Genomic DNA, 56938 nt, shown 5'->3' on the forward strand with positions numbered 1-56938 from the left:
TGCCGAGGTGTGGCTGGCACCCGGGGTGGACGAGGCCCGGGCGCGCGCCGGTGCCGGGCACGGCGCGCGGCCGGAGGGCGGCGGGGTGTGCGTGGCTCACAGCGACAAGCGTCCCCGTGCTCATGCCGGACGACGAGGAGTCCTCGTCCTCCTGCAGCGCGGCCTCGCTCGTCTTGTCGACGGCGTCGTCGTAACTCTTGGGCCCGGCGCAGAAGTCGCGGTTGCCGGGGTCCATCTCCGGCACCACGGTCAGGTCGACGGTCCGTACGGCCTTGCCCTCGCCGTGGTCCTTGAGGGCGACCGGGTACGTGCCGGGCGTGATGTCGCAGAGGACGACGGCCGAGGCCATGGCGTAGCGCCGGTCGTCCCTGCCCTCCCGGAACCGCTTCGTCTTGATCTTGATCGCCTTGGCGAAGGCCGGGGATTCCAGCGTCACATAGCCGTTGTTGTCGTCGAGGGTCCCGTCCTGCACCGTCACGGTGAACGTGGCCTCGCGCCCCCGCTGCGTGGGCTGCTGGCCGGTGACCGTCCAGGACGGGTCGGCGAAGGCGCCGGGGGCGGCTATGAGAACGAGCGCGGCGGCGGCCGCGCTCGTGAAGGTCATACGGGCGGGGGTCTTCATGCGGCGAGGATATCGATGGCGGTAGGCCCCGCCAGGGCCCAGGCCGTCGATCCGGCCCGACCGCGGCCCAAGAAGCCGCGCCCAAGAAGCCGCGCCCAAGAAGTCGCGGCCTAAGCGGTCGCGCCCTCCTGCTCCACCTCCACCTGCTGGTTCCACTCCCGCTTGGACGCCTGCCAGCCGTCCTCGTTGTGGCCGCGGCGCCAGTAACCCGATATCGAAAGCCGCTCGCGCGGCACCTCGCGCTCGACCCGCAGGAAGCGCCGGAGCTCCTTCACGAAGCCCGCCTCGCCGTGGACGAAGGCGTGGACGTCCCCGGGCGGGAAGTCGAGCGAGCACACCGCCTTGACCAGTGCCTCGCCCACCGGTGCGCCGTCGCGGTGCAGCCAGGTGACCTCGACGCCCTCGGGCAGGTCCAGGCGCTGCTCCTCCGACGCGTCCGCGACCTCGACGAAAGCGTGCACCGGCACCCCGGCGGGGACCCGCTCCAGGGAGGCGGCGATCGCCGGCAGGGCGCTCTCGTCGCCCGCCAGGAGGTGCCAGTCGGCGGCCGGGTCGGGGGAGTAGGCGCCACCGGGGCCCTGGAAGTGGATCTCCGCACCGGGCTGGACGGAGGCCGCCCAGGGGCCGGCGAGACCCTCGTCGCCGTGGACGACGAAGTCGATCACCAGCTCGCGCCGCTCGCGGTCGAAGGCGCGCACGGTGTACGTCCGCGTGCTGGGCCACTCCTCGCGCGGCAGGTCGCGGCGGACGGCCTCCATGTCGAACGGCTCCGGGTAGGTGACACCGGGCACCGGGAAGAGCAGCTTGACGTAGTGGTCGGTGTGCTCACCGGCCCCGAAGTCCGCGAGGCCCTCGCCGCCCAGGACCACCCGCACCATGTGCGGCGTCAGCCGCTCGGTGCGCACCACGTGCGCGCGAGTGAGCTGCGGCTTCTTCCGGACGGGACGGTCTGCCATTGCGGTCTCCCCTGTACGCGCTGACGAGGACGCACGAGACGGGCATCCTCCTAAGTAAGGCACACCTAACTTAGCAGGGCCGGTCCGCGAGCACCGTCAGAAGCCGCTGGAGCGAACCGCCCAGCCCCCACTGCTCGGCCAGTGCCTCCAGCGCCATCGGGTCACGCGGCTCGCCGGGCAGGGCCGCGTCGAAGGGGGCCAGCGGGACGTCCGACGCGACGCGCACGACCTTCGGCGCCACCGCCAGATACGGGCGGGCCTCCAGCAGCCGCTTGCGCTGCGTCGGGGTGAGCTTGGCGGCCGGATCGTCGGCCGCGGCCATGATCCCGGCCAGGTCGCCATGGGCGGCCAGCAGCTTCGCCGCCGTCTTCTCCCCGATGCCCGGCACCCCCGGCAGGCCGTCGCTGGGGTCGCCCCGCAGCAGGGCCAGATCGGCGTAGCCCGCGCCGTCCACCCCGTACTTCTCCCGCAGCAGCGCCTCGTCCACGATCTGGAGGGTGCCGACGCCCTTGAGCGGATACAGCACCCGCACCCCGCGCCGGTCGTCCACCAGCTGATAGAGGTCACGGTCGCCGGTGACGATGTCCACCGGGCCGGACGCCGGGCCCGCGAGGGTGCCGATCACGTCGTCCGCCTCGTAGCCCGCGGCGCCGATCCGGGCGATGCCCACCGCGTCCAGCACGCTCTCGATCACCGGCACCTGCGGGGAGAGGGTGTCCGGGGTCTCCTCGACATATCCGGCGGCCTGCCCGCCCTCGACCTCCTCCGCGACCCGGTGCGCTTTGTAGGACGGGATCAGGTCGACCCGCCACTGCGGCCGCCAGTCGAAGTCCATGCAGGCCACGAGGTCGTCGGGGTGGTGGTCCTGGACCAGCCGGGCGATGAAGTCGAGCAGGCCGCGCACCGCGTTCACCGGGGTGCCGTCCGGGGCCCGCACGGAATCCGGCACGCCGAAATAGGCGCGGAAATACAGGGAAGCGGTGTCGAGGAGCATCAGGCGTCGCGTCACGGGTCGATGATGCCGCATCCCACTGACACTCCTTGGTCACCTCCGGCCGCGGATGTGAACTGGATCACTGTTCCGTTTGCCCGGATTGATCGGGGGCAGGCGCGGCACCGGAGCGGATCTCGCCGCCACGCAAGGCGCGGCGGGCATGCGGACCGATACCGCACCGCTCCACGTCCCGGCCCGCACGGGGGGAGCCGGGACGTTCCTGAGTTCGACCCGAGAGGTGTATGTGTCCAGGCTTCACGCCGAGCACTTGTACAAAGTGTTCGGCAAACGACCCGAAGCGGCCGTCCAGCGGCTCGAAGGCGGCGCGAGCCGTGACGAGCTGCGCGCCGACGGCACCACCGCGGCGGTCATCGACGCCTCCTTCGAGGTGGAGGCCGGCCAGATCTTCGTGGTGATGGGTCTCTCCGGATCCGGCAAGTCCACGCTGCTGCGCATGCTGAACGGCCTGCTGGAACCGACCGCCGGACGTGTCCTCTACGACGGTCAGGACCTGACCGCGCTGTCCCCCCGCGAGCTGCGCGAGGTCCGCTCCCGCAGCATCAGCATGGTCTTCCAGCACTTCGCGCTCTTCCCGCACCGCAGCGTGCTGGAGAACGCCGCATACGGCCTGGAGGTGCAGGGCGTGCCCCGCGAGGAGCGCGAGGAGCGGGCCGCGGAGGCCCTGGAGCTCGCGGGCCTCAAGGGCTGGGAGACCTCCTGGCCCGACGAGCTGTCCGGCGGCATGCAGCAGCGCGTGGGCCTCGCCCGCGCGCTGGCCACCGACGCCGACCTGCTGCTGATGGACGAGTCCTTCAGCGCCCTCGACCCGCTGATCCGCCGCGACATGCAGGACCAGCTGCTGGACCTCCAGACGCGGCTGAAGAAGACCATCGTCTTCATCACCCACGACCTCAACGAGGCCATGCGCCTGGGCGACCGGATCGCCGTCATGCGCGACGGCCGGATCGTGCAGAACGGCACGGCCGAGGACATCCTCGTCCGGCCCGCCAACGACTACGTCGCGTCCTTCATCCAGGACGTCGACCGCTCCCGGGTCCTCACCGCCGGGTCGATCATGGCCGAGTCCACGGCCCCGGGCAGCGCGCGGGAGGTCATCGCCGCCGCGCCCGCCACGGTCAGCGCCGAGACCCCCGTGCACGAGCTGTTCGCCCCCTTCTCGCACAGCGACCTGCCCGTCGCCGTCACCGACGAGCGGGGCGAGCTGGTCGGCGTGGTCACCCGCGACCGTCTCCTGTCGGCCCTCGGCGACGAGCCGAAGGTCGTCCCGCAGCAGGCCGCCGCCCCCGCGGCGGCCGAGCCGAAGGCGGAGGTGACCGCCCGTGCCTAGGATCCACTTCGGCAACTGGGTCGAGTCCGCCGTCAGCTGGCTCCAGACCCACCTCAGCTGGCTCTTCGACGCCATCAACACCGTGCTGACCGGGGCGTACGACGGGGTCGGCACGGTGCTCGGCGGCCCGCACCCGCTGATCATGGCGGGCATCCTCGCCGTGATCGCCTGGTGGCTGCGCGGTCTCCTGCCCGCCGTCCTCACCTTCGCCGGTCTCGCGCTCGTCGACTCCTTCGGCCTGTGGGACCGGGCGATGTCGACGCTGTCCCTCGTCCTCGTCGCGAGCCTGATCACCCTGGTGATCGCCGTGCCACTGGGCATATGGGCCGCGCGCAGCCGGACCGTGAGCGGTGTGCTGCGCCCGGTCCTGGACGTCATGCAGACGATGCCCGGCTTCGTCTATCTGATCCCCAGCGTGATGTTCTTCTCGATCGGGCCCATCCCCGGCCTGATCGCGACCGTGGTCTTCTCGATGCCGCCCGGCGTGCGGATGACCGAGCTCGGCATACGCCAGGTCGACGGTGAACTGGTCGAGGCGGCCAAGGCGTTCGGTACCACGCCGCGCGACACCCTCACCCGGGTCCAGCTGCCCCTCGCCCTGCCCACGATCATGGCGGGCATCAACCAGGTCATCATGCTGGCGCTGTCCATGGTCGTCATCTCCGGCATGGCGGGCGCGGGCGGCCTCGGCGAGGCCGTGTACGCGGCGGTCACCCAGGTCGACATCGGCGGCGGTGTGGAGAGCGGCCTCGCGGTCGTCATCCTCGCCATCTACCTGGACCGCATGACCGGCGCCCTCAACCAGCGGGTCTCCCCGCTGGGCCGCCGGGCCGTGGCCAAGGCGGCGGCGACGGCGCGGGGCGCCTCGTTCCTGCGCTACCGCCCCGGCACGGCCGTGGCCACCGTCGGCGTCGTCGTCCTCGCGCTCGTCGCGGGCGGCATGAACCTCGCCGGGAGCGGCGACGGCAAGCAGCACGTGGCCGCCGGCAAGAACGTCGGCGACGGCAAGCAGATCAAGCTCGGCTACTTCCCCTGGGACGAGGCGGTGGCCACCACCTACCTCTGGCAGAACATCCTGGAGGACCGGGGCTACAAGCCGGACGTCAAGCAGCTCGACCCCGGCCCGCTCTACACCGCGCTCGCCCAGGGCCAGATGGACGTGCAGTTCGACTCCTGGCTGCCCACGACGCACAAGCAGTACTGGGACCGCTACGCGAACCAGCTCACCGACCTCGGCTCCTGGTACGGGCCGACGTCGCTGGAGCTCTCCGTGCCGTCCTACGTCAAGGGCATCGACTCGCTCGCCGACCTCAAGGGCAAGGGCGCGCAGTTCGGCGGGAAGATCATCGGCATCGAGTCCAGCGCCGGGATGATGGGCACCCTCAACGACAAGGTGCTCAAGGAGTACGGCCTCGACGGTGAGTACAAGGTGGTCTCCTCCTCGACCGCCACGATGCTCGCCGAGCTGGACCGGGCGGTCAAGAAGAAGGAGCCGATCGTCACGACCCTGTGGACCCCGCACTGGGCCTACGGGAAGTACGACCTCAAGAAGCTCAAGGACCCGCAGGGCGCCTGGGGCAAGGGCGAGCAGCTCCACAGCGTCGCCAAGAAGGACTTCGGCAAGGACTTCCCGCAGGTCGCGGAGTGGCTGAAGAACTTCAAGATGTCGGAGAAGGAGCTAGCCGGCCTGGAGGTCGCGATCAAGGACGGCGGCAAGGGCCACGAGAAGGCGTCGGCCCGCAGCTGGCTCGACGCCCACCCGGGCATGGAGGACAAGCTGGCGCCGGTACCGGCGAAGTAGATCCTCAGCTCAACGGCAGGGGCCGGTCGTCCACTTGGACGACCGGCCCCTGCCGTTGCGTTCACAGTGCGATGAGGCCGTTCTTCCCGGGCGGGGCGGGCGAGTGCCACTGGTCCGCGCTGGCCGCGTTGGCGTTCACCTTCCCCAGCGTCACCAGCGTGAAGTTGCTGCCCTCATGGGCACTGGCAGGCACGGTGAGAATGCCGAAGAAGGCGGCGACCCCGAGGACGACGGTGGCGATACGACGCATGAACCGACCCTTCGAATAGGGAAGTTGGGCGCCGCGATCATGCCCTGCGGGGGCCTTCCCATGCGCGGGGTCACCCGGACGGGGCGTGTGCGCCATGCGGACCGCGTGGCCCGTACCATCCAGCCTGTCCGGCGTTTGAGGACAACGCGGCGTAGCCGTGTTGCGGGGTCTGGGGCGGAGCCCCAGTTTCGGGAAGGGGCGGGGCAGGGGAACAAAGCGCCGCAGGCGGCAACGGCGCCGCACTCACCCGACGCCCACCCGCCGTCTCAACTCCGCGTCAAAGACAGAAGCTCCCGCGCCGGCCCCGCCGGCAAATGCCCCACCGGCCACACCGCCCGCAGATCACGCCGCAGACGCACCACCCCCACCGGCACCTCCACGAGCCGCCGGGACGCGAGCTCCTCACCGACCGCGAGCTCGCTCAGGACGGAAGGGCCCGCGCCGCTCACGACCGCCGCCTTCACCGCCGTCGTCGAGGACAGTTCGAGCAAGGGGACGGCGGGACCTCCGTGCGAAGCGAGCGCGGCGTCCAGCACCTGCCGCGTCCCCGAGCCGCGTTCGCGGAGGATCAGGGGGGTGGCCGCGAGTTCGGAGGGCGGCAGGGGAGCGCGGCGGCGGGCCCACGGGTGGGAGGGGGCGGTCACGACGACGAGCCGGTCGTGGCCGACGACCGCGCCGTCGAGGTCGGCCGGCAGGTCGAGGCCCTCGACGAAGCCGAGGTCGGCCTCACCGGCGCGCAGCCGCTCGGCGACGGCGGCGGAGTTCCCGGCGAGCAGCGAGACGGCCGTGCCGGGCAGCTGCCGGTGCAGGGCGATGAGCCAGCCCGGCAGCAGGTACTCGGCGATGGTCATGCTCGCGGCGACCCGCAGCCGCGAGTCCCGGCGCCCGCGCAGCGCCCGCGTCCCCGCGTCGAACGCCTCGGCGGCCTCGACGACCCGCCCGGCCCAGTCGGTGACGAGCGCTCCCGCGTCGGTGAGCCGCGAGCCGCGCGGCGACCGTTCGACCAGGGCCACGCCGAGCTGTCGCTCCATGCTGCGGATCCGGCTGCTGGCGGCCGGCTGCGTGATGCCCAGTTCCTTCGCCGCCCGGCCCAGGCTGCCCAGCCGGGCCACGGCGAGAAGGAGCTCCAGCGCCCCGAGATCGGGCACCCGGTGCGAGAGAGGGCTGCTCGTATCGCTCGTGAACCCGCCGCTCGTAAACCCGTCGCTCATAAACCCAGCTTATGCCCTCATAGACCGATGGCCTCTGGTTGCACGGAGTGCAATGGGTGATCGTGGAGGCATGACCACGCTCGTCCATCCCAGCCCCACCCCTCTCACGCGTCACGACCCGCGGCCGGGTGTCCGCCACCTCGGCCCGAACTGGTACGCCGCCGTGATGGGCACCGCCATCGTCGCGGGCGCCGGCAGCGCCCTCCCGCTGCGGGCGCCCGGGCTGCGCGGCGCGTACGAGGTGGTGTGGGCGCTGGCCGCCCTCGGGCTGCTCACCCTGCTGACCGCCCGCGCCGCGCACTGGCTGCGCCACCCCGACCAGGCCCGGCGCCACCTCGCCGACCCGATGGTCGCGCCGTTCTACGGCTGCCTGGCCATGGCCCTGCTGTCCGTCGGCAGCGTCACGCTCGCCGTGGGCTCGGACCTCATCGGCAAGGACGCGGCCGTCGCCGTCGACGCCGTCCTCTGGCCGGCGGGCACGGTGATCGGCCTCGCGGCGGCCGCGGGCATCCCGTACCTGATGGTCACCCGGCACAGGATCGCGGTGGACGGCGCCTCGCCCGCCTGGCTGCTCCCGATCGTCGCGCCGATGGTGTCCGCCGCGACGGGCCCGGCGCTGGTGCCGCACCTGCCGCACGGCCAGTGGCAGGAGGCCATGCTGCTCGGCTGCTACGCCCTGTTCGGCATGAGCCTGCTGGCCACGCTGCTCATCCTGCCGATGGTCTTCGCCCGGCTGATCCACCACGGCGCGCTGCCCCTGGCGCTGACCCCCGCCCTCTTCCTCGTCCTCGGCCCGCTCGGGCAGTCGACCACCGCCGTCAACAACGTCGCCGACGCCGCGCAAGGCACCGCCGCCACCTCCTACGCCCAGGCCATGACCGCCTTCGGCGTGCTCTACGGCACCCCCGTGATGGGCTTCGCGCTGCTGTGGCTGGCACTGGCCACCGCCATGGTGGTCCGGGCCTTCCGGCGCGGCATGGGCTTCGCGATGACCTGGTGGGCCTTCACCTTCCCCATCGGCACCTGCGTCACCGGCGCCGCCGCGCTCGCCCGCCACACCGGTCTGCACGCCTTCAACGGCCTGGCCTACGGGCTGTACGCGCTGCTCGTCGCGGCCTGGCTGGTCACCGCCGTGTGCACCCTGCGCGGCCTGGTCAGCGGAAAGCTGCTCGCAGCGCCTCGCCCAGCACCCTCGGCGCCCGTGTCAACGACGGCCCGTACCACGTGAGATGACGCCCGCTGACGAGCGCGCACGGCAGCCCGGGGAACGCCTCCGGGCCGTCGTCGGCGGTGAAGCGGTACGGCTCGTCCGGCAGGACCGCCAGCTCGGCGCCGCATGAAGTCAACTCACCGAGGGGCACGCGGGGATAGCGCTCCGCGTGCCCCGCGTACACATGGGCGACACCGAGCCGGGCGAGGACGTCCCCCGCGAAGGTGTCCCGGCCCAGCACCATCCACGGCCGCCGCCACACCGGCACCACCGCCCGTACGGCCGGGCCCGCGGGCCGGACCTCCCGCCACGCGTCCTCGGCCTCCGCCAGCCACCCGGGCCGCTCCAGCCCGCACCCCTCCACCAGCACCCGCTCCAGCTCCCCGAACGCCTGCTCGAGGGTGCGCACTTCGGTGACCAGCACCCGCAGGCCCGCCGCACGCAGCGCGACCAGGTCGGGGGCGCGGTTCTCCTCCTCGTTGGCGAGGACGAGGTCGGGCGCGAGGGCGGCGATCCGGGCCACGTCGGGGTTCTTGGTGCCACCGATCCGCACGACGTCGAGCCCGGCGGGGTGGTCGCACCAGTCGGTGGCACCGACGAGCAGGCCGGGCGCGGTGACGGCCACGGCCTCGGTGAGCGAGGGGACGAGGGACACCACGCGCCGTACGGCAGTACGAATGGCCATGATCACAGAGTACGCCCGGGCGGCAACTCCTATGACTATGCTGGCCGGTGCAGCTGGTTCGCCCCGTCCGCCAGTCGGGAGCGTCGCAAGAGGGAATCCGGTGCGAATCCGGAACTGCCCCGCAGCGGTGAGTGGGAACGAAAGCGGTCATACGCACTGGACGCCGTCCGGGAAGCGACCGCCAGTAGGTGACCGGCCCTTCGACGAGGGACCGGGGCGTGCCCGCGAGTCCGAAGACCTGCCACTGCCCGTATGCCCGCACGGGGTACGGACCGCACGAACTCCGGAGGAGAGTTCCGTGAAGCAGACGCATGTCGCACGTGTGAATCCCACGCTGCACGGCTACCCGAGGCAAGGCCCGGGCCGTGAGCTGAAGAAAGCCATCGAGGGCTATTGGGCCGGCCGCCTGGACGCGGATCAACTCCTGGGGACCGCGGCCGCGCTGCGCGCGGCGGCCCGCGAGGAGCTGCGCGAGGCGGGCATCACCGAGGTGCCCACGGGTGACTTCTCGTTCTACGACCATGTGCTGGACACCGCCTGGGCGGTCGGCGCGGTGCCCGAGCGGCACCGGGCGGCGGCCACGACCGAGCTGGACGTCTATTTCGCCATGGCCCGCGGCACGGCGGACACGCCACCGCTGGAGATGACGAAATGGTTCGACACCAACTACCACTACCTCGTCCCCGAATTGGGGCCCGACGCGGAATTCACGCCGGACTCCCGCAAGCAGGTCGGCGAATTCCGTGAGGCGCGCGAGGCGGGCTTCACGGCCCGGCCCGTACTGCTGGGCCCCGTCAGCTTCCTGCTGCTGGCCAAGCCCGCGCCCGGGGCCGGTGCGGACTTCGAGCCGCTGACCCTCCTGGACCGGCTGCTGCCCGTCTACGCCTCGCTGCTCGCCGACCTGCGGGCGGCCGGAGCGGAGTGGGTGCAGCTGGACGAGCCCGCGCTCGTGCAGGACCGGCCCCGCTCCGTACTGAACGCCACCGCCCGCGCCTACCGCGAGCTCGGCGCGGCCACGGACCGCCCCCAACTGCTGGTGGCCTCCTGCTTCGACCGGCTCGGCGACGCCCTGCCCGTGCTCGCCCAGGCCCCGGTCGAGGGCCTCGCGATGGACTTCACCGGCCCCGCGGCCGCCGACCTCGACGCCCTCGCCGCGCTCGGCGGCCTCCCCGGCAAGCGGCTGATCGCGGGCGTCGTCGACGGCCGCAACGTCTGGGCCGCCGACCTGGAGCGGGCCCTCTCCACCCTGGCCACCCTGCTCGGCCTGGTGGACCGGCTCGACGTCGCGCCGTCCTGCTCCCTGCTGCACGTGCCGCTCGACGTCGCCGCCGAACGCGACCTCGACCCGCAGATCGCCCGCTGGCTGTCCTTCGCCCGCCAGAAGACGGCCGAAGTCGCCACCCTCGCGCGGGCGCTGAGCGAGGGCCGCGAGGCGGTGGCGCCCCAGCTCGCCGCCAACCGCGCCGCCCTCATGGCCCGAGCGGGCTCCGCCCTGACCCGCGACGCGGCCGTACGGGACCGCTGCGCGGCCGTCACCGCCGAGGACACCCGCCGCCCCCAGCCGTACGCGGAACGGGCCGCCGCCCAGCGCGCCCGCCTGGACCTCCCGCCGCTGCCCACGACCACCATCGGCTCCTTCCCGCAGACCGCGGAACTCCGCCGCGCGCGGGCCGACCTGCGCGCCGGGAAGCTGACCACCGAGGAGTACCGGGAGCGGATCGCCACCGAGATCCGCGAGGTGATCGCCTTCCAGGAGAAGGCCGGACTCGACGTGCTGGTGCACGGCGAGCCCGAACGCAACGACATGGTCCAGCACTTCGCCGAGCGGCTGAACGGCTACCTCGCCACCCGGCACGGCTGGGTGCAGTCCTACGGCACGCGCTACGTCCGGCCGCCGATCCTCGCCGGCGACGTCTCGCGCCCCGCGCCCATGACCGTCGAATGGACCCGCTACGCCCAGTCGGTGACCCGGCGCCCCGTGAAGGGCATGCTCACCGGCCCCGTCACCATGCTGTCCTGGTCCTTCGTCCGCGACGACCAGCCGCTCGCCGAGACCGCCCGCCAGGTGGCCCTCGCGCTGCGCGACGAGGTCGCCGACCTGGAGGCGGCGGGCACCGCCGTGATCCAGGTGGACGAGCCCGCCCTGCGCGAACTCCTGCCTCTGCGGGCCGCCGCCCGGCCCGGCTATCTCGACTGGGCCACCGAGGCGTTCCGCCTCGCGACGAGCGGCGTCCGCGCCGACACCCAGATCCACACGCACATGTGCTACGCCGAGTTCGGCGAGATCCTCGCCGGGATCGAGGCCCTGGACGCGGACGTCATCAGCCTCGAAGCGGCGCGCTCACGGATGGCCGTCGCGGACGAACTCGCGGCCGCGGGCTATCCGCGCGAGGCGGGCCCGGGGGTGTACGACATCCACTCGCCGCGCGTCCCCTCCGTCGAGGAGGTCTCCGCGCTCCTGCGACACGCGCTGCGGGCCGTACCGGCGGAACGGCTGTGGGTGAACCCCGACTGCGGCCTCAAGACCCGCGCACCCGAGGAATCGGGACCGGCCCTGGAGAACCTGGTCACCGCGGCCCGACAGATCCGTGCGACCCTGCCGCCGCACTCGGGCTGAGGAGCCACCGTGGAAGCACCACCCATCGCCAAGGCCCCGGCCGACTCGTCCGTCACCCTCGCCCACATCATGAGCGAGCACGACACCAATCTGTACGGCACGGTGCACGGCGGCGCCGTCATGCGCCTGGTCGACGACGCCGCGGCCGCCGCGGCGGGCCGCCACGCGGGCTGCCCCGCCGTCACCGTCTCCGTGGACGGCATGTCCTTCCTCGCCCCGGTACGCGCCGGGGACCTGCTCTCCGTACGGGCACGCGTGGAGTGGGCGGGCCGCACGTCCATGGCCGTGGGCGTGGACGTCACGGCCGAACGCTGGAACTCCTCCGGCCCCACGGCCCAAGTGGCCACCGCCCGGCTGACGTTCGTGGCGATCGACGCGGACGGCGCGCCGCGGGTGGTTCCGGGGCTCTGCCCGGAATCGCCGGAGGAGCGGCGGCGGTACGAGGAGGTGGCGGCGGCGCGGCTCCGCGTGTAGGTATGCCGGTGTGTGACTCCCCGCCGCTCTTGAGGGAGAGCGGCGGGGTCCGGCGGGGCGCGCTGTGCGCCGGGCGCTCTCGGTGGAGCTAAGGGGCGGTCTCCAACTGCTGGACTGCCGTCACGTACCAGCTTCCCGAGTCCTGCGATTTCTTCCTGGCCAGCTCCTTGTTCTTGGCGTCGAGCTGGTTGTACTGGGCGCCACGCCAGCCACTGGTGAGGTCGGCCAGCGGGATGGGGCCGAAGAGCTTGCTCACGCCGGAGGCGTCGTAGACCTGCGTGAGGTGGAGTTCCTCGTCCTGCGGAACCTGCCCCTGGATGTTCCTGTTACAGGCGCTCTCGACGAACTCCGCGTCCTGCACGCGCTGGTAGACGCAGTACGCGCCGTACTGCTGATCCAGGACGCGGTACCACGCGTCCCCGACACACTTCATCTGCTGGCGCACAACTGCTTGCCTGAGATCGATCCCGGTCTCTTCGAAGAACTCGATCCGCCCTCCGGTGATCACGTCGTTCGCCGTGACGGAGCCTCCGGGGATGACGAGCTGCCCGGCCCCGTTCAGCACCGTGCGCGGAGTCGGCTTGCCGCCGAAGCGGGATCCGAACACGTTCTTGTAGGCGACCAGTACCCGGAACGCCTTGGGATGGGTGCTGGGGATGTCGTAGACCAGATGGTAGGCGTACACGTCTTCACCTCTCGCTCGGCGCGTGCGCGGGAACCAATGAGCCAAGGTAGGGCGTCAACCGCGGCGTGCATATGCCCGATCTGGCCATGCGGGCGCGCGCCGCGCGCCGTGCGCCGTGCCATGCGGCCCTGAGCCTGGTCGGCTCGGTCAGGCGGGGAGGTCGCCGTTGGCGACGGCCGTGACGAAAGTGGACCACGCGGTGGTGGTCGGGGTTATGGCGGGGCCGTCGGGGTTCTTGCTGTCGCGTATCGGGACGGTGCCGGGGAATTGGCGGTCGGCGACTTCGACGCAGTTGTTCTCGGTGAGGCTGCGGCTGCTCTTGCGCCACACGGCTATGGACAGGTCAGGCCGGATGGTACGCACGGATATTTCTCCTCAAGTGTTTTGCGAATCAGGGCAATTGACTCATGTTGGGGTAGGGCCTCCCGCCAAATGTGATCGTACAAGGCCGAGTACTGGGCGACCTCTATCGGATTGGTGATGTAGATGCCCTCTTCGGTCGGTCCGGGCCGATAGACAACCTTGCGGCCACCCTTGAACGTCATGATCTGAGTCAGGCCGAGATCGCGGCTCAGTCCGTTGGTGGCGAACGGAATGACTCTCAGTTCGATATTCGTGCGCGTCAGCATGTCGAGCATGTGTAGAAGCTGGCCTCGCATGATGACGGCATCGCCGATGATGCAGTCGAATGCCGACTGGGCGATGACCGCCCTGAAAGACGGCGGATCAGGGCGGTCGAGGATGGCCCGCCTGCGTTGGCGGAACGCTACCTTCTCGTCGAGGTCTCCGCCGTAGTGGGCCATGCTGCACTGGAGGATGGTTCTGATGTACCCATCTGCTTGCAGCAGGGCTGGCAGAGTATTGGCGAGGTGGTGGATCTCGGTCGCCTTCGACTCGTGGGCGAAGTACTTCTGAACCCATCTCGCCGCAGGGTCGTCGTTGAGCTGGTCCCAGATCTCGAACAGCTTTCCCTCCGCATCGAGGGCCCGGTCGAGTGCCTCCGCGACCTGCCGGACGGGGAAGGTGCTCCCTGTCTCGAACTTCGAAATCGCCGTGTTCGACATCGAGACGGCCCGCCCCAGCTCGGCCTGGGACCAGTCCTTGGACTCCCGTAGGCAGCGGATCGCTGCTCCGAGCCGGGCCATGCGGGACTGTGACGGGTCGAGTCGCTTGGGCGCGGGCATGGGTGCAACCCCCATTTGAATCTCTGAAGCGGGAAGCCTTGACAGCCCCGAGCGTAGGCCGCCGGGCGGATACTTGGAACCGGAACCGTTCGCCCAACTCCGTTGGTTTGACGCTGTGTTCGAATCAATTCGGTGATGCCCGTCGTGCGGCTCCGCACACATCGTAGGGCCCGGTTCCGGCCCATGCGCTCAGCCCGAAGGAGATCGTCCCGCCATGCCCGTCTGGCCCGGTACCGCCGTCACCGCCGCAGGATCCACGAACCCACCGCGAGCCGAAGGCGACGACGGCATCGAGTGGGCGATCAGGGCGATCCTGGACGCGCCCTCCCATATCTCTCCGCCCATGGGCAGGGTGTCCTCGTGCACGGTCGTCCTCCGCGCTTACATCAAGAAGACGGCCCAGGGCGTACGGGACGCGGCCGGCGCCCTGTCCGCCGACGACCCGCGTTGCGCCGCCGCCGAGAGCAGCGCCGCGGAAGGGCTCCACCGGGTGAGCGAGCTCGGGCCCGGCAGTGGGCTCCGGTCCGCTTTCGACTACGCCCGGGCTCTGGCCCTGGTGGCGCGGGAACTCCGGGGCCACATGGGGGAGATCGCGTCATGAACGCCCCGCGCTCCTGGCCCACCGTCGTCCCGCTGCCCCACACCGGCGGCCCGCCCTGCACCACCCCGCGCCCGCAGGAGCCCCCGTGCGGGGAATGCCGGCGCCTGGACGCTGAAGGCTGGTGGGCCCTGTTCGCGGACGACCTCGACGAGTTGAAGGCCGTGAACGCCCGCCACGCCCTCCACTACACCGAGGTCCACACAGTGCGGGCAGTGGTGCGCTGAGCTGATCTTCGGGCTGTCACCGCTCAACGACTCAGAAGGTGGTCTGGACCCAAGCCCTACGTCGATGGATATCCACTTCCAAAGCCGAGGAAGGCGAGAGACGACCATGAACGGCTTCATGATCGACGACTGGGTTCGCGCCGCCGACCAGAGTGGGCCCTCTCCTCCCTCCCCAGTGGGAGGCGGAGAGGGCCCGAACGACGGCTCGTTCAACAGGAACTGCTAAGCAAGCCCTCCGTACCTCACGGACCTGCCCGGGGCCAGTTCGCGAGCGACTCGTTCGGTCAGTTCCTGACCCTGCTGGTCCAGCACCCGCCGCCTGGCGTCATCCCTGTCCTCGTCACGCTCCTGCACGTACAGGTCCACGTTGGCGTTGAAGTCCGCCGACCACTTGTACAAGTCGTCGACCAGGTCGTCGGAGAGCCCGAGAGCGGCAGCCGGATCGTCCGGCATGAAATCGCCGAACCCTTCGGCACGGAGTGGACCCCACTTGTACTCGCCCTCGACGACGATGTGGAGGGGATGAGGTGGACTACCGTGTGCGTCGAGGGTCCAGTGCAGGCGCTGACATCCCCAGCACACGAACTTCGCTGAGCCGTGCCGCTCGTCCCAGTAGCGCACGACCCACGTGGGTCCCAGGTGCTTCGCCAGAGTCTGGGCGAGCTCCAGGCCCTTCTTGACGTGTTTGCGAAGTGGGGGCCGGGAGGTAAAGCCCTCCGGCGGGCGGGTCGTGGACCAGGAGATCAGGCTGTATGCCAGGTCTCCAGGAAGACCCAGGCCGGGATCGTCGACCGGGACACCGATGGTGAAGCCGTCAGGGTCCGCGTAGGACCCCGCATCTGACGTGTACAGGGGCGACCGGTCTCCTCGTGCGCGCACGAGGAGACGACGGGGTTCGTCCTGGTGGTTCATGCCGGGCAGGAGGGCAACTGTTCCCCGACGTAATCCTTGCTGTAGCCGAACCGTTCACTGATCGTCTCGTAGCGGGTGCGCTGGGTTTCGGTGATGGGGGCGTCGCACATGAGGAGAATCTGAAGGAGGAGGCGGAAGCCCAAGTCGGGGTCGACGGCAGTGACTACGTCCTCCAGTGCCGTCACCAGGCGCTGAACCACGGCGGCGTCGACGCTCAGGGTCTTGGGCGTCAATTGCGGGGCACCCTGGTGGACCTCCCGCAGGACCGTCTCCGCCAGCTCGATCCGGGCAGGCGACACGGTGGGCGTGTAGAGGGGGTCGACATCCTTCAGGTGCTCCTTGCACACCTGGGCAATCTGCTCGAGCCATGCCCGTCCGTCGGCGTCGAACTCGTCGATGTAGTTCCACCGCCCTGATGCGGCACGCCACAACGCGATGACCGAGGCATCAGACAGCGCGGAGTCCAGCAGCCGCTGGACGTCCTCCAGCAGCACGGCCGCAAACGAGCCTGGACCGTATCCGAGATCGCAATGGGCGATGCTCTGGATGTTGTCCCGCACGGTGCCTGCGTACCGCCATCCTGGCCCATGGAACACAGCCGCGAGCATCGGCAGACCGAAGCGGCCGAATGTGAAGTCGCGCCGGCTCGGGTCAATGGGCGGCCACCGCACATGCAGGTCTTCATAGACGGCAGCTGCCGGGTAGGCCAACTGGCCACCGATCGCCAGCAGCCGGTCATACTGGTTCTTCCCCATCGGCACGGAATACGTCTTCGCGGCGCGCAGGAACATGCGGAAACCGAGGTCGGCGTCCACCCGGTCCACGACCTGCCGCAACGCCGGAACGATGCCCGGTACCGCGACGGCGCGTTCCAGTCCGACCGCGGCCTGGTCGATCTCCGCCGCCACGATCTCGCGCAGCTCTTTCTCCACCACCACCGGTCGCACCTCGTCCAGGGCTTTCGCCTCGACCGGATCCAGCTCTCGTGTCCGTGGCGGGCATACGTCCGAGACGTGGGCCAGCCACGCGCGCATGTCCATGCCGCCCTCGACCGGGTCGAGGCACCGTCGCACAGCGGCCAGCCACACGGCGTGGATCGTCTCTTCCGCGAGCGGGGAATCCAGCAGCAGCCGTACGTCCTTACCGAGCTGGTCGTCTTCGTCCTCCGCAGCCGCCTCGGCGAGGGCGAGCAGCACCCTCTGATCGATGCGACGATGCGTGCGGGAACACAACTCCCCGGCAAGGCCGCTGAGCCCGAAATCGGCCCCGTAGCCGACGTAGTACACCTCGCGCGGCTGTGTCATCACCAACCTCCTGCCCGGCGCGGGCACCCCTCGTTGTGAGGGGTGCCCGCGCCTACTGATACTCGGTCACATGGCTACTGCTTCGGGAGCGGGTAGGAGGTGAAGACGACGAAGTTGCTCGGCTTGTGGGGTGGGTTGGCGGATTTCGGCACGTACCTCAGCACGATGCGAACCTTGTTGCTCGCTGGTTCCCCCGCACGGTCGCCATTCGCTCTCCACACACGCCCGAGTGATCCCTCGTCCCTGAGTTCCCATTCGAACGCGAGGGTGTCCGTCTTCGCATTGAAACCACCCTTGTTCATGGACTGCTTACGCTTCCACGTTGCCAGCCGGTCCGCATTGCGCGGGTCCTTGACCCACTGTTGGAACCCCTGGTCGACGGCGCGAGCGGCTGTCGCCTGATCAGTCCATTTCCCCGCGATGCCGTCGATCTGGGCTTTGTCGTACATCGCGGCGTCGCTCGGGCGAACGTGCTCTCCCAGGGTATGCGCCCCTTGGATACCTTCGTCGCCGATGATGTTGGTGCAGTTATGGACCAACACCCCCGGCGACTGCTCACCCTGCGGGTGGACATAGAACGTGTGCAGTCCATCGACGGTGAGGTCGAACACCTTACGGGGTGCCAGGCCAACTCGGTCACGCAAGGCGGTCACGGTCTGCACTGTTCCGTCCGGGGCGCGCAACCGGTCTCCCGCGCGCAGGTCGGAGACCGTGGTCCAGCCGTGGTCGACGACGAAGAACCGGTGCCCGGTCGTGCTGGTCAGCAGACCGCCGGTCACGGAGATATCCACCAGATGCTCGGTGTCGTGCTGGAACGTGTCCGATACCGCCTCGGCCCGAAGCCGTCCGGACTCGGGGTCGGTGGCCAGCACCTGGTCACCGATGCGTCCGAGGTCCAGCAGACCAGGTTGGACAGCCAGACTGCTGAGGACGGCCAGGGCGGCGACGGATGTGATGACGGGGGCGAGTATCGCGGATCTTCGTGATCTGGGGTTCAACAACCCAGGTCTGCGGGGCAAGAGGGCGTCCCTTCTTCGCTAAGGGGTAGGGCCGAGGCCCGGTCGAAGAGAGGGGTGTGGTCCTGGGTGGGGGGCAGCGGCGCACGGCACAGGCCGCGTCGGTGGGCGTAAGCGGCCGGTACGGCGGCGTGACGATGCAACTCCTCTCCGTGGGTAACGGTGTTCTCCCGGATGCCAGTTGGCTGGCAGAATCGATGACGGAACAGGTCAAGGTCCGCCCAACACGGGGATCACCCTAGCCACGGGAACCGTGCAGGGGACAGGGAAAAATTTCGAGGCTCCGGCGGGTGCGTTTGCGCTGTCCCACCGTGAACGCGAGCGTTCCGGAATGTGTTGATCGGGCATGCATCCCAAGCACCGCTTGTGAAGTTTCTGTGAGGCGGAACGGGGTGCCCGTACCTCCGGTATCACTCCGCGGTGACCGTGAAGTGACACACTTCACAACCACTGGTGGGAACTTCCGCGTTCCGACGGGTGCTTCCCACCCGTGCCCCCGGTTCTGGGTGAGGCGGGGGATCGCCCGCTTTCGCCACCGGCACCGGGAGCATCGTCGTCATCTGACCCGGCACCGACGGCGCCCACTCCGCGGACGCGGGGTGGGCGCCGGCCGCGAACCTTCACCACCCCACCGGAAAGGGCGCGTTGAGCTCCGCAGAACACCCCGAACCCGCCATGGCCGCCTGCCGCCTGCCGGACACCCCGGACATGCTCATCGTCCCCGCCCTCGCCCCCCGCCCAGCGGGACTGGCTGGACCGGGCCGCCCTCCGCCACACCTACCGCTGCCTCCCCCTGCGCGTCGCCAACCAGAACGGCTGGTGGATCCTCAACAACAGCACCTTCACCGTGCGCTGGAACGGCGGGGACGCGACGGAGGACCTGACCGTCCGCTACGCCGACGAGGACGCCCCCGCCCCGGCGATGAGCCACTTCGGCCACGGCATCCTGACCTTCCACATCCCCTATCTGATCCGGACCCCGCCCGGCTGGAACCTGCTCGTCCGCGGTCCCGCCAACGCTCCCAAGGACGGGGCGCACCCGCTCGAAGGGCTGGTGGAGGCCGACTGGGCCGTCGCCACGTTCACCATGAACTGGAAGCTCACCCGGCCCGGCGCCGACATCACCTTCGCGGCGGGCGAACCCGCTCTCATGCTCGTACCCCAGCGGCGCGGGGACCTGGAGAGCATCCGCCCCCGGCGCGCCCCGCTCGCCCGCATGCCGGACGCCGACGACCACCGGGCCTGGCACGAGAGCCGCATCGGCTTCGCCCAGGCCTTCGTGGCGGGCGAACCGTCCGCCGCGGACGGGTGGCAGCGCCACTACATGCGCGGTACGCACCCGGCCGCGACCCGGGCCTTCCCCGACCACCAACGGACCCTGCGGCTGCGCGACTTCGCCGAAGACCCCGTGGTGGAACCCGCCGACGAAGGGAGCGCGTCATGAGCCGGATCACCGTGGGCATGGCGACCTACGACGACTACGACGGCGTGTACTTCACGCTCCAGGCGCTCCGGCTCTCCCACGCCCCGGAACTGGCCGACGCGCAGTTCGTCGTGGTGGACAACAACCCGTCCGGGCCGGTCGCACCCGCGCTGCGCGCCCTCGCCGACCGCATACCGGGCTACCGCTACCTGCCCTTCGGGCAGTACGCGAGCACCGCCGTCCGGGACCTCGTCTTCCGGGTGTCGCGGTCGCCCGTCACCCTGTGCCTGGACTCCCACGTCCTGCTCGCCCCGGGGGCCGTACGCGCGGTGCTCGACCACTTCGAGCAGCGCCCGGACAGCCGCGACCTGCTCCAAGGGCCCATGATCGCCGATGGTCTCGACGACGGCCGCGAACCGCCGTCCACTCACCTGGACCCCGAATGGGGCGACGGCATGTTCGGCGTGTGGCGCACCGACCCGCGGGGCGCCGACCCCCGGGGGAAGCCGTTCGAGGTGGGCATGCAGGGCCTCGGCCTGTTCGCCTGCCGCACCGACGCCTGGCCGGGCATCAACCCGCGCTTCCGCGCCCACGGCGGGGAGGAGGGCTACCTCCACGAGAAGGTCCGGCGCGGCGGCGGCCGCGTGCTGTGCCACCCGGGCGTCCGCTGGCCGCACCGCTTCACCCGGGCCACAGGGGCCGACCTTCCCCCTCACCCTGCTCGAACGCGTACGCAACTACCTCATCGGCCACCATGAACTCGGCCTCGCCGCCGACGGTTTGACGGAACACCTGCGCGGCCTGGTCGGCGACGACCACACGCGGGACGTGCTCGACCGGGCGCGCAGGCAACTCGACAGCCCCCTCGCCCACTTCGACGCCGTCGTCTGCCTGCTCGCCGACGGCTCCCGGGAGACCTGGGAGGACGCCCGGCGGGTCCTCGACGGCCTCGACACCGGCTGGCTCGCGGAATGGCTCGCGCCCGCCGCCACGGGGAACGACCGGGAGACGGCGCTCCGGCAGATCGTGACGGACGCCGCCACCAGAGGACTCGACCGCGTCCTCGTCCTCGACGCCGCCGCCCTGTGCGCACCGGGAGCCGCGGAACACCTCCGCCGGGCCGTGGACCCGCTACGGACCGTCAGCCGGCGCATCCGGCCCCTGCCGGTAGCCGCCGTCGCCGTGCGGCGCGGGGCGTTCGGCCCGATCGGGCGGGGGGAACCGGCGGCCCTGGCCGCCGCCGCGCCCTGGCTCGGCGGGTGCCCCGCACCGGGCTGATGCCCGCGGGGCCGGGCGCGAGGGGCGGCGGGTGCGGCACGCTCTCACCCCGCTCGGGTACGACCTGCCGCCCGGCAACCCGGTGTTGGGCAACCCCATGGCCGGTGACCCGGCGATGCCCGCCGCCTCACCGGGATACCCGGGTTCGCAGCCCTTCGGCAAACATGTGAGCCGACTCCAGATCGGTGGCGTTCGGCCGTCCCTTCTTGATGCCGCCGACGAGCTTGAACGGAAGATAGGTGTCGAACGCGCGACACGAGAAGGTGCCGACCACCTCGAAGCCCTTCTGCTCGAGAAGTCGCACCAGGGGGCGGGAGAAGCGCTGGAAGCGCGCTTCGGGAAGGCCGCTGGTGGCGAACACGAACGCCTTGCCCCGTCGCTCCTCCGGGAGCGACTGGACGAACTCGCGCAGTTGTGGATGGAAGGACCCCAAGAAGATCCCCGAGCCGAATCCCACAAGGTCGTAGGTGGAGAGCTCTGCCTTGTCGACCTGGTCGGGACCGACGACGGGGGCCTCCAGGGCCTGGCCCATGACGTCGGCAACCCTCTTCGTGTTGCCGTGGGACACAGAGGTGCACACGATGGTGGCTTTCATGATGACGCTCCTTTTTATTTTCTCGATTTCCGTGCGGTGTCCGTCAACGCGTTCCCAAGTGCTCCTCGAATGTCCGCTTCCCCACCGCTTGTTCGGGCACGAGATGGCCGCCCGCCCGAAACGTCCGGTACGTCCTGCCTGCGAGCGGCACACTCAGCACCGGTCGGCGCCTGCCGGCCGCCCGCAGATACATGCGGGCCAGGTCCGGGGACGTATGGACCTCGGGTCCGCCCATGTCGGCCACCCGCCCCGCCGGAGGCCGCAGCGCCAACTCGGCCAGACGGTCGGCCACTTCGGCCACCTCGATCGGCTGGACGGCGACGCCGGCCGGGAGCAGCATCACCGGCAGCTTCGCCGAGGACCGCAGGACCGTGCGGACGAGATCGTGGAACTGCGTGGTGCGCAGCAGCGTCCAGCCGAGCCCCGACTCCTCGATCAGCTTCTCCACCGCGTGCTTGGACTTGTAATAGCCGAAGGGCACCCGGTCCACGCCGACGATCGAGATGTGGACGAGGTGCGGGACGCCCGCCCGGCGCGCGGCCCCGATCAGGTTCCGCGCCGCCCGCTCGTCACCGCCGCGCGGCGTCGACGCGCAGTGCACGATGACGTCCACGTCCGCCACGGCCCCGTCGAGCACGGGCCCGCCCTCCCGCAGATCCACGGCGTACGGCTCCGCGTGCCGGCTCAGCACCCGCACCTCGTTCCCCTCGCCGCGCAGCCGCTCGGTGACGAGCCGGCCGAGCGTTCCGGTGCCGCCGGTCACCAGGATCGTGGTCACTTCCGCATCAGCCCCTTCGGACGCGGGGCGCTCCCTCGTGGAACGCCCGTCATCAGCTGGGAACCGACGAGCCCGCGGAAATGTGACAGCCGCGGGAAAGAGTTTCAGGTGGACGCGAGCTGGCAGCCCACAAAGTCAAGTTTGTCCGGGTTCATTACGGCCCGTGCCGCCACGATGACGCCGCCGCGCACCTCGAACGACACGATCCCGACGACCGTGGTCCCCAGCCACGCCACCAGCGCGAGCGCCCCGTTGACCTCGGCGACCGTGAACTCCATGCCCGCCGCGAAGCGCTCCGCCCCGCCGACCAGGAACCGCAGGACCTTCTCGCGCCCCTCGACGGGCCTGCGCGCGGCCGTGACCTTGCCGCCGCCGTCGCTCCACCACATCACATCGGCGGCGAGGAGCTTCTCCAGGCCCGCCATGTCGCCCTCGCGGGCCGCCCCGACGAACGCCTCCACCAGCTCGTGACGAACCTGCTCCGACGGCTCGAACCGCGCCTCGGGCAGTGCGATCCGGCCCACCGCACGCCGGTACAGCTGGCGGCAGTTGGCCTCACCCAGATCCAGCACCCCGGCGATCTCCCGGTACCCGTACGCGAACGCCTCCCGCAGCACGTACACCGCACGCTCCGTCGGCGTCAGCCGCTCCAGCAGGACGAGCAGGGCACAGGACACCGAGTCCCGGAGCTCGGCCGACTTCAACGGGCCGAGCGCGCCGTCCGAGGTCAGGACGGGTTCGGGCAGCCAGGGGCCCGCATACTGCTCCCGCCGCGCACGGGCCGAGGTGAGGCGGTTGAGACAGAGGTTCGTGACGACCTTGGCGAGCCAGGCGCCCACGTACCCGACGGAACCGGGCTCGGTGGCGCTGAACCGCAGATAGGCGTCCTGCACGATGTCCTGCGCCTCGTCGGCGGAGCCGAGCATGCGGTACGCGAGCCCGAACATCCGCGGACGCTGACGCTCGAACTCTTCGATCGGGCCGGGTCCTGTCACTGTCGTCACGCCCTCAGCCTGCCAGAGTGCCGTGCCGCACACAGCGGCGCGCCGCTCCCCGGGTACCCCGCAGGTCCGGCCGCACCTCCGGGCGGAGGCCAACCGGTACGGTCACGGCCGAGCCTTCGGCGGACCCTGGAGCCGACGCGGACGAGATATCGATCCCGTCGTCCTGGTGTGCGGGATCATGGTTCAATGCCGTCCGTGATACCGCCCGCAATCCCTGGCAGATTCGAGTAGCGCATGGTCGAGCCCCTGGGCCCCGGAGACCCCCGGCGTGTCGGCCCGTACCAACTGGAGGGCCGGCTGGGTGCGGGCGGCATGGGCCAGGTCTACCTCGCCACTTCGCCGGGCGGTCGCAAGGTCGCGGTGAAGGTGATCCGGCCCGAACTGGCGGCCACTGCGCAGTTCCGGGCCCGTTTCGCCCGTGAGGTGGATGCCGCGCGCCAGGTCGGCGGTTTCCACACCGCCCAGGTGGTCGACGCCGACCCGGACGCCGAATCCCCGTGGCTCGTCACCGCGTACATCCCCGGTCCGACGCTGCAGCAGGTCGTCGCCGAGCGCGGGCCCCTCGACGCCGAGGCCGTTCTCCGCCTCGGCGCGGGCCTGGTGGAGGGGCTCGCGGCGATCCACAAGTGCGGCCTCGTGCACCGCGACCTCAAGCCCGGCAACGTCATCCTCGCCGACGACGGACCCCGCATCATCGACTTCGGCATCGCGCACGACCAGGGCGCCGAGACGATGACCCGCACCGGCACGGTCATGGGCACGTACGCCTATATGTCGCCGGAGCAGATACGTGCCGACCGGGCCGGGCCCGCCAGTGACGTGTTCGCGCTCGGCTCGGTCCTGGCCTTCGCCGCCACCGGCCGCAGCCCCTTCGACGCGACGACCGTGCCGGCCATCGTCCACCGGGTCACCAGCGAACCTCCCCGGCTCGACGGCCTCTTCGGCGGCCTGCGCGACCTGGTCACCGCGTGCCTGGCCAAGGACCCCGTCGGCCGCCCCTCCACCGCCGACGTCCTGACCCGCCTCTCGGTCACCGGCGCCGGCGCCCCGCCCGCCGTCGCGTTCGACGACCTGCCCACCGCACCGGGCGCCGGGTCCACCACCTCGCCCACCATCTCGCCCGCGGCCTCGCCCACCACCGCACCCGCCGTCCCCGCCAAGGCCAAGGCGCTTCCCCGGCGCACGCTGCTGTTCGGCGGGATAGCGGCCACCGCGACGGCGGCGGCCGCCGTCCCCGCGTACTTCCTCTGGCGGGGATCCGGCACGGACGCGGACCCCACCAAGCCCGTCACGCGCCTCAGCGGCCACACCTCCGAGATCGAGTGCCTCGCCTTCGCCCCGGACGGCACGACCCTGGCCAGCGGCAGCTACGACAACACGGTGCGGCTGTGGGACGTCGCCACCGGCCGCGCGCTCACGACGTACCAGGGGCACACCAGCAACGTCATGTCCCTGGCCTTCACCCCGGACGGCCGGACCCTGTACTCCGGTGGCTTCGACAAGACGCTGCGGCGCTGGGACCTGCGCACCGGCAGGCCGATGAGCGTCGTCACCAGGTACGACGGCCAGAACGACTACGTCAACTGCCTGGCGTCCAGCCCGGACGGCGGGGTGCTCGCCGTGGGCGTCGCCGGACGGGTCGAGCTCATGACGCCGTCCACCGGTCGCGTCTTCGCCACCCTCACCGGACAAACCGGCAGCATGAACCACATCGCGTTCAGCCCGGACGGCAAGACCGTGGCCACCGTGGCCTCCGAGGCCGCGGGCGGCAGGATCTGGCTGTGGACCGCCGACACCGGCCGCCACCTCAAGACCCTCACCACCGAGGGGAAGGACCACTTCAACTCGGTGATGTTCAGCCCGGACGGCAAGGCCGTGGCCGCCGCCGGCCCCGGCGTCCACCTGTGGGACCTGGCCGGTGAGCGGCATACCGCGACGCTCACCGACGACCACCCCTACCTCCAGACGGCGGCGTACCGCCCGGGCAAGGCGGTGATCGCGGGTGCCGGAGGCGTTCGCGAGGCCAACACCCAGGACGACACCGGCAAGACCGTCAGCCTCTGGGACCTCTCCACCGGGCGGGTCACCACGACCCTGACCGGCACCATGCCCAAGTCCAGGATGGACACCTCGATCTCGTCGCTGGCCTTCAGCCCGGACGGCAGCACTCTCGCGGCCGCTCTCAACCAGGTCGGCGCGACCGAGGAGTCCGCCGTCTCGATCCAGCTCTGGAAGCTCCCCTAGCGCCTCCGCCTCCCCGGCGGACACCCCCACCCTTTTCAACGGACGGTAAACATGGACGCGTTGTGGCCCGACGATCCCCAGCGGGTCGGCCCCTATCGGCTGGACGGCCGGCTGGGAGCGGGCGGCATGGGGCACGTCTACCTCGCCACCTCGCCCGGCGGCCGCAAGGTCGCCGTGAAGGTGATCCGGCCCGAACTGGCCGCCACCCCGCAGTTCCGGGCCCGCTTCGCCCGTGAGGTCGACGCCGCGCGCCAGGTCGGCGGCTTCCACACCGCCCAGCTCGTCGACGCCGACCCCGACGCCCCCTCTCCCTGGCTCGTCACCGCGTACATCCCCGGCCCGACGCTGCAGCAGGTCGTCACCGATCGCGGGCCCCTCGACCCCGAGGCCGTCCTGCGCCTCGGCGCGGGCCTCGCCGAAGGGCTCGCGGCGATCCACAAGTGCGGCCTCGTCCACCGCGATCTCAAGCCCGGCAACGTCATCCTCGCCGACGACGGACCCCGCATCATCGACTTCGGCATCGCCCGTGCCGTGGACGCCAGTTCACTCACCGCCACCGGCGCGGTCATCGGTACCTACTCCTACATGTCGCCGGAGCAGATACGCGCCGACCGGGCCGGGCCCGCCAGTGACGTGTTCGCGCTCGGCTCGGTCCTGGCCTTCGCCGCCACCGGCCGCAGCCCCTTCGACGCACCCACCCTCCTGGACGTCGTCCAGCGGATCCTGGACGAACCGCCCGCGCTCGACGGCCTCGACGGCGAGCTGCTGCGCCTCCTGACCTCCTGCCTGGCCAAGGACCCGGCCGACCGGCCCGCCGTCGCCGGCCTCCCCGCCCGCTTCGCGGGAGCCCCCGCGAGCGGGACGGCCCTCCCTCCGGCCCGGCCCGAGCAGACAGTGGTCCTGACCCCGGCGCGGCACACACCGCCCCCGCCCGCCGCCCGGCAGACGCGGGCCGCGACGGTGCTCGACCCGGGCGTGAATCCGTACGCCGTTACTCAGACGGGCCCCGCCCTGGCAACGCCCGCCACGCCGATGCCGCCCGCGCCGCCGCACGCGCCGATGCCGCCCGCCCCACAACCGGCCGCCCCACAACCGGCCGCGCGGCGCGTGTCACGGCGCGCGCTGATCTTCGGCGGCCTCGCGGTCGGCGCGGCCGCCGCGGTCGGGGTCCCCCTCCTGCTGCTCCAGGACGACGGCAACTCCCTCAAGGGCCCCGACGGCGCCGAGGGCCTCGCCTTCAGCCCGGACGGCAGGACGCTGGCCGTCTCCAGCCCGGACGGCACGATCTGGCGATGGGACATGTCCACCCGGGACAGCACCGTCACGCACATCGACATCGCCAGCTACAGCCAGCCCAACGTGTTCAGCCGGGACCTCGGACTCCTGGCCAGGGCGGTCGAGAACAAGATCCAGCTGTACGACGTGGCCACCGGCCGTGCCGGCGCCACCTTCACCGGGTCCACGTCCTACCAACTCCAGGACGGCTTCCTCGACTCCGTCGGCCTCAGCCCGGACGGCAGGACGCTGGCCGCGAGCAGCGCCAAGGGGCTGTACGTGTGGGACGTGCCCTCGGGCCGCACCCTCGCCGTCCACGAGGACTCGAAGACCGGGCCGGCGGCGTTCAGCCCGGACGGCACGCTGCTGGCCGCCGGTGACCCCTTCCAAATACGGCAGATGCCCGCCGATCAGGTCGCGGCCACCGTCGGCGGCGACGGCAAGAACAAGATCTGGAAGCTCGCGGTGTTCAGTCCGGACGGGCAGATCCTGGCCGCCGTGCAGACGGATCACACGGTGCGGCTGTGGAACACCGGTACCCGCAAGGACATGGCTGCCCTGGACCGCCACAAGGCCGAGATCCTGGCGCTCGCGTTCCACCCCGGCAGCCGGTTGCTGGCCAGCGCCGACAGGGACGGCACCGCCTTCGTGTGGGACACGGCCTCGGGCTCGCCCACCGCCACCTTCACCGACGGCAAGGCCATCCAGCAGCTGGCGTTCAGCCCGGACGGCAAGACCCTCGCGGCGGGACTCGAAAGCGGCACCGTCCGCCTCTGGGACGTTCCTTGAGGGTCGTTCAGCGGCGGTCCGTGCTGTTCGGCCCCCGGGAAGCCGCCACCAGGGCGCGGGCCAACCGCAGGTCCGACCGCACCTCCGGATGCCACTGGACCCCCAGGGCGAAGGCCGCGCGGCCCTCGTACTCCAGCGCCTCGACCGTGCCGTCCTCCGCGTACGCCGAGACCACCAGGCCCTCGCCCAGCCGGTCCACGCTCTGATGGTGGTGCGTCGCCACGTCGCACGGCTCGGGCAGCAGCTCGCCCAGGCGCGTTGACGGGACCGGCTTGACCAGATGGTCGGAGAAGGCGCCGGCGGCCGGGTTGTGGCCCTCGTGGCCGACCGCGTCCGGCAGGTGCTGCACGAGCGTGCCTCCCGCGTGCACGTTCATCAGCTGCAAGCCTCGGCAGACGCCGAGCACGGGCAGCTCCTGCCGCAACGCCTCGGCGAGCAGGGCCAGTTCCCAGCGGTCGCGCTCCGGGACGGGGGCTCCCGCGCGGGGGTGCGGCTCCTGTCCGTACAGCGCCGGGTCCAGGTCGTCGCCGCCCGCCAGGACCAGGCCGTCCAGGCGCCGGACCACGGCCCGTGCCGTCGCCGGGTCGTCCGGCGGGAGCAGGACGGCCAGGCCGCCCGCGCGCTGGACGTGCTCCCCGTACGCGGCGGGGAGCAGGGCGGCCGATGTGTCCCACGCGACGCCCCAGCGGGCCCGCGCGAGGTAGGTGGTGATGCCGATCAACGGCTGTGCGTCCATGTGTGCTTGTCCTTCCGTGTCAGCCATAGGTCAGCCATAGGTCAGTCATAGGCCAGCCATGTGTCAGCCCGTGTGCCAGCCCGTGTGTCAGCCGCGCGCGAGCTCGGCCTCGGCCGCGGCGAGTGCCGCGAACTCCTCCTCCGGCGCGTTCGCCACCAGCCGGTGCCTGCTGTAGAGGGCGAAGTACGCGGCGGCGACCGCGTAGACGCCCAGTGCGATCATCGCGGCCGCCGTGTCCACCAGGAACGTCGCCACCAGGGCCGCGCACGCGAGCACGAAGGCCACCGCCGAGGTCACCACGCCGCCCGGCGTGCGGTACGGCCGCTCCAGCCCCGGCTCGCGGCGGCGCAGCACGACGTGGGAGAGGGACATCAGGGCGTACGAGATCGTGGCGCCGAAGACCGCGACGTTGAGCATGCGCGCGCCGTCGCCGGTGGCCGCGGCGAGGGTGAAGCCGAGCGCGCCGGGGACCAGCAGCCCGAGGTAGGGGGCTTTGCGGCGGCTGGTGAGGGAGAGGAGGCGGGGGAGGTAGCCGGCGCGGGAGAGGGCGAAGAGCTGCCGGGATCCGGCGTAGATGAGGGAGAAGAAGGAGGCCACCAGGCCCGCGAGTCCGGCGTAGTTGACGATGCGGCCGAGCGCGGTCGGGTGCCCGTCGCTCTGGAGGGCCGCGACCAGCGGGTTGCCCGCGTCCTTCATGGCGTCGGCGCCGCCCGCGCCGGTCGCGGCGAGGAAGGTGCCCAGCGCCAGGACCAGCAGGATGCCCATGGAGGTGGCCATCGCCTTCGGCAGCGAGCGCGCCGGGTCCTTCGTCTCCTCGGCGGCCAGCGGCACGCCCTCGACGCCGAGGAAGAACCACATGCCGAACGGGAACGACGCCCAGATGCCCAGCACCCCGAACGGCAGCCACGACGAGGCGCCGAAGGCGCCGTGGTCGACGGGGATGTCGTGCAGCCGCCCCGCGTCGAAGTCCGTGAATGCCCCCACCGCGAAGATCAGCAGCGCGGCGACCGCTATCCCCGTCACCACGAAGCTGAACTTCAGCGCCTCGCCCACGCCCCACAGGTGGATGCCGATGAAGACCACGAAGCAGGCCAGATAGACCGGCCAGGAGGAGGTGAGCCCGAAGAGGTGCAGCGACTCGACATAGTCGCCGATGAAGACGGAGATCGCGGCCGGCGCGAGGACGTACTCGATGAGGATGGCCGTCCCGGTGAGGAAGCCGCCCCAGGGGCCCAGCGCGCGGCGCGCGAAGCCGTAGCCGCCGCCCGCCGTGGGCAGCACGGAGGCCAGCTCGGCGAGCGCGAAGACCATGCAGGTGTACATCAGGCCCATCAGGGCGACGGCGACGGCGAGCCCGCCGAAACCGCCGTGCGCGAGGCCGAAGTTCCAGCCGGAGTAGTCGCCGGAGACGACGTACGCCACGCCCAGGCCGGTCAGCAGGAGGGGGCCGGCGCTGCCGCGGCGCAGGGTGCGCTTCTCCAGATAGGCGTCGTGGGGGGCGGTGGTGGGTGGGGCGGGGGGTGTCTCCGTGCGATCTGCCATGGCCGCTCCTGCCCTCGGGGGGTAAAGGTTTTGCGCCATACCTTTGCTGGCGCGTGGCGGGTATGGCAACCCTCTGGCGTAAAAGGCTGGTTACGGGGGCCGCAGGCGCGGAGGGTCGAGGCGCGTGCCCCGCCTATGACAGAAACCCCCGCAGCAGCGCCGCCGTGCCACAGCAATGCTCGCGCATCACCTCGCGCGCAGCCTCCGCCTCCCCGGACAGGACCGCATCCACCAGCGCCGTGTGCTGCAGCTGCGAATGCTCCAGGTTGCGGACCAGCAGCGGGATGCGGTCCAGCAGCTCATTGACCGTCGCCCGCACCGCCGCGTACTGCGCGGCCAGCGTCGGCGACCCCGACAGCTCCGCGAGCGTCAGATGGAACAGCGTGTCCAGGCGCCGGTATTCGGCGAGGGGCGCGTCGTGCGTGGCGTCCAGCGCCGTCCGCAGCCGGGCCGCCTGCTCCTCGTCCAGGCCATGGGCGGCGCACAGCCCCGCCGCGCCCACCTCCAGCACCTCCCGGAACCGCAGCGTGTCCTCGACGTCGACGTCCACCTTCGTGGAGGCGGCCGTGCGGGCGCGGACGAACGTCCCCCCGTACCGCCCGCGCCTGCTCTCCACCAGCCCCTGGTCCTGGAGCACCTTCAGTGCCTCGCGCAGCGTGACCCGGCTGATGTGCAGCCGCTCCGCCAACTCGCGCTCGGAGGGGAGCCGTTCCCCCTCAGGCACCAGCCCCAGGCGGACGATCTGGAGTATCTGCTCCAGTGCCTCCTCGAAGCCGTTGCCCGCGCGGACCGGCCGCAGCACCGGTGCCAGCCGGTCCGCTGAACTCCCGTCCATCGGGACCCCTTCCCAATCAATGGTCTACGGGCCTACCTTAAGACCTCCCGGCCGGACCGACAGGAGGCAACACCGTGGCAGACCGCACGCCCCCGCTCGCCGTCGAGGAGCTGCGCAGGCTCGTGGACGCCGGGGAGATCGACACCGTCGTCCTCGCCTTCACCGACATGCAGGGAAGGCTCCAGGGCAAGCGGTTCGCCGCCCCGTACTTCCTCGACCAGGTCCTCGACCACGGCACCGAGGGCTGCAACTACCTCCTCGCCGTCGACGTCGACCTCAACACCGTGCCCGGCTACGCCATGTCGTCGTGGGAGCGCGGCTACGGCGACTTCGCCATGCACGCCGACCCCGCCACCCTGCGCCGCGCCCCCTGGCACCCCGGCACCGCGCTCGTCACCGCCGACCTCGCCTGGCACGACGGCTCGCCCGTCCTCGCCTCCCCGCGGCAGATCCTGCGCGGCCAGCTCGACCGGCTCGCCGAGCACGGCTGGAGCGCGTACGCGGGCACCGAGCTGGAGTTCATGGTCTTCAAGGACACCTACGAGGAGGCCTGGGGCCGCGCCTACCGTGGCATGACCCCCGCCAACCAGTACAACGCCGACTACTCCGTCCTCGGCACCGGCCGCGTCGAGCCGCTGCTGCGCCGCATCCGCAACGAGATGGCCGGCGCGGGGCTCACCGTCGAGTCCGCCAAGGGCGAGTGCAACCTCGGCCAGCACGAGATCGTGTTCGTCTACGACGACGCGCTCACCACCTGCGACCAGCACTCCGTCTACAAGACGGGCGCCAAGGAGATCGCCTCCCAGGAGGGCATGGCGCTCACCTTCATGGCGAAGTACGACGAGCGCGAGGGCAATTCCTGCCACATCCACCTCTCGCTGCGCGACGAGGCCGGACGGCCCGTGCTCGCCGACGCCGACGGCCCGTACGGCATGTCGAGGACGATGCGGCACTTCCTCGCCGGACAGCTCGCCGCCCTGCGGGACTTCACCCTGCTCTACGCGCCGAACATCAACTCCTACAAGCGCTTCCGCCCCGGCTCCTTCGCCCCCACCGCCGTCGCCTGGGGGCCGGACAACCGCACCTGCGCCCTGCGCGTCGTCGGCCACGGCCCCTCGCACCGCTTCGAGAACCGCCTGCCCGGCGGCGACGTGAACCCCTACCTCGCCGTCGCGGGCATGGTCGCCGCCGGCCTCCACGGCATCGAGCAGGAGCTGGAGCTGCCCGAGCCCTGTACGGGCAACGCCTACGCCGGGGACGCCGCCCACGTGCCCACCTCGCTGCGCGAGGCCGCGCGGCTGTGGGAGGAGAGCCCCATAGCGCGGGCCGCGTTCGGCGACGAGGTCGTGGAGCACTACCTCCACATGGCCCGCGTCGAACAGGAGGCGTACGACACCGCCGTCACGGACTGGGAGCGGTTCCGTTCCTTCGAGCGCATGTAAGGACATCGCGTTGCACGAGATCATCAACCCCGCGACCGAAGAGATCGTCGCCACCGTCCCCGCCTCCACACCGCGGGACGTCGACGCCGCCGTCAAGCGGGCCGCGCGGGCGCAGGCCGGCTGGGCGGCCCTCGCCCCCGGCGAGCGCGCCCGCCACCTGCGCCGCTTCGCCGCCGCGGTCGACTCCCACCTGGAGGAGCTGGCGCAGCTGGAGGTCCGCGAGGCCGGGCACCCCGTGGGCAACGCCCGCTGGGAAGCGGGCAACGCCCGCGACCTGCTCGACTACGCGGCCTCCGGCGTCGAACGCCTCAACGGCAGCCAGATCCCCGTCGCCGGGGGCCTGAACGTCACCTTCCACGAGCCGCTCGGCGTCGTCGCCGTCATCGCCCCGTGGAACTTCCCGATGCCCATCGCGGCCTGGGGCTTCGCCCCCGCGCTCGCGGCGGGCAACGCCGTACTCCTCAAACCCGCCGAGACCACCCCGCTCACCGCCCTGCGGCTCGCCGGACTCGCCCTGGAAGCCGGCCTGCCCGAGGGCCTCTTCCAAGTGCTCCCCGGCGACGGGCCCGTCGCGGGCAACGCCCTCGTCGAGCACCCCGGCGTCGCCAAGGTCGTCTTCACCGGCTCCACCGCCGTCGGCAAGCAGATCATGGCCAAGTGCGCCGCCGGCGTGAAGCGCGTGACCCTCGAACTCGGCGGCAAGAACCCCAACATCGTCTTCGCCGACGCCGACATCGAGCGGGCCGCCGCGGCCGCCCCCGGCTCCTTCCTCGACAACACCGGCCAGGACTGCTGCGCCCGCAGCCGCATCCTCGTCCAGCGCGGTGTCTACGACCGCTTCATGGAGCTGCTGGAGCCCGCGGTGCGCGCCTTCACCGTCGGCGACCCGACGGACCCCGCCACGCGGATGGGCCCGCTGATCTCCGCCGTGCACCGGGAGCGCGTACGGTCCTACGTCCGCGAGGACGCCCCGGCCGCCATCCGCGGCGAGGCCCCGGCGGGCAAGGGCTTCTGGTACCCCGCCACCGTGCTGGAGTCCGCCCCGGACGACCGCCTGGCCGCGGAGGAGATCTTCGGCCCGGTCGCCGTCGTCATCCCCTTCGAGGACGAGGCCGAGGCGGTGCGGCTCGCCAACGCCACCGACTACGGGCTGTCCGGATCGATCTGGACCCGGGACGTCGGCCGGGCGATCCGCGTCTCCCGCGCCGTCGCCGCGGGCAACCTCTCCGTCAACTCCCACAGCAGCGTCCGCTACTGGACCCCCTTCGGGGGCTTCAAACAGTCCGGCCTGGGCCGCGAACTCGGCCCCGGCGCGCTCGCCGCGTTCACCGAGACCAAGAACGTGTTCATCAGCACCGAGGAGACCCTGTGACCGACCAGAACCCCGTCTGCCGCCGCCTCGTCGGCCGCACCGCCGTGATCACCGGAGCCGGCAGCGGCATCGGTCTCGCCACCGCCCGGCGGCTCGCCTCCGAGGGCGCGAACGTCGTCTGCGCGGACATCTCCGAGAGCGCGGGCAAGGCCGCAGCCGAGGAGGTCGGCGGGCTCTTCGTGCAGGTCGACGTCACCGACCCGGAGCAGGTCGAGGCGCTGTTCAAGACCGCGTACGACACCTACGGCTCGGTCGACGTCGCCTTCAACAACGCCGGGATCTCCCCGCCCGACGACGACTCCATCCTCACCACAGGCCTCGACGCCTGGAAGCGCGTCCAGGAGGTCAACCTCACCTCCGTCTACCTCTGCTGCAAGGCCGCGCTGCCCTACATGCAGCGGCAGGGCAAGGGCTCCGTCATCAACACCGCCTCCTTCGTGGCCGTGATGGGCGCCGCCACCTCGCAGATCAGCTACACCGCCTCCAAGGGCGGCGTGCTGGCCATGTCCCGCGAACTGGGCGTGCAGTTCGCCCGCGAGGGAATCCGCGTCAACGCCCTCTGCCCGGGCCCGGTGAACACCCCGCTCCTGAAGGAGCTCTTCGCCAAGGACCCGGAGCGCGCCGCGCGCCGCCTGGTCCACGTGCCCGTGGGCCGCTTCGCCGAGCCCGAGGAGATCGCCGCCGCCGTCGCCTTCCTCGCCAGCGACGACTCCTCCTTCGTCAACGCCGCCGAATTCCTCGTGGACGGTGGCATCGCGGGTGCCTATGTAACGCCGCTGTAAAGTCCATGATCGAACGACGGGACCGGGCTGTTCCTACTCATCGTCCGGTCCCGTCGCGTGTCCTGCCCCCACGTACGTAAGAGAACGCATGCGCAAGAAGCCCGCCATCGTCGTCGGCCTCCTGGCCGCCGCGGCCCTCGTCTCCTCGGTGCCCGCCCAGGCGGCGCCCGCCCACGCGGCCCGTCCCACCGCGAAGTGCCCCCAGCTCGACAAGAAGCTGACCTGGTTCGGTGACAACCGCGCCAAGCTCCAGAAGATGATCGACGAGCGGGGCACCTGCTCCGGCAAGGGCGGCCCCCGCCCCGTCGCCGCCTTCGACTGGGACAACACCGTCGTCAAGAACGACATCACGGACGCCACGCTCGCCTGGGCTCTGAACCACGACAAGATCCTGCGGCCCAAGAGCTGGCGCGACACCTCCGCCTGGCTGACCCCGGCCGCCGACCGCGCCCTGACCAAGGCGTGCGGCACCGCAGTGCCCGCCGGCCGCCCGCTGCCCACCTCGAAGAACACCGCCTGCGCCGACGAGATCTTCGAGATCCGCGAGAAGTCGCGGACCATGGCCGGCGAGGCCGCCTTCGCGGGCGAGTGGAACCACCGCCGCACCGTGCCCGCCTACGCCTGGATACCCCAGCTCTTCGCCGGCCGGACGCCCGCCACCCTCACCGCGTACGCCGAGCAGGCACGCGCCGAGCAGCTCGCCGCGCCCATCGGTCGCAAGCAGACCGTCGGCACGCACAGCATCGCCGGCTACATCCGCTACTACGACCAGCAGAAGGACCTGATCCGCACGCTGAAGGCCGCGGGCTTCGACGTCTACATCGTCTCCGCCTCCTCCGAGCCGATCGCCGAGGCGTGGTCGGGCGGCGTCGGTCTCGACCGGAAGCACACCATCGGCATCCGCAACGTCCTCGACCGCCACGGCCGCCTCACCACCGGCATCAAGGGCTGCGGCGGCGTCGCGGACGGCCCCGGCGGGGCCCTGCCGTACATGGACGGCAAGCGCTGCATGATCAACCAGGAGATCTTCAAGATCAAGGGCGCGGCCGCCTGGAAGCAGCAGGACCCGGCGCACCGCATCGCCCTCGGCGCGGGTGACGCGGACACCGACGTGACCTTCGTGAACGACGCCACCGGCGCCCACGTCGCGATCAACCGCAACAAGGCCGAGCTGATGTGCCGCGCCTTCGACGACGCGGACGGCCGCTGGGTCGCCAACCCGATGTTCATCGACCCGATGCCGCGCAAGTCGGGCACGTACCCGTGCTCCACGGTGGGCGCCACGAACGACGACGGCAGCCAGGCGCCTGTGCGGCGGGCGGACGGGTCGGTCATTCCGGATCAGGTGGATCTGGCGTCCTAGCCGACGGCTGGTCTTGGCGGGGGCTTTGTTCCCCACCCCGCCCCTTCCCGAAACCGGGGAGACCCCAGACCCCAACCCGGCTTCGCCGAGTGTCCTCAAACGCCGGACGGGCTGAATTGCGCACCCACATCAGCCAAAATCAGCCCGGCCGGCGTTTGAGGCCGCGCCCGCAGGGCGCTCTCCGCCGCAGGCGGCAACGGACCCGCAGCCGGGGGTCTGGGGCACGCGCCCCAGTTCGGGAAGGGGCGGGGCTGGGGAAGAAATAGCCCGGCCGCCGCCGTCACAGAAACGTCTGGCCCTCGCCCCGATACGTCGGGACCGTCCGGGCAACCCGGTCGCCGTCGATCAGGCGCAGCGCCTCGAAGCGTTCGCACAGTTCGCCCGCCTTCGCGTGGCGGAACCACACCTTGTCGCCGACCAGCAGGTCGCCGGCCGGGTGCCCGAGCAGTGGGGTCTGCACCTCGCCCGCGCCCTCGCGCGCGTCGTGGCGCAGGCCCGCCGGGAGGCAGGGTACGGGCAGCCGGTCCCGGCCCGCCGCGCCCGACGCCGGATAGCCGCCGCCCGCCACGGTCACCACACCCGGCCCCGGGCGCCGCACCACCGGCAGCGCGAACAGCGCCGCCGGGCGGCCCCGGAACGAGCTGTAGTGGTCGAACAGGCCCGGCACGAACAACCCCGACCCCGCGGCCACCTCCGTCACCGCGTCCTCCGCCGCGGTGGACGCCACGCTCCCCGTGCCACCGCCGTTGACGAACTCCAGCTCCGCCACCGCCCGTACGGCCCGCACCGCCTCCGCCCGGCGCGCCGCGAGCTCCTTGCGGGCCACCGACTGCATCAGGCGTACGGCCCGGGACCGCAGCGGCCGGCCCGCCACCGCGTCGCCCACGCCCGCCACATGCGCCTCGTACGCCATCAGCCCCACCAGCCGGAAGCCGGGCCGCCGGCCGATCGCCCGCGCCACCTCCGCCAGCCGCACCGGATCGCGCAACGGCGAACGCAGCGCGCCGATCCGCACCCGGCCGCCGAGCAGCCGCAGCGACGTGTCCATCTCCAGGCAGACCCGGATCTCCTCGGACCGCCCGCCTCCGGGGCGTGCCGCGTCGATCAGCGCGAGCTGCGCCGGATCGTCCACGACCACCGTGACCGCGGCCGCCAGCTCGGCGTCCGAGGTCAGCTCGGCGAAGCCCGCCCGGTCCGCCGACGGATACGCCAGCAGAACGTCCGGGAACCCCGACCGCGCCAGCCACAGCGACTCCGCGAGCGAGAAGCTCATCACCCCCGAGAAACCGTCCCGCGCCAGCACCCGCTCCAACAGGGCCCGGCAGCGCACCGACTTGCTCGCCACCCGCACCGGCTTGCCGCCCGCCCGGCGGACCAGATCCCGGGCGTTGGCGTCGAACGCCTGGAGGTCGACCACCGCCAACGGTGCGTCGAGAGCGGCGGTGGCCCGGTCGTAACGGGCCCGATCGGCGGGTGAACCGGCGACACGAGGCGACATGCGCGCAGCTTGCCAGAGGGAGTTCGCCCCTGAACAGGGGCCGGACGACGGCGATGGCCGAGCCCGCCGCCCGCCCCGTAGAGTGACGGGGCGTCCGGACAGGAACCGGCGAGCGGGCTCGCGAGGGGGAGAGCGCAGGTTGACTACGGAAGCGGAGCCACCTCCGACAGGGGTGCGCCCGAATCCCACCCTGAACGAGCTCCCGGTACGCGCCAGGCCCGGCGGTGGACCGGCGCCGTCCGTGCCCCGGCCCCGCCTGCCGTACCCACCGTGCCCGGCCACGCCGCCGCCCGCACCGGCCGAGCCCGCGACCGCCGGCGCGGAGCCGCCCAGGACGTCCGCCCGCAGGACGGCCGCGGCCGCCACCTGCCTGGTCCTCGGCATCGGCCTCATCGTCGGTTCGGTGGCGGGGAGTTGGCTGACGAGCGCGTCGGGACGGCAGTCCGCCGCGGAGCGCGCCTTCGAACGCGGCCGCGCCCTCTGGCACACCCTCCCCGTCGACAGCCTCTTCCCCCGCAGGCTCCACGCCGACCTCGCGGGCCCCGGGGGAGCGGCCCGCGACTGGACCCGCGTCGGCGTCGCCCCCGAGAGCGACTGCGCGGGCGCCTTCGACACCCTCCTCGCGAAGGCGCTCGCCCCCGTGGGCTGCGAGCGGCTGCTCCGCGCCACGTACACCGACGCGACCGCCACCCGCGTGACCACCGTCGGCCTCCTGGTCACCGCCGCCGACGGCACCGGCATGCGTGCCCTGCGCAAGCGCTTCTCCGACGAACGGCTCGACAGGCGCGCCGATCTGATGCCCCGCCCGTACGCCCCCGGGGGCACCGCCGCCGAACACTTCGGTGACGCGCAGCGCGCCAGCTGGCAGATCAGCGTCCTGACCGACCTGCCCGCCGTCGTCTACGCGGTGTCCGGCTTCGCGGACGCCCGCACGGGCACACCCCCGCAGCCGGCCGCGGAGGCGGTCGCCCCCGGAGCCACCACGCCCCCGGCCCAGGCCGGGCTCGGGCACGACGCGACGGCGCTGGCGGACCGCCTGGAACGCGAGCTCCAGCAGGTGGTACGGGGCGGCGGCGCGGACAAGGGGGCCCGGAAGTGAGGGCGTTCACCCGTACCGCGGGCAGCCGCCTCACCGCGGCCTTCGCCTGTGCCGTCGCCTGCGTCGTACTGCCCGCCGGGCCGGCGCGCGCCGACGCGATACGCGCGCAGGAGTGGGCCCTCGACGCCCTGCACACCGAGGACGCGTGGCGGACCACCAAGGGCGCCGGGGTGACCGTCGCCGTCCTCGACACCGGGGTCGACGACGGGCACCCCGACCTCCGGGGGCAGGTGCTGCCGGGCAAGGACCTCGTCGGCTTCGGCGCCGGCCCCGGCGACCGGGCCTGGGCGCGGCACGGCACCGCGATGGCCGGGATCATCGCCGGGCGCGGGCACGGTGACGACGGCTCCGACGGCGTGCTCGGCATCGCGCCCGAGGCGAAGATCCTGCCGGTCCGGGTGATCCTGGAGGACGGCGACCCGGCCCGGCCCAAGGCGCGCGGCGCCCGCGGCGGCGCCCTCGCGGACGGCATCCGCTGGGCCGCCGACCACGGTGCCGACGTGATCAACCTGTCGCTGGGCGACGACAGCGCCACCGCGCACCCCGAACCGCGTGAGGACGCCGCCGTCCAGTACGCGCTGGGCAAGGGCGCCGTCGTCGTCGCCTCGGCGGGCAACGGCGGCGAGGAGGGCGACCACGTCTCCTACCCCGCCGCCTACCCCGGGGTGATCGCGGTCACGGCGGTCGACCGGTACGGCGGCCGCGCCGCGTTCTCCACCCGGCGCTGGTACGCGGCCGTCTGCGCGCCCGGCGTCGACGTGGTGATCGCCGACCCGGACCGGCGCTACTACGAGGGGTGGGGCACGAGCGCGGCCTCCGCCTTCGTCTCCGGGGCGGTGGCTCTCGTACGCGCCGCACATCCCGGCCTGAGCCCGGCCCAGGTCCGCGAACTGATCGTGGACACGGCGAGCGGGGGGCCGCCGGGCGGGCGGGACGACGCGCGCGGGGCGGGCCTTGTGGATCCGGCGGCGGCGATCGCGCGCGGGGCGCGCGTGAACTCACTCCGGGCCGAGGCCCCGCCACCTCGCTTCTTCGGCCCTCCGGGGTCGGAGCCGCCCTCCGAACGCGATGCTTTCCTGTCCCCGGTGCCGTTGGGGGCGGCGGGTGTGGGGGTGCTGTTCCTGATCGCGGCGGCGGTGCTTTGGCGGCGCCGGGGCGTTTAGGCGGTGGCGGGTTTCTTTCCCCAGCCCCGCCCCTTCCCGGCTGCGTCTGATGTGCGGCTCCGCCGGGTGGGGGCAAGCCCCCAGACCCCCGATTTCAGCCCGTCCGGCGTTTGAGGACAACGCGCGAAGCGTGTTGCGGGGTCTGGGGCGCAGCCCCGGTTTCGGGAAGGGGCGGGGTAGGGGAACAAGCCCGCCGCAGGCGCCGGGGGTCTGGGGCGCGAGCCCTGGGGAAAAGGCGTGCAGGCCCCCCGATAGGCTCGGCGCGTGTCCCTCAAGAGCATCCCCGACCCCGGATTCGCCGACGACAACGGCGCAGCCGACCCCGCCCTGACCGCCGCCCTCGCGGCCTGGGCGGACGACCCCGCCGCCGAGCCGGCCGTGCTCGCCGCCCTGCCGGGCGCCCGCCTGCTCGTGCCCGTCGTCGCCGTGCTCGGCGAGGTGGAGACCGGCCCGGACGGGCTGAAGCGCGAGAAGACCAGCGACATGGCCGTGCCGACGCTCCAGGCCCCGGGAGGCCGCAAGGCGCTGCCCGCGTTCACGTCGCTGGAGTCGCTGGCCCGGTGGCGCGCGGACGCCCGCCCCGTGGCCGTACCCCTGCACCAGGCGCTGCAGGCGGCCGCGCACGAGAAGGCGGACACGGTTGTCATCGACCTCGCCGGCCCGGTGCCGTACCAGCTGACCGGCCCCGCCCTGCTCGCCCTGGCCGAGGGGCGGCAGAGCGCGGACCCGCTGGCGGACCCGTCGGTCACGGACGCCCTGCGGGCGGTCCTGGCGGCGCAGCCGGGCGTGCTGCGCGCCCACGTCGCCCCGGCGGCGGACGCGGACGGGACGCTGGCGCTGGCCCTGGTCCCCGGTTCGGCGCCCGCCGAGGTCGTCCAGCGGGTCGCGGAGGCGCTGGCCGCCGACGAGGTGCTGCGCGCGCGGCTCGTACGCGGCCTGGACCTGGCCCTGCTGCCGCCGGGCGCGGACGTCCCGGGGGAGCCCCTCTTCACGCGCTGAGCTCCCACCGCGCCGCCTCCCTGAGCGTCCCGGAACCGGCCGCATGCTCCACCGGTCACGGCTGTGCCCCAACAGGCGACTCGTCATGGATCGTCCGACAATGCGAAGACAGTCCACGATCCTCTGGAGGACGCCATGGACGCCGTCAAGCTGGGGTCGGTGACTCTCGATCCCGTGCAGACGAGAACCGTCGCGGCCGAATTCCTCGGCACCGCGCTGCTGGTTTTCTTCGCTGTCGGATCAGCGGTTCTCGCGGCCGACTACATCGGCGTGCTCGGTATCGCGCTGGCCTTCGGATTCACCCTGCTGGCCCTGGCGTACGCGCTGGGCCCGATCTCGGGCTGCCACGTGAATCCGGCGGTGACGCTCGGTCTGCTGGTGGAGGGCCGCATCACGCTGCGCACGGCCATCGAGTACTGGATCGCCCAGCTGCTCGGCGGCATCGTGGGCGCGGCGGTGCTGTTCCTGCTGGCGAAGCAGGTGCCGGGGCTCAAGACCCACGGTGCCTTCGGCAGCAACGGCTTCGGGGACCGCTCGGCCGTGCACCTCGGCACCGGCGGCGCGTTCCTCGCTGAGGTCGTCCTGACCTTCCTGCTGGTCTTCGTCTATCTGGCGGTGACGCACAAGATCGCCGTGATCGGCTTCGACGGGCTCCCCATCGGCCTGGCCCTCACGGTGATCCACCTGATCGGCATCCCGCTGACGGGCACGTCCGTGAACCCGGCCCGGAGCCTCGGCCCGGCGCTCTTCGCGGGCGGCGGCGCGCTCTCCCAGCTGTGGCTGTTCATCGTCGCCCCGCTGATCGGCGGCGCACTGGCGGCCCTCGCGCACCAGGTCACCCACCCGCGGCAGGGGCCCGCGAACCTTGCGGACGAGCTGACGAAGACGCCGTACCCGGACACCGGCCCGCGCCCCGGCGCGGTGCCCCCGCCGGACGCCGGCCTCGGCCCGGACACACCGCCGCGCCCCGGCGCGGGACCGGGCGCGGGGCCCGGCGCCGGCGTCTGACGGGCGCGGAGGATTACGGCAGGAGCTCAGCCGAAGACGGGGCCGGTGAACTTCTCGCCCGGCCCCTTGCCCGGCTCGTCCGGCACGAGGGACGCCTCGCGGAAGGCCAGCTGGAGCGTCTTCAGGCCGTCGCGCAGCGGACCGGCGTGGAAGTTGCTGATCTCGGTGGAGCCCGCGGTGACCAGGCCGGCGAGCGCGGTGATCAGCTTGCGGGCCTCGTCCAGGTCCTTGTGCCGGTCGCCCTCCTCGGCGAGGCCGAGGTTGACCGCCGCCGCGCTCATCAGGTGCACCGCGACCGTGGTGATCACCTCGACCGCGGGCACGTCCGCGATGTCACGGGTCATGCTGTCGAAGTCCGGCGCCTCGTCGGCGGGGGCGGGCGTGGACTCGGGGGTGGCGTCGCTCATCGTTGCTCTTCCGCTTGTATGGGGTCTCCCGACGCGCGCGGGCGGCGGGACGACGACCAGCGTAGGCGTTGCCCGGAACGGGTCGGCATGCGCACCCACATCAGCCACAGCCGGCCCGTCCGGCAATCGAGGACACCGCCGCGCAGCGGCGGTGCGGACGACGTGGCCCGCGCACCGGTGGGGCTCACCGCGACGCACTGCTATGCTGGATCCCGACCGGCCGGTCACTCGCGTGCCCGGCCCACAAGTGGAGGCTCCGACTCTCCCACCTGACCGACCCACGGTCGGCAGGTCTCCGGTCAGGCGGCGCCCATCGTTCCGTACGGACGATGGAGCTGCCCGATAGATGCGCCCCGCGGCTCGCCGTGGCGGTGCTCCGGTTTCATGGAGCCCCGCCTGTGTCCCGTCCGGGGCGTTTTTCATGCGTCCGGTGCGGTTGGTCTTGACGAAAGACGTTACGTGGCTGTCCGCCAGGCGGCCACGTGGTGCTACCGAGGAGGATCCATCAGCGCCGAGCCCCGCATCAACGACCGGATTCGAGTCCCCGAGGTGCGACTTGTCGGTCCCAGCGGCGAGCAGGTCGGCATTGTGCCGCTTGCCAAGGCCCTGGAGCTTGCGCAGGAGTACGACCTCGACCTCGTCGAGGTGGCGGCCAACGCCCGTCCTCCGGTCTGCAAGCTCATGGACTACGGGAAGTTCAAGTACGAGTCGGCCATGAAGGCCCGTGAGGCGCGCAAGAACCAGGCGCACACGGTCATCAAGGAGATGAAGCTCCGGCCGAAGATCGACCCGCACGACTATGACACCAAGAAGGGTCACGTCGTCCGGTTCCTCAAGCAGGGCGACAAGGTCAAGATCACGATCATGTTCCGTGGTCGCGAGCAGTCCCGGCCGGAGCTCGGCTACCGACTGCTGCAGCGTCTCGCGGAAGACGTCCAGGAGCTGGGGTTCGTCGAGTCGAACCCGAAGCAGGACGGCCGCAACATGATCATGGTCCTCGGTCCGCACAAGAAGAAGACCGAGGCGATGGCCGAAGCCCGCGAGGCGCAGGCCGCCCGCAAGGCGGAGCGCCTGGGTGTTCCCGCCGAGCAGGAGCAGTCCGCCGAGCAGGAGCAGTCCGCCGAGGAGCCCGCAGAGGCGTGATCCACGGGACCGCGAGGTCCTGAGGAGCACCCCCGGGGCCCGCAAGCCCCGGACAGCAACCGAACACAGCTGACGCTCCCGTGCGCCCGGTTCCGGGCTCGGGGGAGTGCCACCGACGAGGAGATACGGCGCGATGCCGAAGAACAAGACGCACTCCGGTGCCAGCAAGCGCTTCAAGATCACTGGCTCCGGCAAGGTCATGCGCGAGCGCGCCGGCAAGCGCCACCTGCTCGAGCACAAGTCGTCCAAGCTGACGCGTCGCCTCACCGGCAACGCCGAGATGGCCCCGGGCGACGCCAAGAAGATCAAGAAGCTTCTCGGCAAGTGACGCTCCGCGCCCCGTCCATACGGGGTGCGCGTCGGACCGGGACCCATTCGAATTCGGGCCGCGTGAGAACGCACCGCGGCCCCGCTACAAGGAGTTAACAAGTGGCACGCGTCAAGCGCGCAGTCAACGCGCACAAGAAGCGTCGGGCGATCCTCGAGGCGGCCAAGGGCTACCGCGGCCAGCGGTCGCGCCTGTACCGCAAGGCCAAGGAGCAGGTCACCCACTCCCTGGTCTACAACTACAACGACCGCAAGAAGCGCAAGGGCGACTTCCGTCAGCTGTGGATCCAGCGCATCAACGCCGCTGCCCGCCAGAACGGCATGACGTACAACCGCCTCATCCAGGGTCTGAAGGCCGCCAACATCGAGGTGGACCGCAAGATCCTGGCCGAGCTCGCGGTCAACGACATGAACGCGTTCGCCGCGCTCGTCGAGGTGGCCCAGAAGGCGCTGCCGGCCGACGTCAACGCGCCCAAGGCTGCCGCCTGATTCTCGGCGCCGTAAGGCAAACGACCGGACCCGCAGGCTTCTGGCCTGCGGGTCCGATCGCGTCCGGGCCCCGATGCACCGGCCCGGCCCGTACCACCCAGCAACCGAAAGTGAGCCCATGGCGGCCCCCGAGCTGACTTCCCTGCGATCGCCCCGCGTCGTCGCGGCCCGTCGGCTGACCAAGCGCAGCTTCCGCGGCAAGGAACGCCGCTTCCTCGCCGAGGGCCCGCAGTCCGTCCGCGAGGCCGTCGAGCACCTGGTCGAGGTGTACGTCACACCGGACGCCGCCGAGCGGCACGCGGACATCGTGGCCACCGCCCACGCCGCCGGTGTGCCCGTGCTGATCGCGACGGACGAGGTCATCGCCGCCATGTCCGACACCGTGACCCCGCAGGGCATCGTCGGTCTGTGCCGCTTCCTCGACTCGCCCTTCGAGGAGATCCTCGCCGCCCGGCCCAAGCTGGTCGCCGTCCTCGCGCACGTACGCGACCCCGGCAACGCCGGCACGGTCCTGCGCTGCGCCGACGCCGCGGGCGCCGACGCCGTGGTGCTCACCGACGCCTCCGTGGACCTCTACAACCCCAAGTCCGTACGGGCCTCCGTCGGTTCGCTCTTCCACCTGCCGGTCGCCGTCGGCGTCCCCGTGGAGCAGGCGGTGCGCGGCCTGAAGGACGCCGGTGTGCGGATCCTGGCCGCCGACGGCGCGGGCGAGCGGGACCTGGACGCGGAGCTGGACAAGGGCACCATGGGCGGGCCCACCGCCTGGGTCTTCGGCAACGAGGCCTGGGGCCTGCCGGAGGAGACGCGGGCGCTGGCCGACGAGGTCGTGCGGGTCCCGATCCACGGAAAGGCCGAGAGCCTGAACCTCGCGACGGCCGCCGCCGTGTGCCTCTACGCGTCTGCCCGTGCGCAGCGTGCACCCGGAGGGTGCCGCTCCGTGACCTTCAGCTAGTAGGGTTGCCCCCCGGGGGTTCGGGAGGGGGTGCGGGTGATGAACGTCAGGACTTCCGGAAGCGTGGCCGACGCGTGTCCGGCCGTGGTTCACGGATCCCGAGGTGCCGGGGGTGCCAGGGACGCGCCCGCGCGCGGCCTGGACGGCCTCGGGCTGGATCCGGACGACCTGCCGGACGGCCTGGTGGTCGCCGACGAGAACGGCCGGGTGACCTGCTTCAACGCCGCGGCCGCCCGCATCACGGCGGTCTCGCCCCGTGAGGCGATGGGCCGGCCGCTGGAGAGCGCCCTGCCCCTGGAGGATCTGGAGGGCCGCCGCTGGTGGTCCCTGACCGATCCCTACGGCGGCCTCGCCACCCGGATCGGCCAGCCCGAGCGCAATCTGCTGCTGCCCGGCGGCCGCGAGGTGCTGGTCTCCGCCCGCTATGTGCGGGAGTCCGCCGGCGGGCCCGTACGCCGCCTGGTCGTCCAGCTGCGCGGCACCGACGCCCGTCGGCGCACCGAGCGCAGCCACGCGGAGCTGATCGCCACCGTCGCCCACGAGCTGCGCTCGCCGCTGACCTCGGTCAAGGGCTTCACGGCGACCCTGCTCGCCAAGTGGGAGCGCTTCACCGACGACCAGAAGCGGCTGATGCTGGAGACCGTCGACGCCGACGCCGACCGCGTCACCCGGCTGATCGCCGAGCTGCTCGACATCTCCCGGATCGACTCCGGGCGTCTGGAGGTGCGCCGCCAGCCCGTCGACATCGTCGCCGCCGTCCAGCGGCACATCACGGCGCACACGGCGGCGGGGCAGCCCGGGGACCGCTTCCACGTCGAGGTCGACGGCCCGCTGCCCGAACTCTGGGCGGATCCGGACAAGATCGACCAGGTTCTGGGCAACCTCCTGGAAAACGCGGTGCGCCACGGCGAGGGACGCGTCACCATAGCGGTGTCACCGGCGCTGACCAAGGCCCGGGCGGAAGGTACGGCGATCACCGTGAGCGATGAGGGGCCGGGCATCCCGGAGGAGTCGATGGGCCGCGTCTTCACCCGCTTCTGGCGGGGCAGCAAGCGCGGCGGCACGGGCCTGGGGCTGTATATCGTCAAGGGCATCGTCGAGGCGCACGGCGGCACGATCACCGTCGGCCGGGCCCCCCGCGGCGGCGCCCGGTTCCGATTTACGTTGCCCGTGGGCGCGCCCGCCTTCCTCTCCCAGAGCTGAGAGCGGAGGGCCGAGCACCGGCCCGCGGGCCCACCCCACCACACGCGCCCTTTAGACTCGACCTTTGGCACCTTTGGCACGACCTTGGCACCAACACAGTCGGGCAAAGCCGCGCAGCGAAGCGAAGCCAGCCGATCGGAAGCACGGGAAGAGATGTCCGCACCCAATAAGTCGTACGACCCTGTCGAGGTCGAGGCACTGAAACCGGAAGAGGTCGAGCGCATGCGCAGCGAGGCGCTCGCCGCCTTCGCCGCCGCCGGTGACCTCGAGGCCCTGCACGAGGCGAAGATCGCCCACACCGGGCCCGCCTCGCCGCTGTCCCTCGCCAACCGTGAGATCGGCGCCCTGCCCCCGCAGGCCAAGGCCGAGGCCGGCAAGCGCGTGGGCATGGCCCGCGGTGCCGTGAACAAGGCCCTCGCCGCCCGCCAGACCGAGCTGGAGGCCGAGCGTGACGCCCGGGTGCTGGTCGAGGAGGCGGTGGATGTCACCGTTCCGTACGACCGCGCGCACACCGGCGCCCGCCACCCGCTGACCACGCTCTCCGAGCGCATCGAGGACGTCTTCGTCGCGATGGGCTACGAGGTCGCGGAGGGCCCCGAGGTCGAGGCGGAGTGGTTCAACTTCGACGCCCTGAACTTCGAGCCCGACCACCCGGCCCGCGCCATGCAGGACACCTTCTTCGTCCAGGGCCAGGGCACCGAGGGCGACGAGTCCGGCGTCGTGCTGCGCACCCACACCTCCCCGGTGCAGGTGCGCTCGATGCTCGACCGCGAGCCCCCCATCTACGTGGTCTGCCCGGGGCGCGTCTACCGCACCGACGAGCTGGACGCCACCCACACCCCGGTCTTCACCCAGGTCGAGCTCCTCGCCATCGACGAGGGCCTGACCATGGCCGACCTCAAGGGCACCATCGAGCACATGGTGCGCTCGCTGTTCGGCGAGGGCCTCACGACGCGGCTGCGCCCCAACTACTTCCCCTTCACCGAGCCCTCCGCCGAGCTGGACATGCAGTGCTATGTCTGCCGCGGTGAATCGGTCGGCAACCCCGAGGCGCCCTGCCGCACCTGCTCCAGTGAGGGCTGGATCGAGCTGGGCGGCTGCGGCATGGTCAACCCCCGGGTGCTGGTCGCCGCGGGCATCGACCCGGAGAAGTACAGCGGATTCGCCTTCGGGTTCGGCATCGAACGGATGCTGATGTTCCGCCACAACGTCGAAGACATGCGAGACATGGTCGAGGGTGACGTGCGCTTCACCCGGCCGTTCGGGATGGAGATCTGATGCGGGTCCCGCTTTCCTGGCTGCGGGAGTACGTCGACCTGCCGGCCGGCACCACCGGCCGCGACGTGCAGGCCAAGCTCGTCGACGCCGGCCTCGAGGTCGAGCGCGTCGAGCAGCTCGGCACGGGCCTGACCGGCCCCCTCGTCGTCGGCAAGGTCCTCACGATCGAGGAGCTGGAGGGCTTCAAGAAGCCCATCCGCTTCTGCACCGTCGACGTCGGCACCGCCAACGGCACCGGCGAGCCGCAGGAGATCGTCTGCGGCGCCCGTAACTTCTCGGTCGGCGACAAGGTCGTCGTCGTGCTGCCCGGCGCCGTGCTGCCCGGCGACTTCGCGATCGCCGCCCGCAAGACGTACGGCAGGACGTCGCACGGCATGATCTGCTCCGGCGAGGAGCTGGGCATGGGCGACGACGGCACGCACGGCATCATCGTGCTGCCGCAGGAGTACGAGCCCGGCACCGACGCCATCGAGCTCCTGGAGCTCGTGGACGAGGTCCTCGACATCGCCGTCACCCCCGACCGGGGCTACTGCCTGTCGATGCGCGGCGTCGCCCGCGAGGCCGCCACCGCCTACGGCCTGCCGCTGCGCGACCCGGCCCTGCTGGACGTGCCCGCGCCCAACAGCTACGGCTACCCCGTCCAGGTCGCCGACCCGGCCGGCTGCGACCGCTTCACCGCGCGCACCGTCACCGGCCTCGACCCCGAGGCGCGCTCGCCGATCTGGCTCCAGCGCAGGCTCCAGAAGGCCGGCATGCGCACGGTCTCGCTCGCCGTCGACGTCACCAACTACGTGATGCTCGAACTCGGCCAGCCGCTGCACGCCTACGACCGGTCCCGCGTCGACGGGCCGATCGGCGTGCGCCGTGCCGAGGCGGGCGAGAAGCTCACCACCCTCGACGGCGTCAAGCGGGTCCTGCACCCCGAGGACCTCGTCATCACCGACAACCGCGGCCCCATCGGCCTCGCGGGCGTCATGGGCGGTGCCGACACCGAGATCGCCGACCACGCGGCCGGCCAGGGCTCCACCGAGATCGTCGTCGAGGCCGCGCACTTCGACCCGGTCTCCGTCGCCCGCGCGGCCCGTCGCCACAAGCTGTCCTCCGAGGCGTCCAAGCGCTTCGAGCGCGGCGTCGACCCGCAGGCCGCCTCCGCGGCGGCGCAGCGCACCGTCGACCTGATGGTGCTGCTGGCGGGCGGCACGGCCGAGGCCGGGGTCACCGAGATCGTCGCCCCCAGCGGGCCGCGCACGATCGCGATGAGCGCCGCCCACCCGGACCGCGTCGCCGGTGTCGAGTACGGCCGGGAGACCGTCGTCCGCCGCCTCCAGCAGGTCGGCTGCGACGTCTACGGGCAGGACGAGCTGATCGTCACCGTGCCCAGCTGGCGCCCCGACCTCACCGACCCCAACGACCTGGCCGAAGAGGTCATCCGGCTCGAGGGCTACGAGAACCTGCCCTCGACCCTGCCGCAGCCGCCCGCCGGCCGCGGGCTGACCGAGCGGCAGCGCCTGCACCGCCGCGTGGGCCGTGCCCTCGCGGGCGCGGGCTACGTCGAGGCCCCGAGCTACCCCTTCCTCGGGGACGCCGCCCTCGACCAGCTCGGCCTGGAGGCCGACGACCCGCGCCGCCTCGTGGTGCGCCTGGTCAACCCGCTCTCCGACACCGAGCCGGCGCTGCGCACGACCCTGCTGCCGGGGCTCTTCGCCGCCCTGCGCCGCAACGACGGCCGCGGCGAGCACGACCTCGCGCTGTTCGAGACCGGGCTGGTCTTCCGGCCGACCGGTGCCGAGCGCCCTGCGGTCCGGCTGCCCGTCGACCGCCGTCCCACCGACGAGGAGATCGCCGGCCTGGACGCCGCGCTGCCCCGGCAGCCGCGCCGCGCCGCCGTCGTCCTCGCCGGTGCGCGCGAGCAGGCCGGCTGGTGGGGCACGGGCCGCCCGTCGACCTGGGCGGACGCCATCGAGGCGGGCCGCGCGGTGGCCCGTGCGGCGGGCGTCGAGCTGATTGTCCGTCAGGACCAGAACGCGCCGTACCACCCGGGCCGCTGTGCCGCGCTGCTCGTCCTGGTCGACGGCGAGGAGGTGCTCGTCGGCAACGCCGGTGAGCTCCACCCGCGCGTCACCAAGGCGTTCGGCCTGCCGGAGCGCACCTGCGCCATGGAGATCGAGCTCGACCTCCTGGAGCGGGCCGGTGCCGGTGCCGTCGAGGCCCCGCACGTGTCCGCCTTCCCGGTGGCCACCCAGGACGTCGCGCTGGTCGTCGACGGCTCCGTCCCGGCCGCCGAGGTCGAGGCCGCGCTGCGGGCCGGCGCGGGCGAACTCCTGGAGTCGCTGCGGCTGTTCGACATCTTCACCGGCGAGCAGCTCGGCGAGGGCAAGAAGTCGCTGGCGTACGCGCTGCGCTTCCGCGCCGCCGACCGCACCCTGACGGCCGACGAGGCAACTGCCGCGCGCGACGCGGCCGTTGCCGCGGCCGTCGAGCGCACGGGCGCGGTGCTGCGCGGCGCGTGACGCCCGCGCGGTGCGGGGGCTGACCAGGGTCTGACCAGGACTGGCCTCCGCGCCCACCGCCACTGACACAGAGGGGCGCATCCGGAACTCCGGGCGCGCCCCTCTGCGTGCCATCGTTCCTGAGTGTCCGAATATCACTCAATAGGGTGGAAATGAAGGCCCTGGTCGTTACTTAGCGGTGAGCTCTCGCGAGAATCAAGCGCGTCATCGCTGCTAGGGGGGCTGACGGCATGATCCGGACAAGGGCGGTGCACTGGCGGAGGAGGGTCGTGCTCGCCCTGCCCGGAGTGTGGGTCCTCGGCGTTCTCGCGTGGGAGCTCCTCGTGCCCCACGGCACCCAGGCCGTCCAACTGCTCGCGGCCGCGCCCGTCATCGCCTGCGCGGGCACCGGCCGGCGCCAGTGCGTCCTGCTCGCCGGCCTCTGCGCGCTCTTCGCGCTCGCCCCCTTCGGCCCCGCCGCCCGGCTCGACCCCGGCCTCAGGGCGGGCACGTGCTGCGCCGTCCTCGCCGTCGCCGCGGCCGCCTACGTCGTCACCCGCCGCAGGCGCCGTCTCGTACGGGACCTGGAGCGCGCCCGCGAGATCGCCGACACCGCCCAGCGGTTGCTGCTGCGCCCCCTGCCGCCCCGGCTCGACGGCATGACGCTCGCGGGCGGCCACCTCTCGGTCAGCGAGGGCACCCTGGTGGGCGGGGATCTGTACGAGGCGCTGGCCACCGCGCACGGCGTCCGCGTCGTCATAGGTGATGTGCGCGGGCACGGCTTCACGGCGATCGCCACCGTCGCCGCCGTGCTCGGCAGCTTCCGCGAGGCGGCGCACGACGAAGCGGACCTGGCGGATGTGCTGCGCCGGCTGGAGCGGGCCCTGCACCGGCACCTGGGGGAGCGGGCCGCGGCCGACAGCAAGGACGCCAAGGACCCCGAGGACGCCAAGGAGCGGTCGCACGGCGAGGAGTTCGTCACCATCCTCCTGCTGGAGGTGAGCGCCGACGGCGTCGTCATGGCCCTCAACTGCGGCCACCCCTGGCCGTACCGCCTCTCCGGCTCCCCCGGCCGCAGGGCCAGGGCCGCGCCGGTGGGGCGTGGTGACCCGCTGCCGCCGCTCGGGCTCTTCCCGCTGCCGCCCCGGCTGCCCGTGACCCGGCTCACCCGGCTGCACTCCGGCGACGTCTTGGTGCTGCACACGGACGGCGCCGAGGACGCACGGGACGCGGCGGGCGCCTTCTTCCCGCTCGCGCGGGCCCTCGCCGAGGCCGCCGCCCACGCCGGGCCCATCGTCCCCGCCGCCGTGGTCGAGCGCGTCCAGGCCGCCCTGCTGCGGCACACGGGCGGTCATCTCTCCGACGACATCGCGCTGTTGGTGCTGCGCAACGACCGGCAGCGCGTCCCCTCCCCGTCACCCGCCGCCCGGCTGGCCCGCTCCGGCGGCAGGCCGCGCAGGCAAGGAGCCGCTCCGTGACAGACGCCCAGGGATCCCCCGGCCCCGCCGCGCCGCCCGGCGCCGTCCGCAGCCTGATCCCCGCCCGGATCGACCGGATGCCCTGGTCCGGCTTCCACACCAGGATGGTCGTGGCGCTCGGCGTCGCCTGGATCCTGGACGGGCTGGAGATCACCGTCGCGGGCGCGGTGGCGGCCGTCCTCACCCGCGCGGACACCCTCCGGCTCTCCTCAGGCGACGCCGGGCTGATCGCCACGGTCTATCTCGTCGGACAGGTGGCCGGGGCGCTGGTCTTCGGGCGGCTCGCGGACCGGCTCGGCCGCCGCAAGCTCTTCCTGCTCACCTTCGGCGTCTATCTCTTCGGCAGCGGCCTGGCGGCGCTGACCCTCGGCCACGGCACCGGGTGGTACGCCTTCCTCTGCTTCACCCGCTTCCTCGCCGGGACGGGCATCGGCGGCGAATACTCCGCCATCAACTCCGCGATCCAGGAGATGGTGCCCGCCCGCTACCGCGGCCGCGTCGACCTCCTGGTCAACGGCACCTACTGGGCGGGCGCGATCCTCGGCACCGTGGCCGAGCTCTGGCTCCTGCACGTGCTCCCGGACCGGCTCGCCTGGCGGGTCGGCTTCCTCCTCGGTCCGCTCCTCGGCCTCGCCGTCTTCCTGATCCGCCGTCATCTGCCGGAGAGCCCGCGCTGGCTGGCCATGCACGGCAGGCCGGAGGAGGCAGAGGAGGCCATCGCCCGCATCGAGGGCGAGGTCGAGCGCGCCGGGCACGTCCTCGCCCCCGTGGCCGACAGCCGGGCGATCCTGCTGACCCAGGCGCCGCGCGCGGGCTATCCCACCCTGCTGCGGCTGCTGTTCAAGCGCTACCCCGCCCGCTCCGTGCTCGGCTCGACCCTGCTGATCACCCAGTCCTTCCTCTACAACTCCATCTTCTTCACCTACACCCTCGTCCTGACGAAGTTCTACGGCATCCACGAGAACCGCGCCCCGCTCTACCTCATCGCCTTCGCCGCCGGGAACCTCCTCGGCCCCGTCCTCCTCGGCCCGCTCTTCGACACAGTCGGCCGCCGCCGCATGATCAGCGGCACCTATCTGTTCTCCGGCTGCGCCCTGGCCGTCACCGCCGCGCTGTTCGAGGCCGACCTGCTGACCGCCGCGAGCCAGACCACCGCCTGGTGCGTGATCTTCTTCTTCGCCTCGGCCGGGGCGTCCGCCGGGTATCTGACGGTCGGCGAGATCTTCCCGCTGGAGGTACGGGGCCAGGCCATCGCCGTCTTCTTCGCCCTCGCCCAGTGCGTGGGCGCCGCCGGGCCCTATCTCTACGGCAGGCTGATCGGCGACGGCAGCGATCGCACCCTGCTCTTCCTCGGCTATCTCCTGGGCGCGGCCGTCATGGTGGCCGGAGGCCTCACCGAGCACTTCCTCGGCATCGACGCCGAGGGCAAGTCCCTGGAGGAGATCGCCACTCCGCTCTCGGCCGCCGGGCCCGTCCCGGAGCGGCCGGATGCCACCGGTGACCCCAACTCCCGAGGGCAGGCTTCCGTTTGACGCACGGCGACGTCCGGTTCACACCCCGTGCGAAGCGATCTCCATTACGCTGATCCCACCGAGCACTTCGGAGGGCAGGATGGAGCCCAACACACTCCTTGACGCCATCCTCGACGAGGCGGGAATTTCCCACGCCGGACTGGCCGCCCATATCAACGCGGCGGGCCGCGCCCGGGGACTGGCACTGCGGTACGAACACACCGCCGTCGCACGCTGGTTGCGCGGCCAGCGCCCGCGGGGCCAGGTGCCGGACCTCATCTGCGAGGTGCTCGGCGAGCGACTGCACCGCGCGCTGACCCTGGACGACATCGGCCTGGGCACCCCCGGCAGCCCCCGGCTGCCCAACACCCCGCTCTCCGGCTTCGTGGAGCGCGCCACCGCCCTGTGGCGCTCCGACGAACAGCAGCGGGAGCACGTCGTCAGCGCCCCCGCGGTGACCGGGACCCCGGCCGTCATCCCCGTCTGGGAGTGGGAGAACCCGCCCGAGGACGCCGATGTCTCCCGGCGCGGCCTCACCCGCGTCTCCATGGACGACATCGAGATGCTCCGCGCCGCCCGCACCCACTACGAGCAGATGTACCGCAAGGCGGGCGGCATCGCGACCCGCGCCCGTGTCGTCGGCTTCCTCAACTCCGAGACGGCGCCCCTGCTCCGCGGCAGCTACACCGACGAGACCGGCCGCCAACTGCACCGCGCCACCGGCGGACTCGTCGCCGTCGCCGGGATCTGCGCCTACGACTCCGACGCGCACGGCCTCGCCCAGCGCTATTTCCACCAGGCGCTGCGCCTGGCGAAGGCCAGCGGGGACCGGGGCCTCGGCGCGTACGTCATCGCCCTCCTCGTCAACCAGTCGCTCTTCATGCGGGAGTACCGGCAGGCGGTCGCGTTCGCCGAGTCGGCGCTGCGGGCCGCGGGCCCGGAGCTCACCCCGGCCCTCGCCGCCGACCTCTACGCCATGCAGGCCAAGGCGTACGCCCGGCTCGGCGACGGCGTCGGCGCGCTCGCCTGCATCCGCCGCGCCGAGAGCGCGGCCGAGCGCATCCGCCGTGGCCAGGAGCCCGCCGAGACCGGCTATGTGCAGCCCGGCCTGGTGAATGTGCAGGTGGCGGAGGCGCTGTTGAGCCTCGGCGACCTCGGACCCGCCCGTGAGCACGCGGACCGGGCCGTCGACACCCCCGCCCACGACCGGGGCCGTGTCCACCGGCTCGCCATGCTCACGCATATCGAGCTGCGTCAAGGAGACGCGGACAAGGCGGTGGCCACCGCGCGGGAGATGACCGAGCAGGCGAGAGGCATGGAGTCGCAGCGCTTACGGGATCGGCTCCGGGCGGTGCGCGAGCACCTGATCGAGAGTGGGTGTGCGGCCACTGCCGAGGCCGCCGAGATGATCGACGGGGCGTTGCGCGTGCCCTTGTGAGGAAAGCGCCCGGGGAGGTGGCCACCTCGGCGGAAGGTGGCAACACGTGCGTTGGAAGAATCTCAGGGAACGGACCGTCTACTCGAACCGCTGGTTCCGGGTCAATCTCGCGGACGTCCAACTCCCCGACGGCCGCCACCTCGACCACTTCCTCATCAGGCTGCGGCCCGTCGCCGTGGCCACGGTGGTCAATGAGGCCAATGAGGTCCTGCTGCTGTGGCGGCACCGCTTCATCACCGACAACTGGGGCTGGGAACTGGCCGCGGGCGTCGTCGAGGACGGCGAGGACCTGGCCTTCGCGGCGGCCCGCGAGATGGAGGAGGAGACCGGCTGGCGGCCCGGCCCCCTGCGGCACCTGATGTCGGTGGAACCGTCCAACGGTCTCACCGACGCCCGCCATCACATCTACTGGTCCGACGAGGCCGAGTACATCGGTGAACCGGAGGACGACTTCGAGTCGGACCGCCGCGAGTGGGTGCCGCTCAAGCTGGTGCCCGACATGATCGGCCGTGGTGAGGTGCCGGCCGCCAACATGGCGGCCGCGCTGCTCCTGCTGCATCACATCCGGCTCGGCTGAGCCTCCCGCCCGGCGTCCGGATTCACGCACACCCCGCGCTCATCGGCCCGCCGCCTGCCAGACGGCGACCGCCAGGGAGGCGACGCCGGTGAGCGCGGCCAGCGAGGGCAACGGCCACCTGCTGTGCTCCAGGGCCCGTACGCGCTCTGCCACCTCGCTGATGTCGCGCTCCGACTGATCGCCGCGCTGGGTGAGGAGGGCGAGGTGGCCGTCGACGCGGACGATGCCGACGTCGAGGCTACGACGGAGCTCCGCGAGCTCAGCCGCTCTGACGGCCTGCTCGGGATGGATGGTCACGGTCCGTACCCCTTCCGGAATGTCTCTCCGTGTGTGTCCGACGAGCAGAGTCAACCGCGTCGGGCCGCTGAGCGGGAGCGTGTGCGGGGGGTATATGCGAGTCACCGCCGCACACCCCGTGTGAGCACGGGTGTGCGGCGGTGACGTTGCGTAGTCCGCGAGGGGTCCGCTCAGTAGGAGTAGAAGCCCGAGCCCGTCTTGCGGCCGAGCCGGCCCGCGTCGACCATGCGCTGGAGCAGCGGGGGAGCGGCGTAGAGCGGCTCCTTGAACTCCTCGTACATGCTGTTCGCCACCGACGCGACCGTGTCCAGGCCGATCAGGTCGGAGAGCTTCAGTGGGCCCATGGGGTGGGCGCAGCCCAGCTCCATGCCGTTGTCGATGTCCTCGCGGCTGGCGATGCCCGACTCGAACATCCGGATCGCGGAGAGCAGATAGGGGATGAGGAGGGCGTTGACGACGAAGCCCGAGCGGTCCTGGGCGCGGATCGCGTGCTTGCCCAGGAGCTGCGCGACCAGGGCCTCGGCGCGCTTGATCGTCTCCTCGCCGGTGGTGAGCGCGGGGATCAGCTCGACGAGCTGCTGCACCGGGGCCGGGTTGAAGAAGTGGATGCCGATGACCTGGTCCGGGCGGGAGGTCGCCACGGCCAGCTTCACCAGCGGGATGGAGGAGGTGTTGGAGGCCAGGATCGCGTCCGGGCGGGTGACGACCTGGTCGAGGACCTGGAAGATCTCGGTCTTCACCTGCTCGTTCTCGACGACGGCCTCGATGACGAGGTCGCGGTCGGCGAACTCGCCCAGGTCGGTGGTGAAGCTCAGCCGGGCGAGCGTGGCGTCGCGCTCGGCCTCGGTGATCTTGCCGCGCTCGGCGGCCTTGCCGAGGGAGTTGGTGAGCCGGGTGCGGCCCAGCTCCAGGGCCTCGCCGGTGGTCTCCGCGACCATGACGTCCAGGCCGGAACGGGCGCACACCTCGGCGATGCCCGCGCCCATCTGGCCGCAGCCCACTACTCCGACGCGTGCGATGTCGGTCGTCACATCGTGCCTTTCGCTGATCTCGGTCGTCCGGCGGCGGCCGTACCTCGCGCCGGGTCCCGGCGCGGAGGACCCCCGGTCCCCGCCTCGTTCCAGACGTTACTCCGCGCCGCGCGGTGCCGAGGGGGCCGGGGCGGGCATGCTCTGTCCGTATGGTGTGACCGATCCGACAAGGAGTGGCCCGCATATGGGGCGTATGAGTCGAAGAGGGTTCACCGTGGCGGCCGCGGGCGTGATGTCCGCGATGCTGGCCACGGGCGAAGCGGCCGCGCTCGACGACGCCGGATCGAGCGGAAGCCGTCCGAAGCGCGAGTTCCGCGGCCTGTGGATCGCCACGGTCGCCAATACCGACTGGCCGTCCGCCCCGGGCCTCGGACCCGCCCGGCAGCAGGCCGAGCTGTGCGCCCTCCTCGACGCCGCGGTGCACAGCCGGCTCAACGCCGTGCTCCTCCAGCTCCGGCCCACCGCCGACGCGTTCTGGCCCTCGCCCTACGAGCCGTGGTCGGAGTATCTGACGGGGACTCAAGGCCGGGACCCGGGCTGGGATCCGCTGGCCTTCGCGGTGCGCGAGGCCCATGAGCGGCGCCTGGAGCTGCACGGCTGGTTCAACCCCTACCGCATCGCCAACCACACCGACCCCGGCCGGCTGGTCCCCACCCACCCCGCGCGGCTGCACCCCGACTGGGTGGTGCCCTACGGCGGGAAGCTCTACTACAACCCCGGCCTGCCCGAGGTGCGGCGCTTCGTGCAGGACGCGATGCTCGACCCCGTCGCCCGCTACGACCTGGACGGCGTGCACTTCGACGACTACTTCTACCCCTACCCGGTGGCGGGGGAGCGGTTCGACGACGACGCGGCGTACGAGCGCTACGGCGCGGGCCACCCCGACCGGGCGGCGTGGCGGCGCGACAACATCGACAAGCTCGTGCGGGAGACGGGGCAGCGCGTCAAGCGGCGCAAGCGGCACGTGCGGTTCGGGATCAGCCCGTTCGCCGTCTGGCG

Annotated in this window: 53 protein-coding genes, 1 pseudogene and 1 riboswitch (1 of these 55 cut by a window edge); of the genes and pseudogenes, 32 read left to right on the plus strand and 22 right to left on the minus strand. The window is 72.0% G+C overall.

Annotated elements, in window-relative coordinates:
* The 3 genes from AB0435_RS21580 to AB0435_RS21590 form a co-directional block, all read right to left on the minus strand.
* A partial coding sequence (locus AB0435_RS21580) for a hypothetical protein (protein ID WP_366427724.1) occupies positions 1-622 on the minus strand: 622 nt, incomplete at its 3' end.
* Positions 623-732: 110 nt separating this feature from the next.
* Entirely contained in the window at positions 733-1578 is an 846-nt protein-coding gene (locus AB0435_RS21585) for a siderophore-interacting protein (protein ID WP_366003128.1), read from the minus strand.
* A gap of 70 nt (positions 1579-1648) precedes the next feature.
* Entirely contained in the window at positions 1649-2572 is a 924-nt protein-coding gene (locus AB0435_RS21590; RefSeq protein WP_366427747.1) for a 5'-3' exonuclease, read from the minus strand.
* Positions 2573-2816: 244 nt separating this feature from the next.
* Between AB0435_RS21590 and AB0435_RS21595 the strand changes: the two genes are divergently transcribed.
* A complete protein-coding gene (locus tag AB0435_RS21595) occupies positions 2817-3920 on the plus strand; it encodes a glycine betaine/L-proline ABC transporter ATP-binding protein (protein WP_366427725.1) in 1104 nt (367 codons plus the stop codon).
* Positions 3913-5721, plus strand: coding sequence for an ABC transporter permease/substrate binding protein (locus AB0435_RS21600; RefSeq protein WP_366427726.1), 1809 nt, complete (start codon positions 3913-3915; stop codon positions 5719-5721). Before AB0435_RS21595 ends, AB0435_RS21600 begins: the two co-directional genes overlap by 8 nt.
* A 61-nt stretch (positions 5722-5782) precedes the next feature.
* Here AB0435_RS21600 and AB0435_RS21605 read toward each other — a convergent pair whose 3' ends face one another.
* Together AB0435_RS21605 and AB0435_RS21610 are read right to left on the minus strand one after the other, a co-directional pair.
* A complete protein-coding gene (locus AB0435_RS21605; protein ID WP_366003131.1) occupies positions 5783-5971 on the minus strand; it encodes a hypothetical protein in 189 nt (62 codons plus the stop codon).
* A gap of 266 nt (positions 5972-6237) precedes the next feature.
* Positions 6238-7182, minus strand: a complete 945-nt coding sequence (locus AB0435_RS21610; RefSeq protein WP_366427727.1) for a LysR family transcriptional regulator — start codon at positions 7180-7182, stop codon at positions 6238-6240.
* Between the two features lie 70 nt (positions 7183-7252).
* On the opposite strand from AB0435_RS21610, the gene AB0435_RS21615 reads away from it, so the two are divergent.
* Positions 7253-8410 carry a TDT family transporter gene (locus AB0435_RS21615; RefSeq protein ID WP_366427728.1) on the plus strand — a complete coding sequence of 386 codons (1158 nt, stop codon included), beginning with the start codon at positions 7253-7255 and terminating at the stop codon, positions 8408-8410.
* Here AB0435_RS21615 and AB0435_RS21620 read toward each other — a convergent pair.
* Positions 8337-9077: a helical backbone metal receptor gene (locus AB0435_RS21620; RefSeq protein WP_366427729.1), complete on the minus strand. Its 741-nt coding sequence runs from the start codon at positions 9075-9077 to the stop codon at positions 8337-8339. The genes AB0435_RS21615 and AB0435_RS21620 overlap by 74 nt on opposite strands.
* 37 nt (positions 9078-9114) lie before the next feature.
* Positions 9115-9338, plus strand: a riboswitch (cobalamin riboswitch).
* Between the two features lie 37 nt (positions 9339-9375).
* On the opposite strand from AB0435_RS21620, the gene metE reads away from it, so the two are divergent.
* Positions 9376-11694 (plus strand): 5-methyltetrahydropteroyltriglutamate--homocysteine S-methyltransferase, encoded by a 2319-nt coding sequence (gene metE, locus AB0435_RS21625; protein ID WP_366427730.1) that lies wholly within the window; start codon positions 9376-9378, stop codon positions 11692-11694.
* Positions 11695-11763: 69 nt separating this feature from the next.
* Positions 11764-12168: an acyl-CoA thioesterase gene (locus AB0435_RS21630; protein WP_366003185.1), complete on the plus strand. Its 405-nt coding sequence runs from the start codon at positions 11764-11766 to the stop codon at positions 12166-12168.
* Between the two features lie 88 nt (positions 12169-12256).
* Here AB0435_RS21630 and AB0435_RS21635 read toward each other — a convergent pair whose 3' ends face one another.
* The 3 genes from AB0435_RS21635 to AB0435_RS21645 form a co-directional block, all read right to left on the minus strand.
* Positions 12257-12853 (minus strand): hypothetical protein, encoded by a 597-nt coding sequence (locus tag AB0435_RS21635; protein WP_366003137.1) that lies wholly within the window; start codon positions 12851-12853, stop codon positions 12257-12259.
* Positions 12854-13000: 147 nt separating this feature from the next.
* Positions 13001-13216, minus strand: coding sequence for a DUF397 domain-containing protein (locus tag AB0435_RS21640; protein WP_366003138.1), 216 nt, complete (start codon positions 13214-13216; stop codon positions 13001-13003).
* Positions 13186-13998 (minus strand): helix-turn-helix transcriptional regulator, encoded by an 813-nt coding sequence (locus AB0435_RS21645; RefSeq protein ID WP_366003139.1) that lies wholly within the window; start codon positions 13996-13998, stop codon positions 13186-13188. Before AB0435_RS21645 ends, AB0435_RS21640 begins: the two co-directional genes overlap by 31 nt.
* 253 nt (positions 13999-14251) lie before the next feature.
* Between AB0435_RS21645 and AB0435_RS21650 the strand changes: the two genes are divergently transcribed.
* Both AB0435_RS21650 and AB0435_RS21655 read left to right on the plus strand, forming a co-directional pair.
* Complete coding sequence (locus tag AB0435_RS21650) at positions 14252-14638, plus strand: DUF6415 family natural product biosynthesis protein (RefSeq protein WP_366427731.1); 387 nt, start codon at positions 14252-14254, stop codon at positions 14636-14638.
* A complete protein-coding gene (locus AB0435_RS21655) occupies positions 14635-14862 on the plus strand; it encodes a hypothetical protein (protein WP_366003141.1) in 228 nt (75 codons plus the stop codon). The genes AB0435_RS21650 and AB0435_RS21655 overlap by 4 nt, the downstream gene beginning before the upstream one ends.
* Before the next feature lie 222 nt (positions 14863-15084).
* Here the strand turns inward: AB0435_RS21655 and AB0435_RS21660 are convergent, their stop codons facing one another.
* The 3 genes from AB0435_RS21660 to AB0435_RS21670 all read right to left on the minus strand — a co-directional run bounded on the left by AB0435_RS21660 (position 15085) and on the right by AB0435_RS21670 (position 18097).
* The gene (locus tag AB0435_RS21660) at positions 15085-15774 is read right to left on the minus strand and encodes a hypothetical protein (RefSeq protein WP_366003142.1); all 690 of its coding nucleotides are present in this window, start codon (positions 15772-15774) and stop codon (positions 15085-15087) included.
* Positions 15771-17078, minus strand: coding sequence for a hypothetical protein (locus AB0435_RS21665; protein ID WP_366003143.1), 1308 nt, complete (start codon positions 17076-17078; stop codon positions 15771-15773). Before AB0435_RS21665 ends, AB0435_RS21660 begins: the two co-directional genes overlap by 4 nt.
* A 74-nt stretch (positions 17079-17152) precedes the next feature.
* The gene (locus AB0435_RS21670; protein ID WP_366003144.1) at positions 17153-18097 is read right to left on the minus strand and encodes a polymorphic toxin-type HINT domain-containing protein; all 945 of its coding nucleotides are present in this window, start codon (positions 18095-18097) and stop codon (positions 17153-17155) included.
* 742 nt (positions 18098-18839) lie between these two features.
* Here AB0435_RS21670 and AB0435_RS21675 point away from each other — a divergent pair.
* The 3 genes and pseudogenes from AB0435_RS21675 to AB0435_RS21685 all read left to right on the plus strand — a co-directional run.
* Positions 18840-19538, plus strand: a pseudogene (locus AB0435_RS21675) (DUF6065 family protein); the annotation flags it as partial.
* Positions 19535-20275, plus strand: coding sequence for a glycosyltransferase (locus AB0435_RS21680; protein ID WP_366427732.1), 741 nt, complete (start codon positions 19535-19537; stop codon positions 20273-20275). The pseudogene AB0435_RS21675 and the gene AB0435_RS21680, both read left to right, overlap by 4 nt.
* A gap of 22 nt (positions 20276-20297) precedes the next feature.
* Entirely contained in the window at positions 20298-20795 is a 498-nt protein-coding gene (locus AB0435_RS21685; RefSeq protein ID WP_366003146.1) for a hypothetical protein, read from the plus strand.
* A gap of 127 nt (positions 20796-20922) precedes the next feature.
* On the opposite strand, the gene AB0435_RS21690 is transcribed toward AB0435_RS21685, so the two are convergent.
* The 3 genes from AB0435_RS21690 to AB0435_RS21700 all read right to left on the minus strand — a co-directional run bounded on the left by AB0435_RS21690 (position 20923) and on the right by AB0435_RS21700 (position 23172).
* Positions 20923-21390 (minus strand): flavodoxin family protein, encoded by a 468-nt coding sequence (locus AB0435_RS21690; RefSeq protein ID WP_366003147.1) that lies wholly within the window; start codon positions 21388-21390, stop codon positions 20923-20925.
* A 43-nt stretch (positions 21391-21433) separates the two neighbouring features.
* Positions 21434-22168 (minus strand): NAD(P)H-binding protein, encoded by a 735-nt coding sequence (locus tag AB0435_RS21695; RefSeq protein ID WP_366427733.1) that lies wholly within the window; start codon positions 22166-22168, stop codon positions 21434-21436.
* Positions 22169-22272: 104 nt separating this feature from the next.
* Positions 22273-23172 carry an RNA polymerase sigma-70 factor gene (locus AB0435_RS21700; RefSeq protein ID WP_366003149.1) on the minus strand — a complete coding sequence of 300 codons (900 nt, stop codon included), beginning with the start codon at positions 23170-23172 and terminating at the stop codon, positions 22273-22275.
* Positions 23173-23406: 234 nt separating this feature from the next.
* On the opposite strand from AB0435_RS21700, the gene AB0435_RS21705 reads away from it, so the two are divergent.
* Positions 23407-25416, plus strand: a complete 2010-nt coding sequence (locus AB0435_RS21705; RefSeq protein ID WP_366003150.1) for a serine/threonine-protein kinase — start codon at positions 23407-23409, stop codon at positions 25414-25416.
* A gap of 51 nt (positions 25417-25467) precedes the next feature.
* Positions 25468-27480, plus strand: a complete 2013-nt coding sequence (locus tag AB0435_RS21710) for a serine/threonine-protein kinase (RefSeq protein ID WP_366427734.1) — start codon at positions 25468-25470, stop codon at positions 27478-27480.
* Between the two features lie 7 nt (positions 27481-27487).
* Here the strand turns inward: AB0435_RS21710 and AB0435_RS21715 are convergent, their stop codons facing one another.
* The 3 genes from AB0435_RS21715 to AB0435_RS21725 all read right to left on the minus strand — a co-directional run bounded on the left by AB0435_RS21715 (position 27488) and on the right by AB0435_RS21725 (position 30593).
* Positions 27488-28216, minus strand: a complete 729-nt coding sequence (locus AB0435_RS21715; protein WP_366427735.1) for a gamma-glutamyl-gamma-aminobutyrate hydrolase family protein — start codon at positions 28214-28216, stop codon at positions 27488-27490.
* A gap of 87 nt (positions 28217-28303) precedes the next feature.
* Positions 28304-29758 (minus strand): ethanolamine permease, encoded by a 1455-nt coding sequence (eat, locus tag AB0435_RS21720; RefSeq protein ID WP_366427736.1) that lies wholly within the window; start codon positions 29756-29758, stop codon positions 28304-28306.
* A gap of 133 nt (positions 29759-29891) precedes the next feature.
* The gene (locus AB0435_RS21725) at positions 29892-30593 is read right to left on the minus strand and encodes an FCD domain-containing protein (RefSeq protein ID WP_366427737.1); all 702 of its coding nucleotides are present in this window, start codon (positions 30591-30593) and stop codon (positions 29892-29894) included.
* 74 nt (positions 30594-30667) lie between these two features.
* Between AB0435_RS21725 and AB0435_RS21730 the strand changes: the two genes are divergently transcribed.
* The 4 genes from AB0435_RS21730 (at position 30668) to AB0435_RS21745 (ending at position 35552) form a co-directional block, all read left to right on the plus strand.
* Positions 30668-32035 carry a glutamine synthetase family protein gene (locus tag AB0435_RS21730; RefSeq protein ID WP_366427738.1) on the plus strand — a complete coding sequence of 456 codons (1368 nt, stop codon included), beginning with the start codon at positions 30668-30670 and terminating at the stop codon, positions 32033-32035.
* A 10-nt stretch (positions 32036-32045) separates the two neighbouring features.
* Complete coding sequence (locus AB0435_RS21735) at positions 32046-33407, plus strand: aldehyde dehydrogenase family protein (protein ID WP_366427739.1); 1362 nt, start codon at positions 32046-32048, stop codon at positions 33405-33407.
* Entirely contained in the window at positions 33404-34189 is a 786-nt protein-coding gene (locus tag AB0435_RS21740; RefSeq protein WP_366003158.1) for a 3-oxoacyl-ACP reductase, read from the plus strand. The genes AB0435_RS21735 and AB0435_RS21740 overlap by 4 nt, the downstream gene beginning before the upstream one ends.
* Before the next feature lie 88 nt (positions 34190-34277).
* Positions 34278-35552 (plus strand): haloacid dehalogenase-like hydrolase, encoded by a 1275-nt coding sequence (locus tag AB0435_RS21745; protein WP_366003159.1) that lies wholly within the window; start codon positions 34278-34280, stop codon positions 35550-35552.
* 280 nt (positions 35553-35832) lie between these two features.
* On the opposite strand, the gene AB0435_RS21750 is transcribed toward AB0435_RS21745, so the two are convergent.
* Positions 35833-37050 carry an amino acid deaminase/aldolase gene (locus tag AB0435_RS21750; protein ID WP_366003160.1) on the minus strand — a complete coding sequence of 406 codons (1218 nt, stop codon included), beginning with the start codon at positions 37048-37050 and terminating at the stop codon, positions 35833-35835.
* A 241-nt stretch (positions 37051-37291) separates the two neighbouring features.
* Between AB0435_RS21750 and AB0435_RS21755 the strand changes: the two genes are divergently transcribed.
* The 4 genes from AB0435_RS21755 to AB0435_RS21770 all read left to right on the plus strand — a co-directional run bounded on the left by AB0435_RS21755 (position 37292) and on the right by AB0435_RS21770 (position 41319).
* A complete protein-coding gene (locus AB0435_RS21755) occupies positions 37292-38149 on the plus strand; it encodes a hypothetical protein (RefSeq protein WP_366427740.1) in 858 nt (285 codons plus the stop codon).
* A 68-nt stretch (positions 38150-38217) separates the two neighbouring features.
* Positions 38218-39312 carry a type VII secretion-associated serine protease mycosin gene (mycP, locus tag AB0435_RS21760; protein ID WP_366427748.1) on the plus strand — a complete coding sequence of 365 codons (1095 nt, stop codon included), beginning with the start codon at positions 38218-38220 and terminating at the stop codon, positions 39310-39312.
* Positions 39313-39576: 264 nt separating this feature from the next.
* Complete coding sequence (locus tag AB0435_RS21765) at positions 39577-40311, plus strand: SseB family protein (RefSeq protein WP_366003162.1); 735 nt, start codon at positions 39577-39579, stop codon at positions 40309-40311.
* Positions 40312-40485: 174 nt separating this feature from the next.
* Positions 40486-41319, plus strand: a complete 834-nt coding sequence (locus AB0435_RS21770; RefSeq protein WP_366003188.1) for an MIP family channel protein — start codon at positions 40486-40488, stop codon at positions 41317-41319.
* A 26-nt stretch (positions 41320-41345) separates the two neighbouring features.
* Here AB0435_RS21770 and AB0435_RS21775 read toward each other — a convergent pair whose 3' ends face one another.
* Positions 41346-41726: a DUF1844 domain-containing protein gene (locus AB0435_RS21775; RefSeq protein WP_366003163.1), complete on the minus strand. Its 381-nt coding sequence runs from the start codon at positions 41724-41726 to the stop codon at positions 41346-41348.
* 459 nt (positions 41727-42185) lie between these two features.
* On the opposite strand from AB0435_RS21775, the gene infC reads away from it, so the two are divergent.
* The 11 genes from infC (at position 42186) to AB0435_RS21830 (ending at position 54611) form a co-directional block, all read left to right on the plus strand.
* Complete coding sequence (gene infC / locus AB0435_RS21780; protein ID WP_366003164.1) at positions 42186-42869, plus strand: translation initiation factor IF-3; 684 nt, start codon at positions 42186-42188, stop codon at positions 42867-42869.
* A 133-nt stretch (positions 42870-43002) separates the two neighbouring features.
* Positions 43003-43197, plus strand: coding sequence for a 50S ribosomal protein L35 (rpmI, locus tag AB0435_RS21785; RefSeq protein ID WP_071964711.1), 195 nt, complete (start codon positions 43003-43005; stop codon positions 43195-43197).
* Between the two features lie 101 nt (positions 43198-43298).
* On the plus strand, positions 43299-43685 hold the full coding sequence (rplT, locus tag AB0435_RS21790) for a 50S ribosomal protein L20 (RefSeq protein ID WP_102921913.1): 387 nt from the start codon (positions 43299-43301) through the stop codon (positions 43683-43685).
* A gap of 118 nt (positions 43686-43803) precedes the next feature.
* A complete protein-coding gene (locus AB0435_RS21795) occupies positions 43804-44637 on the plus strand; it encodes an RNA methyltransferase (protein WP_366003165.1) in 834 nt (277 codons plus the stop codon).
* A gap of 39 nt (positions 44638-44676) precedes the next feature.
* A complete protein-coding gene (locus AB0435_RS21800; RefSeq protein WP_366003166.1) occupies positions 44677-45840 on the plus strand; it encodes an ATP-binding protein in 1164 nt (387 codons plus the stop codon).
* 153 nt (positions 45841-45993) lie between these two features.
* A complete protein-coding gene (gene pheS / locus AB0435_RS21805) occupies positions 45994-47118 on the plus strand; it encodes a phenylalanine--tRNA ligase subunit alpha (RefSeq protein ID WP_366003167.1) in 1125 nt (374 codons plus the stop codon).
* The gene (gene pheT, locus AB0435_RS21810; protein WP_366427741.1) at positions 47118-49628 is read left to right on the plus strand and encodes a phenylalanine--tRNA ligase subunit beta; all 2511 of its coding nucleotides are present in this window, start codon (positions 47118-47120) and stop codon (positions 49626-49628) included. Before pheS ends, pheT begins: the two co-directional genes overlap by 1 nt.
* A gap of 230 nt (positions 49629-49858) precedes the next feature.
* Positions 49859-51085, plus strand: a complete 1227-nt coding sequence (locus AB0435_RS21815; protein WP_366003169.1) for a PP2C family protein-serine/threonine phosphatase — start codon at positions 49859-49861, stop codon at positions 51083-51085.
* On the plus strand, positions 51082-52617 hold the full coding sequence (locus AB0435_RS21820; RefSeq protein ID WP_366427742.1) for an MFS transporter: 1536 nt from the start codon (positions 51082-51084) through the stop codon (positions 52615-52617). Before AB0435_RS21815 ends, AB0435_RS21820 begins: the two co-directional genes overlap by 4 nt.
* A gap of 79 nt (positions 52618-52696) precedes the next feature.
* Complete coding sequence (locus tag AB0435_RS21825; RefSeq protein WP_366003171.1) at positions 52697-54034, plus strand: transcriptional regulator; 1338 nt, start codon at positions 52697-52699, stop codon at positions 54032-54034.
* Positions 54035-54080: 46 nt separating this feature from the next.
* Entirely contained in the window at positions 54081-54611 is a 531-nt protein-coding gene (locus tag AB0435_RS21830) for an NUDIX hydrolase (protein WP_116210818.1), read from the plus strand.
* 39 nt (positions 54612-54650) lie between these two features.
* Here AB0435_RS21830 and AB0435_RS21835 read toward each other — a convergent pair whose 3' ends face one another.
* Both AB0435_RS21835 and AB0435_RS21840 read right to left on the minus strand, forming a co-directional pair.
* Positions 54651-54908: a hypothetical protein gene (locus AB0435_RS21835; RefSeq protein ID WP_366427743.1), complete on the minus strand. Its 258-nt coding sequence runs from the start codon at positions 54906-54908 to the stop codon at positions 54651-54653.
* 170 nt (positions 54909-55078) lie between these two features.
* Positions 55079-55939 carry a 3-hydroxybutyryl-CoA dehydrogenase gene (locus AB0435_RS21840; RefSeq protein ID WP_366003173.1) on the minus strand — a complete coding sequence of 287 codons (861 nt, stop codon included), beginning with the start codon at positions 55937-55939 and terminating at the stop codon, positions 55079-55081.
* Positions 55940-56123: 184 nt separating this feature from the next.
* On the opposite strand from AB0435_RS21840, the gene AB0435_RS21845 reads away from it, so the two are divergent.
* Positions 56124-56938, plus strand: partial view of a family 10 glycosylhydrolase gene (locus AB0435_RS21845; protein WP_366427744.1) — the 5' portion only. It continues 430 nt past the right edge of the window; 815 of the gene's 1245 nt are visible here — the first part of the coding sequence; its start codon is at positions 56124-56126; its stop codon lies beyond the right edge, outside the window.

It is taken from the genome of Streptomyces sp. NPDC051173 (assembly GCF_040689515.1).
In the GTDB taxonomy this organism is placed as follows: domain Bacteria; phylum Actinomycetota; class Actinomycetes; order Streptomycetales; family Streptomycetaceae; genus Streptomyces.

Coding starts and splice junctions, on each gene's coding strand:
- AB0435_RS21585 (WP_366003128.1), bottom strand. CDS start 1,578: ATGGCAGACCGTCCCGTCCGGAAGAAGCCGCAGCTCACTCGCGCGCAC.
- AB0435_RS21590 (WP_366427747.1), bottom strand. CDS start 2,572: ATGCTCCTCGACACCGCTTCCCTGTATTTCCGCGCCTATTTCGGCGTG.
- AB0435_RS21605 (WP_366003131.1), bottom strand. CDS start 5,971: ATGCGTCGTATCGCCACCGTCGTCCTCGGGGTCGCCGCCTTCTTCGGC.
- AB0435_RS21610 (WP_366427727.1), bottom strand. CDS start 7,182: ATGAGCGACGGGTTTACGAGCGGCGGGTTCACGAGCGATACGAGCAGC.
- AB0435_RS21615 (WP_366427728.1), top strand. CDS start 7,253: ATGACCACGCTCGTCCATCCCAGCCCCACCCCTCTCACGCGTCACGAC.
- AB0435_RS21620 (WP_366427729.1), bottom strand. CDS start 9,077: ATGGCCATTCGTACTGCCGTACGGCGCGTGGTGTCCCTCGTCCCCTCG.
- AB0435_RS21630 (WP_366003185.1), top strand. CDS start 11,764: ATGAGCGAGCACGACACCAATCTGTACGGCACGGTGCACGGCGGCGCC.
- AB0435_RS21645 (WP_366003139.1), bottom strand. CDS start 13,998: ATGGCCCGGCTCGGAGCAGCGATCCGCTGCCTACGGGAGTCCAAGGAC.
- AB0435_RS21650 (WP_366427731.1), top strand. CDS start 14,252: ATGCCCGTCTGGCCCGGTACCGCCGTCACCGCCGCAGGATCCACGAAC.
- AB0435_RS21655 (WP_366003141.1), top strand. CDS start 14,635: ATGAACGCCCCGCGCTCCTGGCCCACCGTCGTCCCGCTGCCCCACACC.
- AB0435_RS21660 (WP_366003142.1), bottom strand. CDS start 15,774: ATGAACCACCAGGACGAACCCCGTCGTCTCCTCGTGCGCGCACGAGGA.
- AB0435_RS21665 (WP_366003143.1), bottom strand. CDS start 17,078: ATGACACAGCCGCGCGAGGTGTACTACGTCGGCTACGGGGCCGATTTC.
- AB0435_RS21680 (WP_366427732.1), top strand. CDS start 19,535: ATGAGCCGGATCACCGTGGGCATGGCGACCTACGACGACTACGACGGC.
- AB0435_RS21690 (WP_366003147.1), bottom strand. CDS start 21,390: ATGAAAGCCACCATCGTGTGCACCTCTGTGTCCCACGGCAACACGAAG.
- AB0435_RS21705 (WP_366003150.1), top strand. CDS start 23,407: ATGGTCGAGCCCCTGGGCCCCGGAGACCCCCGGCGTGTCGGCCCGTAC.
- AB0435_RS21710 (WP_366427734.1), top strand. CDS start 25,468: ATGGACGCGTTGTGGCCCGACGATCCCCAGCGGGTCGGCCCCTATCGG.
- AB0435_RS21715 (WP_366427735.1), bottom strand. CDS start 28,216: ATGGACGCACAGCCGTTGATCGGCATCACCACCTACCTCGCGCGGGCC.
- eat (WP_366427736.1), bottom strand. CDS start 29,758: ATGGCAGATCGCACGGAGACACCCCCCGCCCCACCCACCACCGCCCCC.
- AB0435_RS21725 (WP_366427737.1), bottom strand. CDS start 30,593: ATGGACGGGAGTTCAGCGGACCGGCTGGCACCGGTGCTGCGGCCGGTC.
- AB0435_RS21745 (WP_366003159.1), top strand. CDS start 34,278: ATGCGCAAGAAGCCCGCCATCGTCGTCGGCCTCCTGGCCGCCGCGGCC.
- AB0435_RS21750 (WP_366003160.1), bottom strand. CDS start 37,050: ATGTCGCCTCGTGTCGCCGGTTCACCCGCCGATCGGGCCCGTTACGAC.
- AB0435_RS21775 (WP_366003163.1), bottom strand. CDS start 41,726: ATGAGCGACGCCACCCCCGAGTCCACGCCCGCCCCCGCCGACGAGGCG.
- rpmI (WP_071964711.1), top strand. CDS start 43,003: ATGCCGAAGAACAAGACGCACTCCGGTGCCAGCAAGCGCTTCAAGATC.
- AB0435_RS21795 (WP_366003165.1), top strand. CDS start 43,804: ATGGCGGCCCCCGAGCTGACTTCCCTGCGATCGCCCCGCGTCGTCGCG.
- AB0435_RS21800 (WP_366003166.1), top strand. CDS start 44,677: ATGAACGTCAGGACTTCCGGAAGCGTGGCCGACGCGTGTCCGGCCGTG.
- pheS (WP_366003167.1), top strand. CDS start 45,994: ATGTCCGCACCCAATAAGTCGTACGACCCTGTCGAGGTCGAGGCACTG.
- pheT (WP_366427741.1), top strand. CDS start 47,118: ATGCGGGTCCCGCTTTCCTGGCTGCGGGAGTACGTCGACCTGCCGGCC.
- AB0435_RS21815 (WP_366003169.1), top strand. CDS start 49,859: ATGATCCGGACAAGGGCGGTGCACTGGCGGAGGAGGGTCGTGCTCGCC.
- AB0435_RS21825 (WP_366003171.1), top strand. CDS start 52,697: ATGGAGCCCAACACACTCCTTGACGCCATCCTCGACGAGGCGGGAATT.